Source organism: Acinetobacter sp. WU_MDCI_Abxc222 (genome assembly GCF_025514755.1).
GTDB classification, from domain to species: domain Bacteria; phylum Pseudomonadota; class Gammaproteobacteria; order Pseudomonadales; family Moraxellaceae; genus Acinetobacter; species Acinetobacter geminorum.
The window spans coordinates 1-57,671 of sequence record NZ_JAHPVG010000004.1 but is presented as its reverse complement, the minus strand read 5'-3'; the positions used below and the strand labels follow the sequence as shown (position 1 = coordinate 57,671).

Genomic DNA, 57,671 nt, shown 5'->3' with positions numbered 1-57,671 from the left:
ATTACCTTTACTGCATCTGTATTTGCGTACGGTAAATTGGCTGCGAAAAAATGGGCTAAAACAATTTCTGGTGCATGGGTTAAACCTGTTCAAGCACTTATCTTTGTTGCGATGTTGGCTTGTGGTTTCTACTTCTTCACGACTGGCAACATGACTGCTTTCTGGGCAATGACAGCACTTGCACTTGCATTTGGTTGGGTTTGGATTGCACCGGTGGGTGGTGGTGATATGCCTGTAGTGGTATCGCTTCTTAACTCATTCTCTGGTTGGGCAGCGGCAGGTATTGGTTTTACTCTTGAAAACAACATGTTGATCGTTGCAGGTTCACTTGTAGGTTCATCTGGTGCGATTCTGTCGTACATCATGTGTAAAGCAATGAACCGTTCGATCATCAATGTATTGTTTGGTGGGGCAATGGGTGGTGCAGCAGTTGCATCTGCAGATAAAGGGGAACAAGTTCAACGTAACTACCGTTCAGGTTCTGCTGATGATGCTGGCTTCTTAATGTCAAATGCGGATAGCGTTGTGATTGTACCGGGTTATGGTATGGCACAAGGTCGTGCACAAAATGCTGTTAAAGAGTTGTGTGAACTTTTGAAAGAGCAAGGTGTGCGCGTTCGTTTTGCAATTCATCCAGTTGCGGGTCGTATGCCTGGTCATATGAACGTACTACTTGCTGAAGCGGACGTGGCATATGAAGACATCTTGGAAATGGATGAGATCAACTCAGACTTCCCTGCAACTGACGTAGTACTTGTAATTGGTGCAAACGACGTTGTAAACCCAGCTGCAAAAGATGATCCAAGCTCACCAATTTATGGTATGCCGATTCTTGAAGCTCATAAAGCACGTACAATTATGGTAATTAAGCGTTCTATGGCAACAGGTTATGCTGGTCTAGACAATGACTTGTTCTATAACGAAAAAACAATGATGATCTTTGGTGATGCCAAGAAAGTTGTTGAAGATATGACAAAAGCAATTAACGGTACAGGCCACTAAGCTGCTTTGAAATAAAAAACCACCTTCGGGTGGTTTTTTATTTACCTCTATTTTTAAAGAAATTTTTCTACAAGGTCCATAGATTGTTGATAGAGATCACGTGCAAGTTGCTGATTTTTAGCATGTGATGATTTCCAGTCTGGCATATGTGCGCTGACATATTCGCCATTACGGTTTTGCCATGCCTCAGAAGTTGCCATTTCTGTAATGAGCTTTGCTGGAACTGAGGTTGGGACTAGGCCTAATTTCATCGCCGCATAGACAGGTTTGGGTATGTCGCGATAAATATCAGAAGCGACACCGCCTGGATGTAGTGCGTTATTGGTAATTGAACTTCCGGCTAACTGTTCTGCTAATGCATTGCTGAATAGTAAATTCGCAAGCTTTGATTGACCATAATAGAAAAGGGGGTTGTAAAAACCTTCTGCGCGAAATTTATTGGGTTTAATTGAGCCAACCCAATGAGCAATAGACGCAAGATGAATAATGCGCGCTTTAGGAGACTGTTGTAAAACTGGAAGTAGTTTTTGAGTTAATAAAAAATGGCCTAAATAATTAACCCCAAATTGTTGCTCAAAGCCTTCACTGGTCAACTGTTTGGTTTTGGCAAATAAACCTGCATTATTAATGAGTACGTCAAGGTTGCTATATTTATCTGCAATTTCATCGGCAGCTTTTCTAGTTAATTCAAGACTGTTTAAGTCGAGAGAAACGACATCGACTTGTCCTTGGTTAAGTGAGCGTAGTTTGTTTTGTGCCTCTTGCGCTTTTTGAGGATTTCGACATGCCAAAATCACATGTTGCCCTTGTTTAACAAGTTGTTCTGCTGTCGCGAAACCTATGCCCGTATTAGCACCTGTAATTAATATCTTCACTTTCTGTACTCCGGTTATGCTATTTATTGGTGGGGACTTCAAGAATTTGTATAGTGCTGCAAATTTGACAATTTGTCATGTCAAAATTAGTTGTAAGTGATGATTGGTGCTTTAGGGGTAGGGTTTGCGTATTTGAATGTCATTAAAATTGATGTTAGATAAATAAAAAAAGCGGCTCAAAAGAGCCGCTTTTTTTAAAAGCAAAATTTTAAGCAACCGACTCTGGAGCGGTACGCCATAAGCTTTCTAAATCATAGAATTTACGAGCTGTTGGTAGCATTACGTGTACTACAACAAAGCCGAGATCAATTAAGATCCATTCTGCATCTCGTTCACCTTCAACGCCAATCGGGCGGAAACCGGCTTTTCGAGCTTCTTCTGCAACATTGTCAGCAAGTGCTTTGACATGGCGAGTAGAAGTACCACTTGCAATTACAATAGCATCAGCGACATTGCTAATTGAGCTAACATCTAACTGGAGAATATCTTTTGCTTTTACATCAACTAAAGCGTCGTGGACGACTTTGAGACAAGCTTGTACGTCTTTATTTGAGGTGTTCATTGCGAAATCGTGAGAATTAGACACGCTGGGCGATGGTTCTAAATTCATATAGGGTATATTTTCCTGACAATTACTCACTATCTAATATAGTGGTTTTCTCACTAAATTTCAAACAGAAGTCGTAACAGTTTATATATTTACATCATCAGAAAAGTATTTTTTCTTCCATGTAAACGACTGATTTGAAGCATTTTCAGGTTTATATTCTGCTGCAATGTAGTTCTGATATGAACTTTGCTTTAACCAAGAAAAAATTTGTTCATAAGGAATTTGAGCTGTATCAGGCTCATGGCGGCCCGGGCAGTCTGCAAATTGAATATGACCAATTAAGTTAATGTTTTCTTGTAAACCCTCAAGTACATCTTCACCCATCATGGCCATGTGATAGCAGTCATATTGCATTTTGAGAGCAGGGTGATTGACTGCTTCTAACATTTCTTGGCCCTGTGCAATGTTCTGTACCAAAAAGCGTGGCATATCCGTGCCATTAATCATTTCGAAAACAGGCTCTATACCATGTTCACTTAATAAGTTGCAGGCATGTTTTAAATTGGCTGCTAACGTTTTTAAACAAGGAAGTAAGTCAGCATCTAGCGGTTGTTTACCCGCTAAAATATTAACACGAGGAACTTTTAAAGCAGTGGCATAGCTAATGGCCAATTCTAAGGCTTCATGAAAAGCTATCTCTTGGCCGGGAATGCCTGCTAAACCGTTTCCGCCTTGCATAAGATCACCGGCAGGCACATTGATTAGACAGAGATTGAGGTTGTAATGTTCAAGTTGGTCTTGAATCTCGGAAATGGTAAGTTCGTATGGGAATTGGATTTCTACATGTTCAAAGCCCTCTGCATGGGCTAATGCGAAGCGTTCAATTAAAGAAACTTCGGTAAAAATCATGGATAAGTTAACGGCAAGACGACCCATACACAAACTCCGTTTATTATTGCTCTACTACTTGAATCATAGTAGCTAAATCTTTCTCAGCAAAGCCATTTTTTTGGTGAGTTTGTAGCTGTAATAGAGCTTTTTGTGCAACAGGGATATCTAAATTAACATTGTTAGCCAATGTTACCGCGTTGTTAAGATCTTTAGATAATGTTTGAACTTTCCACTGAACAGGCTCGAATGTATGAGTTGCCATGCGTGGTGCAAGTATTTGAAATGGCTTTGAGTCGGCAAATCCACCAGCTAGAGCTGGAGCAAGTAATGTGGTGTCTACACCAGCTCGGTCTGCTAGTGCTACAGCTTCAGCGATAAGAGCACTATTTGCTGCCACAATCAATTGATTACAAATTTTAGTGGCTTGACCCGTACCTATATCACCCATTCGTGTTACACGTTGAGATAAGACATTAAAAATGGGAGCTAATTCCGTAATCGTTTGAGCATCACCACCTGCAAAAATAACAAGTGTGCCTTGTTCTGCACCAGCTGTCCCACCTGATACGGGTGAATCAATCCATGTAACGTCATGCGCGGAAGCAGCTTGAGCAAGCGTTTTTGTTGCAGTAACAGATAAGCTTGAGAAATCAACAATTACCTGTTTAGCTTTTAAATTAGGCTGAATTTGTTCAAATACTACTTCTACTGCTTTGTCATCTGCTAGGCAGGTTAAAATAATTGGATACTCACCAATATCTGAAAGCTCTAAAGGCTGTGCGCCGATATCAATCAGTTCTTCACATGCAGAAGGGGTTCGATTCCAAACCGCAACTTGAAAACCAGCCTGAATAAGACGGGTTGCCATGCGGCTCCCCATCAGCCCTATACCTAAAAAAGCAATAGGGGTATTACGATCAAAATTCATAATCTAAGCTCTTTATTTATATTGGCGTGGTAAAAAATTAACTTCCGGATGTTTGTCTTTTTTACGAGCAAGTTTGCTATTTTTACCAAGTAATAATTTAAGTTGCCAGATTTTTTCTAGACGTAATGACTTTTCAGGTTGGTGTTCCATTGCATCAAGTACACGTTTTGCTGCAGTTAGGGCATCAGGTGAGCGTTGTAACATTTCAGCAGCTATTTCATTGGCTTTTTCTAGTGGAGAGTTGCTTAAATGAGTCACAAGACCAATTTCTTTTGCATAATTCCCATCAAAAACACGGGCTGTTAAGGTGAGTTCTTTTGCAAGGTCAACACCGATTAAGCCTTTCAGTGAACGAGTAAGTCCCATATCTGGAACTAAGCCCCAACGGCTCTCCATAATCGACATTTTAGTGTCTGGATGAGAAATGCGAATATCAGCTGCTAAGGCGAGTTGCATTCCGGCACCAAAACAATATCCTTCAAGAGCTGCAATCACAGGTACAGGTAAATTTTGCCAAATCAGGAATGCTTTCTGGAATAGACTTTGGCCAGGTTTAACAAGCTCCCAAATGGCAAAAGCGGAGTTTTTCGGATTATTCAGATCAGATAAATCAATTCCAGCACTAAAAACTTGTGCTTCACCTGTCAAAATCACACAGCGGATATCTCTATCTTTTTTAATGGCTTTTGCTGTTGAAACGAGTTCTTTTAATAAGGCAAAACTCATGGCATTACGTTTATCAGGACGGTTTAGATAAACTGTTGCAATGCCATTATTCTTTTCAATACGTAAAAGTGCCATGAAATTCCCGCTTATTTTTTTATCGATAAGCGGAGCATAACATGGCTGTAATTTGGAAACATGACAGCTCAGTCATACCATTTGGTAGATTGCTAGTCAGGAATCACCAAGATTTGGTGGGCTGCACTTTCCACTTCTTTAACAACAAGTCCTAACTCATCAAAGCGTCTCATAACTTCTTCAATAAATCCTTCATCGGCTATACGGCGTTCTTTACGTAGTGTTGAAATAAATTGCTCAAAATCACCTGTCACTTGTTGCAGTTTTGGAGTACCTACATAGCGGGTGGCGCCATAAAGACGATGTAAAACATGCTCAAGTTGAGGGAAGTCTTCGAGCTCGATGAGCTGCTGCATTTCGTCTAGCTCAGTTGGGAAACTATCAACTAACATTTTAAGTAAATCTTGGGCAAGATCTTCTTTATTTGCTGCAAGCTGCAAACTTTGTTGCCAGTTTAAAATTTCTGGGTCTAATGCTTCTGCAACGACATGATGGTCTTTATCTAGAGCTTTTGATGTAAAGTTGTTTTTGGTCCATTGCGTTAAAATTTGGATAATTTGTTCCATTTGAATTGGCTTGGTAACATAGTCATTCATGCCTACTTTGAGGAGTTTTTGCTTTTCATCAGCAAGGGCATGCGCTGTTAATGCAATAATTGGAAGCTGCATTTCACCATCTAAAGTCGACTCTAATGAGCGAATAGCGCGAGTTGTATCAATACCTGACATAACAGGCATTTGAATATCCATAAATACCAAATCAAATGGTTTAAGCTTCTGGTCAATTCGCTCTTGGATCAGGTTCAGCGCTTCTTGACCGCTGAGAGCTTTAGTTGTTCTAACGTTGAGTTCGCCTAGCAAGGCTTCTAAAACAATTAAGTTAGGTAAATGGTCATCGACTGCCAGAATGTGTAAACCTTGACCATTAAAATCTTGTTGCTCCTCTTCAAAAATAGGCTGATCATTTAATAATTGAATGAGTCCGCTTCGACTTAATGGTTGATATAAAGGGCGAGCACGATATTCATTGAGCATATTTGGCTCAAGTGTCATTTGATAGCCATAGACTGCCAAATTGCCTTGATAACGACTACGGATTTCTTTTAATAACGCTTCAGTATCGCCGCTGTGGTCAACAATGAGCCATGTATTGTCTTTTTGATCAAGATGTTTTAAACGACTAAATAAGTCCAGAATCGATTGTGTCTCGATATGAGGAACATGATAGTTCTCAAGGTAATAACGTAAAACACTTGCTGTAGCAGGGTGGGCAAGATAAGAAACCACTTGTAAATGTTCAAAGTGCGGGTGTTCAATCTCGTAATCTTCATCTACCACAAATTGTGCTGTAAACCAGAAGGTCGAGCCTTTTTCTGTTGGAGCGCGTTCTTGGTTATCCTCAAAGCCAATTTGGCCATGCATGAGATGGACAAGCTGTTTAGAAATAGCTAAACCTAAACCTGTACCGCCAAATTGGCGTGTAACAGATGCATCACCTTGCGAGAATGATTCAAATAATTTTTTACGGTCAGTTCCGCTTAAACCAATACCACTGTCTTGAACACTAAAATGAAGTAGGCATTGTCCGATATCATCATGTTCCATACGAACACGAACAATAATTTCGCCATCTGGAGTGAACTTAATCGCATTTGAAATCAAATTAGTTAGAATTTGTTTAAAGCGTAAAGCATCACCAATCACTTGTTGTGGAATATTGTCCGCATAATAAAAAGCCATTGCGATATGCTTTTGAGCAGCCAGTGGAGACAGCATATCCATGACATCAAAGACAGCTTCTTCTAAATCAAACGGTGCTGTTTCAAGCTCTAACTTACCAGCATCAATTTTTGAGAAATCTAATACATCATTAATTAATGCTAATAAATGGGCAGATGATTTGCGAATAGTTTGTAGGTAAAGGTTTTGTTCGTTATTTAGATTTTGCTGACGAAGTAATAAATGAATAAAGCCATCAATACTGTTTAAAGGCGTTCGAAGCTCATGACTAATATTGGCAAGGAAAACCGATTTGGCTTGGTTCGATGAAATCGCTTGGTCACGTGCTTGACGATAAGTAATGTTTTGAACTTCTAAGGTATCTAGCGTTCTGCGTAAGTCTTCTTCGGTTTGTTCGGTGTGTTCTTTTAACTCTAAAAAGCTAAAGTGCAATCGTTTAACAACGTTTGCAATATCACGCTGTAATAAGCGTAATTCACCTGTACTGTTAATGACCATATGCTGGTCCAACGTGTCTGCATTTAAACGTTGCAACTGCATGCGAATTTCGTACATCGGTGCAATCCAGCGACGCGAATAAAAATTCAAGCAAAGTAAAAGTAACAATAAGGTCATTAAGCCAGTAATGACGAGGGCAATCAAAATACGGTAACGTGCCAATTCTAGTGGCTGATTATCCATTTCAATGACGAGCCAGACAGGTGCTTTTCCATGTGTATCGCTAATCCGCTGTCCATAAATATTGTTGTGGTTATAAGATATTGGACCAAAAAAATTACTACTTTGCGTAAAGTTTGGCCAGTAGCGATTGTCGCGATAACCGATACTTAAATAGGTCTGGCCATTACTATCAATTAAAGCAGCACGTTTTAGATTTTTTTCACTAAACATGCTTTGCATGATGTGCTGGGCGTGATCATATTCATCCGGCTCTAGTTCAACAAGCTTATATAAATCGATCGCGATTTGATTGTAGCGAGCTAAAATTGCTGAGGCATGATGTAGCTGTTGTTGTTTTACTGAATGTGAGGTTTCAGTTAAAACCAGAAAAGCACCAACACACGTTAAAATCATGATGGGCACAAAAATAAGAGCAATTAATTGTCCATATGCATGATTCAGACGTAAGCGTTTCGATAAGGTTTTATTGAAATTAGACATAGCTACATCAGATTTATCTCTCTGTAGGGCATCTTATCACGCTTTATTTTAAAACAGACGGCATTTTATAAATGACCGAGCTTTAATCGCTTTCATGAAAAAGCATATTGAAATGGGTGCAGTACCGAGCATTTTTTCATACAATAGGCCCACCTCGATATAGGTGTTGATCATGAGTAATACACAACCTGATTTTTTAGCCGACGAATTTTTGTTAGATCACTATGTAGGTAAGACGCCTCTAGTTCGTTTGCAGCGATTAGCTTCTCATACGCAAGCGATAGTCTTAGCAAAATTGGAAGGTAATAATCCGGCAGGTTCTGTAAAAGACCGTCCTGCATATAACATGATTATGCAGGCAGAAAAACGTGGTCAAATTAAACCGGGTGATACATTAATTGAAGCAACCAGCGGTAATACAGGTATTGCTTTGGCTATGGTTGCGGCAATGCGCGGCTATAAAATGAAACTTATTATGCCGAACAATATGAGCCAAGAGCGTAAAGACGCAATGTTGGCTTATGGCGCAGAGCTGATTGAAGTGACACCACAGCAAGGAATGGAAGGTGCACGTGATTTAGCCTTACAAATGGAAAAAGAGGGTAAGGGGCACGTTTTAAATCAGTTTGGTAATCCTGATAATGTTGAAGCTCATTATCTAACGACTGGTCCTGAAATTTGGAAACAAACAGGTGGAAAAATTACCCATTTTGTGAGTTCAATGGGCACAACTGGTACCATTATGGGTGTTTCTAAATATTTAAAAGAACAAAACCCAGATATTCAAATTGTTGGTTTACAGCCTGCAGACGGATCAAGTATTGCCGGTATTCGCCGTTGGCCAAAAGAATATTTGCCTACTATTTTTGATAGTAGCCGTGTTGATCGTATTATCGATATTCCACAAATTGAAGCTGAAAAAACTATGCGTAAATTAGCTCGTATGGAAGGTGTTAGTGCTGGTACATCTTCAGGCGGTGCAGTTTGGGCATCAATCAAAATTGCAGAAGAAAATCCGGATGCTGTTATTGTTTGCATTATCTGTGACCGTGGCGATCGCTACTTGTCTACAGGTCTGTTTTCAGTACAGGACGATAACTCATAATTGAGAGAAATAATGCGTTTCCCTACCTTAGTTTTTGATATTGAAACTTTAACTGATTTAAAAGCGGGTGCGCATTTATATCATCTTGATTTACCTGAGGCCGATGTAGAGCAAGCATTGACGAAAATCCGTCGCCAAGAATCTGGTATGGACTTTCAGCGTTTGCCTTTACATGAAATTGTTTGTATTTCTGGCTTATGGATCGATGAGTCTGGTTTTCGATTATTTTCTTTTAGTCGAGAACAATATTCTGAAGCAGAAATTTTACAGAAATTTTTATCTATTTTTGATAAGCGCCATCCGACTCTAGTAAGTTGGAATGGTTCGCAATTTGATTTACCAGTTATCCTATTTCGCGCTATGTATCATGGGCTATCTGCCCCCGGTCTGTTTGATCAAGGCGAGATTGATAGCCAGAAGCGTTTTAATAATTACCAAAACCGTTATCACCATCGCCATATAGACTTAATGGACGTTATGGCAATGTTTAATGGCCGTAATTTTCAAAAGCTTGACGATATTGCCTGTATTTTAGGTTTGCCGGGTAAGCGTGGTGAGTCGGGTTATCATGTGCCTGAATATGTTCGTAATCAACAGTGGTTAAAATTAACGAGCTATTGTGAAGGGGATGTGCTCAATACGTGGTTTATTTATTTGCGTTGGTTAGTACTAAAAGGCCAATTAAATGCAGATGAACATAACCATTGGATTAGTTCGAGTATTGAATATTTACAGACCATGCCACAGCAGGCTGATTTCCTTGAAGTATGGGAACGCACTTCAAAACATACTGAATTTACTTCTCACTATTTTAATTCTTCAGATTTTTAGGTTCATTCTTTGAAACAACAAGCCAAATCTCGCAACCTTCAACAACCAGAATATATTTTTCAGGTTGAAACACTTTCTCATGAGGGGCGGGGAATTGCGCATTATGGTTCTCATCCAGATCATCCGGCAGATAAGCATGGCAAAAAAGTTTTTATTCGTTATGCATTGCCAGGAGAAACTGTAAAAGCTCGGATTACCCATCAAGCGAAGCGTCTTGAAGAAGCTGAAATGTTGCAGTTGTTAGGAGATCCTTCAGCACATCGTATAGAGGCAATTTGTCCTCATTATGGTATCTGTGGTGGATGTAGTATGCAGCATATTCATCCTGATGAACAAATCCGTTTAAAACAAAATGTACTGCAGTCACATTTACAGCATTTTGCAGGTATTCAACCTGAACAGTGGCTAGAACCGATTCGATCTTTACAAAGCGATTATCGTCGTCGTGCTCGAATAGGCGTGCGCTATTTGCCAAAACCAGATCGCTTAATCATGGGCTTTCGCGAACATCATAGTAATCGTTTAACTTCGATCCATAGCTGTAGTGTTTTGGATAAAAACTTATCAAATAGTCTGCCTGAGTTACGCACTTTACTCCAAAGTCTAAAAGGCAAAGCGCACATTGGTCATGTAGAATTAGCAAAAGGTGATAATGAAATTTCTTTATTGGTTCGTCATGTAGAAAAATTAAACAATTCTGATGTCAATCAATTAAAGCAATTTGCGTTACACAAAGGGTGGCAGTTGTATTTGCAACCTAAAGGTCCTGAAAGCATTCATCGTATTGATGATGAACAAGGTGCTTTACGTTTACACTATGCCTTAGAAAGGTTTAATGTAAATTTTGCTTTTTCGCCATTGGATTTTACTCAGGTCAATGCCACAGTAAATGAACAGATGGTTCAATTGGCATGTGAATTGCTTCAATTGCAACCAGGTGAAAAGGTACTTGATCTATTTTGCGGTTTGGGCAATTTCTCACTCCCGTTAGCACGATGTGTTGGTGAGAGTGGTCAGGTTGTCGGTGTTGAAGGGAGTGAAGAAATGGTGCAGCGAGCAACAGCTAATGCGAAATGTAATAGTTTGGTGCAAGCAACCTTCTTTTCACAAGATTTAACAAAAGATTTTTCGCATCATTCTTGGGCAAATCAAGGATTTGATGCATTATTGATTGATCCTCCTCGTGCTGGTGCATATGAAATTATGCAGTATGTATCAAATTTTGGAGCAAAAAGAATCGTTTATGTATCATGTAATCCAGCTACACTGGCAAGGGATGCGGGTGTTTTGGTCCAATATGGTTACCAGTTAAAAAAAGCAGCAGTGATGGACATGTTTACGCATACCGAACATGTTGAATCCATTGCACTATTTGAAAAAATTCAAGAGATAAACGATTAAAAACATGAGTTACATATTGAGGAGAATGGTATGGTCACAGTACGTGAACAGTTACCTGAACAACTAACCGAGTTGTCAGAGGAAACGACTGTAGAGCATGCCGCCGAAACGCAAATCGGTTTAGCCTCATGGTTGGATCGGGTGCGTGAAATATTAGATGGGGCGGAGCTTGAACAACTTGAAAAAGTCGCTCATTTAACCCTGCAAAAAGAGTTAGACTCAACGGTTAATCATCGTTCCAATACTTTTGCTACAGGCGTTGGAATGGCCGACATTCTGGCACATCTCCATGTAGATGAAGATACTTTATCAGCAGCAATGCTTTATCGTAGTGTGCGTGAAGGCATTACCGATATAGAAGAAGTAAAACAGAAATTCGGGGAGCAAGTTTACAACCTTGTCAAAGGTACTTTGGCAATGGGTAAACTCTCAGAACTTATTGAAAAAAATAAACGGTTAGAAGATCACTTTAATAATAATCAACGAGAACATTTAAGCGGCATTTATAAAATGCTGATTTCGGTGACCGAAGATGTTCGTGTTGTTTTAATTAAACTTGCTGAACGTACTTATTCTTTGCGAGAGCTTGCAAATTCCTCTCGTGAACGCCAAGAACGTGTAGCGCGTGAAATTCTTACTATTTATTCGCCGTTAGCACATCGACTTGGTATTGCTCAGCTTAAATGGGAACTTGAAGATCTTGCATTTCGTTATTTGGCACCAGATCGTTATAAAGAGATTGCTTCATTACTCAATGAAAAGCGTTTAGAGCGTGAGCATTATATTCAGTTCGTCATTGACCGTTTGAAAAATGAGTTAGCGTCTTACGGCATTGAAGCTGAAATTACAGGGCGTGCAAAACACATTTATTCGATTTATCGAAAAATGAAGAGCAAAAACCTGAGCTTCGACCAACTTTATGACATTCGTGCTTTGCGTGTGTTGGTCAATAGTGTGCCAGAGTGTTACCACTCTTTAGGTATCGTACATCAAATCTGGCGCCATATTCCGCATCAGTTTGATGACTATATTACAAACCCGAAAGCCAATGGTTATCGTTCTTTGCATACGGCTGTAATTGCTGAAAACAAATCTCTTGAAGTGCAAATTCGTACTCATGAGATGCATGATGAAGCAGAGTTAGGCGTATGTTCACACTTTAACTATAAAGAAGGGTCAAAGAATACCGACCATTCCTTTAACCATCGTTTGCATTCATTGCGTGCCGTTTTAGAACATTATCAAGAACGTAATGAAACGACGGTACATCAAAACGAAGATGAAACAGAAGGCTTTGAACAGTTACAAGACTTTGAAGGCTTTGAGAAGATTTATGTTTTCAGTCGTGATGGTGATATTAAGGAATTGCCGCGTGGCTCAACAGTTTTAGATTTTGCTTATCATGTGCATACAGAAGTAGGGAATAAGTGTTATGCAGCGCGGGTCAACCAGCGTTATGTGCCACTTACCTATACTTTAAAAACGGGTGAGCAGGTTGAAATTTTAACTAAAAAAGATCGTGAACCAAACCGTGACTGGTTGGTGAACTCTTTGGGTTATATCAAAACCTCTCGTGCACGTGATAAGTTGCGTCATTGGTTTAGACAGCAAGACCGTAGTAAGAATCTTGAGGTAGGCCGAGAACTGCTTAATAAAGAGTTGGCTCGTCTTGCGATTCACCCAAAAAGTATCGACCTAAATGATTATTCATCACATTTTAATGTGAAGACTGGCGACGACATTTTGGTGAATCTGGTCAGTGGCGATATTAGCTTACATGCCCTGATTAATCAGGTGAACCGCCAAATGCATCTAGATCAGGATGAGCCTGAACTAGTACTTAAACCAACATTAAATCCACGTGCCAGCCATACGCTATCAGCACATGGCATTTTAATTGATGGCTTGGATAATGTAGAGCTGCACATCGCTCAGTGCTGTCAGCCGGTGCATGGGGAATCAATCGCTGGATATATTACTTTGAACCGTGGTGTCAGCATCCATAAAGTCATTTGTTCTGACTATCAGCGTATGATTAAGCAAGAGCCAGAGCGTGCTGTTGAAGCTGATTGGGAAATGCAGCCAACACGTGGTCAAAGCGTTCAGATTGTGGTGGAAGCTTATGATCGTCGTGGTCTTCTTAAAGACTTAACTCAAGTGATTTTCTCTGACCAAATCAATATTCGTCAGGTTAATACAATTTCTGAGGCAGATGGTATTGCTAATATGAAGTTGCTCATTGAGGTTAAAGGTTTAGCGCAGCTTTCTCGTTTATTGGCTCGCCTAGAGCAACAACCGGGAATCATTAGTGCTCGACGCATGATTCAAGGTGTTTAATAAATTAAGTAAAAAGGCTGTCAAATGACAGCCTTTTTATTGCAAATTACTTTCTAGATAAATAAATATTGGTGAGTCGATTTAGAAATTGTGGGCTCAACGTTGATAGTTGATAAAGCAGTTTGGTTTTTATACCCACTGGAGTGTGGGTAGGTGTCCAAAAATGAGCCTTTTTCTCTACAAGCGTAAGCACCTGCTGAGCAATATCATTTGGGGTTAAATCTATCCCCATATTTTGAATAGTACCTGCATCCATATTGTTAACCATTGCAGTTTGTACAAATAGCGGCATCACATCTAAAACGCGAATACCATATTTTTTCCATTCCACATCCAAACCCTCAGTAATTCCACGAACTGCAAATTTACTAGCAGAATAAGAAATCAAATCAGCTTGCCCATAAATTGCAGAGGCTGAAGAGAGGTTGATAACGCGTGCAAAAGACGCTTGCTTTAAGTAGGGTAGAGCAGCGTGACAGCCATTGATTACGCCGTTTACATTAATATTTATTGTTCTTTGGTGAGCTTTAATATCAGTTGTTTCAAATGCACCAGAATATAAAATACCGGCATTATTTACTAAGATATTAAGTTCACCAGCCCATTCGGTAAATTCTTTTAATATGTGTTGCCACTGGCTGTAGTCACTTACATCTAGATAGCCGGCACGGGCATTTGGCCCTAAGTCATTTGCTAGTTCCTGAGCAAGCGATTCATTAATATCATAAATGCCTACTTTATATCCTTGTTTGTAGAATACGCGTGCAATTTCAGCCCCAATACCTTGAGCGGCACCACTAATCAGAATACTGTATCTCATCTTTTTTCTCTTTGTCAGTACAATAGTGCGACTGATTTAATCGCTTTGATTTTGATCATAACAAATTAAAATCTTAGTTTGACTGACCGACTTTTTAAACTTGAGGGTTACCATGGATAAATTGCTTAAAATCATGCAAGAGTTACGTGAAAAATGTCCGTGGGATCAACAACAAACCCCAATGTCACTGACTAAATATGCGATTGAAGAAGCATATGAGGTCGAGGCGGCCATCCGCCAAGGCGATATTAATGAAATTAGAAATGAACTAGGCGATTTGTTATTACAGGTTGTGTTTCAATCACAAATGTTTAGTGAGCAAGGCGCTTTTAACTTTCAAGATGTTGTTGAGGCAATAAGTGAAAAGTTAATACGCCGTCATCCCCATGTTTTTCAGACAGATCAATTTAATAATTTAACACCAGAACAAGTAAGTGAGCTTTGGAAGCAAATTAAGCAACAAGAAAAACAAGGCAAGCCGCAATCAAGATTAGATGAAATTAAACATGGGCCAGCCCTGTTACAGGCACAAGAAATTCAAGCAAATGTAGCTAAGGTTGGGTTTGATTTCGAAACGGTAGAAGATGCTTATGAAAAACTAGAAGAAGAGTTGGATGAGTTTAAGCAAGCCCTAAAAAATAAAAATATTGATGAAATTCAAGACGAATTTGGAGATTGCCTGTTTTCATTAGTCAATGTTGGACGTAAACTTGCGATTTCAAGTGAAACATCACTTTTATCGACAATACATAAATTTAGAAGCCGTTTTGCTTTTATTGAAGATCAAGCGCAAAAACAGCAAAGAACATTAGAGGACATGACCCTGTCTGAAATGGATGAATTGTGGAATCAGGCAAAGCGGCAGTTAAAGTTAGGGGAAAAAACACATGCAGCTCAGCATGAATCTTTGGAAGAATAAGCACAATATTTTCATTGTTTTATTTTGGAGCCTGATTTCTTCAACCTTTGTTCAGGCTCAATCTTTTGATCAAAATTTTAAGGAGTGGAAGACTAAACAGCAGAGGTATGATCAGAAGTTGAGCATGCAGCACTCCTCTCATTCTAACAGTCCAAAAAGTTCAGTTATGACTGATTCGTCAGGGCAAATTCACTTGAATCAAGCCAATATTGATGAGCTCCAAAAGCTAAAAGGTATTGGTGAGAAAAAGGCTCAGGCAATTGTGGAATACCGTCAAAAGAATGGTGGCTTTAAAAATATTGATGAATTTAAAAACGTAAAGGGCATTGGTCCAGCCATTTTTGAAAAGAATAAAACGCGTTTGACTTTATAAATCATCTGTCTGTCAATTATCATTTCATGCGCAAACTACAGAGAATCAAATTGCCCTTTGTGTGCGTTAGAGCTATGATTAGCGACAACTTGTTATTTACGTCCTGACGTAGGAGACAGCGTCTTTTGCAAACCTTGCGAGCGTCAAAATGTGGTTTGTCCACAGCCCAACTTCCTTCTTCGATTTTAGATGTGATCGATAGCCTGACTAAAGCTGGCTATGAAGCTTATATTGTTGGGGGTGGTGTCCGTGATTTAATGCTAGGGCTTAATCCTAAAGATTTCGATGCAGTCACTAATGCAACACCTTCCCAGATTAAAGAAGTTTTTGGTCGACGCTGTCGAATCATTGGCCGTCGATTTGAATTAGCACATGTCTATTCAGGGCGTGAGCTTATTGAAGTTGCAACTTTCCGTGCTCCTCCAAAAAAAGCAGTCACCAGTGCTTCAGGCATGATTTTACGTGACAATAACTGGGGAACCATCGAACAAGACTTTGCTCGCCGTGATTTTTCAATCAATACGCTATATTACCAACCGCGTAAGAGTATTGTGCTTGATTTCTGCAAAGCAATTGACGATGTAAAAAATAAAACTCTACGTTTATTGGGCGATCCAGCACAGCGCTTCGAAGAAGACCCTGTGCGTATGCTGCGGACTTTACGTTTTGCAGCGAAGTTAAATTTTAAAATTGATTCAGATATTCTCGATATATTTGATGCAGAGATGACGCAACTATTGCGTGATGTTTCTCCGCATCGTTTATATGATGAATCTCAGAAGCTCTTTACAATGGGACATTTGGCGCGTGTTTTGCCAATGTTGATTGAGTTTGGTGTTTGGAAACAACTTTTTGCCGATATTCAGCCTAACCTCACTCCATTTATTTTAAGAGCAGCAAAGAATACAGATCAGCGTATTCAAGTGGGTAAAACAATCAACCCTGCATTTTTCTATGCAGTCTTATTGTGGCAACCATTTTTAGAGCGTTGTGAATTTTATTTATCTAAAGGTGTGGTACCAGCTGAAGCGCGTGCACAAGCTGGTTTAGATGTCTTAAAACGTCAGGCAACACGCACTGTGATTCCTCGTTTTGCAGAAACTTTTATTCGTGAAGTTTGGGAAATGCAGACCCGTTTGCTTAATCCGAAACCACAGCAAATTGAAGCATTGGCTGGACATGCGCGTTTCCGTGCTGGTTTTGACTTCTTGTTACTTCGTGAAAAGTCAGGTGATGACACGACACAGGGAATGGGAAGCTGGTGGGAAGCCTACCAAGAAATGTCGAATGACGAAAAAGAAGCTGCAATTAGCCAGTACAATCGTCAGAAAGCTAGAAACCGTCGTAAAGCCGTTGCTGAACCTGTTGAAAACAATAAAGTTGAGACGGAAATCGAACCTTTGGTTGATATTCCTGAACCACGCAGCCGTCGTGGGAAAAAAGAACGTGCTCGACAAGAACAATCGATGGGTCGTTTCGTTGAAAAAGCCTCTGCTTCAGAAGCTGGGGTGATGAGCGACCATCCGATTTTGAAGCGTAAGCGAGTACAACGCGATTTAAGCCAAGTTATTTTTGGGCCAACGCAATGACAACGAAGACCTATATTGGTTTAGGAAGTAATTTGGGTGATTCGCGCCAAATCTTATCTGAAGCCATTGCTAAGCTTAAAACTTTAGGTGCAGTGAAAGTTTCTAAACTTTATCAAAGTCCACCTATGGGGCCTCAAGATCAACCAAATTATTTAAATGCAGTTGCAGAGCTAAATACAGATCTCATGCCTTTAGATTTGTTAGACCAGTTACAGCGATTTGAGCAAGAAGCTGGTCGTGTACGCCTTCGTCGTTGGGGAGAGCGTACCTTAGATCTAGATTTGCTTATATATGGTGATGAAAAAATTCAAAATGAGCGCTTAACTGTGCCACACATTGGAATTCTAGAGCGAGATTTCGTTGTAATTCCATTATTAGATTTAGACGCTGATTTACATATTAACGATCAGCCACTTAAAAATTTAGAACTCATACAGCAGCCTACGCTGACTGTACTTGCTGATGAGTCTTGGGCTTAAAGCCTGACTTATTACGTTCTGCAAACTCCTGTAGAGGATACCATCATGATTAGTCTAAGTGACTTAAGAAAATTTAAAGCCGAAGGACGTAAGTTCTCTTGTCTAACTTGTTACGATGCGAGTATGGCAAAAGCAATGGAACTTGCTGAAATTGATACAATCTTAATTGGTGATTCTCTTGGAATGGCAATTCAAGGTCGTGACTCAACTTTACCTGTAACTGTTGAGGACATGGCTTATCATACGGCGGCGGTGCGTCGCGGTAACCAGCATGCTTTGATTATGACTGACTTACCATTTATGAGTTATGCCACCTTAAATGATGCTTTGCAAAACGCAAGAACAGTTATGCAAGCTGGTGCCCAGATGATCAAAATCGAAGGCGGCGCTTGGCTAAGTGAAACTGTACAAGTGTTAACTCGTAATGGTGTACCTGTGTGCGTACATTTAGGTTTAACTCCTCAATCTGTACATGTATTTGGCGGTTACAAATTACAAGCTAAAACACGTGAAGCAGCTGATCAACTTATTGCTGACTGTACGGCAGTGGTTGAAGCGGGTGCGGCAGTTCTATTGCTTGAATGTGTTCCTGCTCAGTTGGGACAAGAAATTGCTGAACTATTTCCAAATACACCTGTGATTGGTATTGGTGCGGGTAATGCGACTGATGGTCAGGTACTTGTAGTACAGGATATGTTGGGTTTAACTTTTGGTCGAGTTGCGCGTTTTGTCCGTAACTTTATGAAAGAACAATCTGGTGAAACAGCAATCCTAGATGCTTTTAAAGCTTTTCATGCTGCTGTGCAGGACCAGTCATTTCCAGCCAAAGAACATACTTTCCACGTTGAGCTGTAATTCATGAAAACAGAAACCACCATACAAGGTCTTGCAGCTTCTTTAAATCCTGCTAGAGCTGCGCGTAAAATTATTGGTTTTGTCCCAACCATGGGAAATCTACATGAAGGACATCTCACACTTGTTCGTGAAGCGAAAAAGTTATGTGATGTTGTGGTTGTTAGTATCTTCGTAAATCCAACTCAATTTGGACCGGGTGAAGATTTTGACAACTATCCTCGTACTTTAGAACAAGATAGTCGTCTATTAGCCGATGTTGGTTGTGACATTATTTTTGCACCATCAGTCGAGCAAATGTACGGTACTCAGCCACGTTTAACCAATATAAGTGTTAGCCAAATTACTGATGCTTTATGTGGTAGTTCACGTCCTGGGCATTTTGATGGCGTAGCTTTGGTGGTCACCAAACTCTTTAATATTGTGCAACCTAACTATGCTTTCTTTGGTCAAAAAGATTACCAACAGTTAGCAGTGATTCGCCAGTTTGTACAAGATTTAAATATCCCGCTAGAAGTAATTGGTGTGCCAATTGTTCGTGCAGCAGATGGCTTAGCTCTTAGTTCAAGAAATGGTTATTTAAGTCCAGAGCAACGTCAGGTCGCTCCGGTTATTTATCAAAGTTTAAAGCAAGCTGAGCAGCAGTTACATCAAGGCAAAGATCTACAACAAGTTTTAGAAGATATCAAAACTCAGTTGACAGATAATGGGTTTGTTGTGGATTATGTCGAAGCTCGTCAGTCAAATCTGTTACCTGCTACTCAGTTTGATCGTGATATTGTGTTATTCATCGCGGCAAAATTGGGTGCAACTCGTTTGATTGATAATTTAGAAGTTGCCTTTACACCCCAATAAACAGATCAAAGGACAGCCATGCCATGAAGCGTATACTTATCGTGACAGGACAGTCTGGTTCAGGAAAATCTTCGGCTCTCCAAGTGTTAGAAGATTTGGGCTATTACTGTATTGATAATTTGCCTTTGGCATTGCTGCCCGAAATTGTGGCAAAGCTAGATCATGAAAATAATCTAGAGCAGTTGGCATTAGGTGTGGATGTTCGAAGCACTCGTGCAGATATGCAAGAGTTCGATCATGTTTTTGAGCAACTACAAAAACATGGCACAGTTGATGTGATTTATCTGACTACGCAAGATCAGGATTTGATCGCACGTTTTAGTGCATCACGTCGTCCGCATCCATTAGCCAATCGTTTTAAAAGTCTGTTGCAATGTATTCATGAAGAAAAGCAGTTACTGCTGCCAATTCAGTTCCGCGCTACGGTTCATATTGATACAACGGATAAAAGTGTTCATGATTTAAAGCATATTTTACTGTCTAAATTGGGGCAGTCAGATAAGCTCATCGTGATATTGCAATCATTTGGATATAAACACGGCATTCCTTTAGATGCTGATTATGTTTTTGATGTACGGCATTTACCAAATCCGCATTGGGATTTAGAATTGAGACGGTTTTCTGGTTTGGATGAGCCAGTAAGACAATTTTTAGAAGCAAGTCCGCAAGCAAACGAAATGTTTGATGATATTCTTCACTTCTTAAAAAAATGGCTTCCAGCATTTGCTGAAGGACATCGTCACTATATGACGATTTCTATTGGTTGTACTGGTGGTCAACATCGTTCCGTTTATATCGTAGATAGACTAAAACAAGCACTTGAGGCAGAATGGTCTGTTCAGGTCTTACACAGAGAAATGAAGCACTGGTCATGATAGACACAACTGTTGATGTAATTAATAAACTCGGTTTACATGCTCGTGCATCAGGAAAACTGATAGAGGTTACTACAAAATTTCGTTCGTCGATCCAAATTGGAAAAGGCGATCATTTAGTAGATGCAAAAAATATTATGTCTTTGCTGATGTTGGGTGCCGGTAAAGGGACCACTTTACGATTGGTCATTGATGGTACCGACGAAGAGCAGGCATTAAATGAAGTACAGGCGTTATTCGCCGCAAAATTTTATGAGGCAGATTAATCGTGGCACGTCGTCCCCAACGTTATACTGAAGAAGATTTTGGCTCTTTAGAAGGACGTGCAAGTAAAACAGAACAGAAAAAAGCAGTTCAACGTATGGCTGCTTTAGGTGAGCAATTAGCACAACTTTCTGTTAAACAGATTCAAAAACTCCCAGTTGATGAACGTTTAATTGATGCGTTAATGGAAGTACAGAACATTAGTTCTTTTGAAGCTCGTCGTCGTCAGTTTCAACGTATTGGTAAATTATTGCGTAATGAAGATGAGACCGTTATTTTGTCTTATTTAACTCCGCAGCAAGGCGCAAAAAAGCAGGCTCAATTGATGCGTTGGGTTGATCGTATGATCGAACAAGGCGACCCTGCAATTAATGAATTTAGTAAAATTTATAATGCATCGGAGCGTCACACCTTGCGTCAGCATGTGTTGAGAATCAACCGTGATAAGAGTCAACAAGTGAGTGAGGCAGAGCTTGAGGCATCAAAAGGTAAATTTGTAAACTATGTGCAGCAAATTGCTCTATTGTCTGATCAAGGCTAAATGCTTTTCCATAAAAAGCGACGCTCAAGGCGTCGCTTTTTTTATTTATACATTTTCAGCCCGTTCTTTTGCCCATTCACGCAAGATAAATTTCTGTAATTTACCTGTAGATGTTTTTGGAATTTCTGTAATAACCACATCTTTAGGCACTTTAAAGCGCGCTAATTCTTTTTGGCAATGTGCAATAATTTCTTCAGGTGTTGCTGTAGTACCCATCTTTAATTCAATAAAAGCACATGGTACTTCTTGCCAACGTGCATCGGGTTTAGCGACTACCGCAGCAGTTAATACAGCAGGATGTTTATACAACACATCTTCTACTTCTAAAGATGAAATGTTTTCTCCACCTGAAATAATGATGTCTTTTGAACGATCAGTAATTTTTGCATAACCATCTGGGTGACAAACGGCTAAGTCGCCCGTGTGAAACCATCCGCCAGCAAAGGCTTCTTGAGTGGCTTTAGGATTCTTTAAATAGCCTTTCATGACAATATTGCCACGGAACATGATTTCTCCCATGGTTTGACCATCATTAGGCACAGGTTCCATAGTCTCGGGATCTAATACACGCATGCTGTCTTGTAATGGGTAGGGTACGCCTTGACGGGAATGAAGTTGGGCTTGTTCAGCAATTGATAGCTCATTCCATCCAGATTGAGAAGCGCATAGTGCAGAAGGCCCATAAGTTTCTGTTAAGCCATATACATGGTTTACGTTAATCCCCATGTTTCGCATCCCTTCAATAATGGCAACAGGTGGAGCTGCCCCAGCAACCATGACTTCAACATGGTGATCAAAGTTCGTTTGTTTTTCTTTAGGTAAGTTAAGAATCATTGAAAGAACAATAGGCGCACCACAGAAATAATCAACTTTATGGGCTGCAATCAATTGCATGACTAATTCTGGATCAACTTTGCGTAAACAAATATTGGTTCCACCACTTGCTGCTATGCTCCATGCAAAACACCAGCCATTACAATGAAAGAGGGGTAGTGTCCATAAATACACAGCACGCGGTTTCATTCCACAAGCCAAGATATTGCTTGCAGCGTTAAGATAAGCCCCGCGATGATGATAGACCACGCCTTTGGGATTACCTGTAGTGCCAGATGTGTAATTTAAGCTAATCGCATCCCATTCGTCTTTTGGTAAATGCCAAGAGAAGTTAATATCGCCTTGAGCGATCCACTCTTCATATTCAAAAGAACCTAAAAACTGATTTTCGCCTTCATATTCTGTATCAGCTACATCAATCACAATAATGTGTTGATTCGGAATAAGTGAGAGGGCCTCTCTTGCTAAATTCACAAATTCAGGGTCAACCAACAGTACTTTACTTTCAGCATGTTCCAACATGAAAGCGATTGTTTTTGCATCTAAACGTGTATTGAGAGTATTAAGTACCGCACCAGCCATAGGAACTGCAAAATGCGCTTCAATCATGGCTGGAATATTTGGCAATAAGACAGATACCGTATCATTTTTCTCAATTCCCAGTTGCTTGAGCTGAGATGCAAATTGGCAACAACGTTGGTAAGTTTCTTTCCATGAAATTTGGCGTTTACCATGAATAATCGAAGCTTGATTCGGGTAAATATAAGCCGCACGCTCTAGGTAGCGTAGAGGTGATAACGCAACAAAGTTTGCGGGTGTGCGTGGTAACTCATCATAAGCACTAACCATGTGAAACAACTCCGTGTTCTATTTTTAATTCATTCTTTGAAAATATGATTTAATATTAATCAAAGCATTTATGCTTTAGTCTTAAAGAACGACACCATCCAGTCAAAAAATGAGCAGAAATGCTATTTTCTTCATTTTAAACCACTTGTGTTAAACATGTTTAAAAATCATCTCAATATATTTTTTAAGTCATTTATTGCTGTTTACGCGATAAACAAAATGTATTTATGATTTTATGGACCCAAAGGTTTTCACATTGCTTGAACAAGTGTAAAATCTTTCAGGTTTTTTAACTTTGATTTACACCGTTTTTATATTTTGAGGTTCGCCTCGATCATAATCTCGCGGTGAAATGCTCCTTCGTATAGGGCATCACTCCTTAAGGATTTTTTTATGCCAATTATCACATTGCCAAATGGCGATCAAAAGAGTTTTGATCACGCTGTATCTGTTATGGAAGTTGCCCAAAGTATCGGGCCTGGTCTAGCAAAAAATACTGTTGCTGGCCGTGTAAATGATCGCTTAGTTGATGCATGTGACTTAATTACCGAAGATTCGACCTTACAAATTATCACTCCAAAAGATGAAGAAGGTCTTGAAATTATTCGCCATTCTTGTGCACACCTTGTAGGGCATGCTGTTAAACAGCTTTTCCCAGAAGCCAAGATGGTGATTGGTCCAGTCATTGAAGAAGGTTTTTACTACGACATCTGGATGCCACGTCCTTTTACCTTGGATGATATGGCAGCTATCGAAGAGCGTATGAAAAAGCTCATCGATCAAGATTACGATGTCGTTAAAAAAATGACACCACGTGATGAAGTTATTGCTGAATTTACTGCGCGTGGCGAAGAATATAAATTACGCTTGATTGCAGACATGCCTGAAGAAACACAAATGGGTTTGTACTACCATCAAGATTATTTGGATATGTGTCGTGGTCCACACGTACCGAATACCAAATTCTTAAAATCATTCAAGCTCACTAAAATCTCTGGTGCATACTGGCGCGGTGATGCGAAGAATGAACAGCTTCAACGTATTTATGGTACAGCATGGGCAGATAAGAAACAGCTTGCTGCGTACATTAAGCGTATTGAAGAGGCTGAAAAGCGCGACCATCGTAAAATTGGTAAAGCTTTAGACTTGTTCCATATGCAAGAAGAAGCACCAGGTATGGTGTTCTGGCATCCAAACGGTTGGACGATTTACCAAGTTCTTGAACAATACATGCGTAAAGTTCAGCAAGACAACGGTTACCTTGAGATTAAAACACCACAAATTGTAGACTTTACATTGTGGGAAAAATCAGGTCATGCGGCGAACTACGCTGACAACATGTTTACGACTCATTCTGAAAATCGTAATTATGCCGTTAAGCCAATGAACTGCCCATGTCACGTGCAAGTTTTCAACCAAGGTTTGAAGTCTTACCGTGATCTACCGATTCGTTTAGCAGAGTTTGGTTCTTGTCATCGTAACGAACCATCAGGTTCTTTACACGGCATTATGCGTGTACGTGGCTTTACACAAGATGACGCACACATCTTCTGTACTAAAGAACAGATCGGTCAAGAAGTTGCTGACTTTATTAAGCTGACTTTAGAAGTTTATAAAGATTTTGGCTTTGAAGAAGTGCAAATGAAACTTTCTACACGTCCAGAAAAACGTGTGGGTGATGATGCGCTTTGGGATATGGCTGAAAAATCTTTAGCAGATGCTTTAGATGCGGCGGGTCTGGAATGGGAATTACAACCTGGTGAAGGCGCGTTCTATGGTCCGAAAATTGAATTCTCATTGAAAGACTGTCTCGGACGTGTATGGCAGTGTGGTACTATTCAGTGTGACTTCAACTTACCAGAACGTTTAGATGCGTCTTATGTGACTGAAGACAATGATCGTGATCAGCCTGTGATGTTGCATCGTGCAATTCTTGGCAGTTTTGAGCGTTTTATTGGTATACTAATTGAACACTACGCTGGTTTCATGCCACCTTGGTTGTCGCCGTTACAAGCATGTGTCATGAATATTACCGACTCTCAAGCTGAAGCTTGTGAGAAAGTCGTAGCAAAACTCAAAGAAAATGGCCTTCGTGCTATTTCTGACTTGAGAAATGAAAAAATCGGATTTAAGATTCGTGAGCGTACTCTAGAGCGTATTCCTTACCTATTAGTTCTTGGTGATCGAGAAGTTGAAGAAGGTACAGTGAATGTGCGTACCCGCTCAGGAAAAAATTTAGGTACTATGTCAGTAGATGCATTCATTGACTTAGTGAAGTCTGCCGTCGCCGAACGTGGCCGGTATATTGTGGAGTAAGAAAGATTAAACAGCCTGACCGTAACCAACAACAAGGTGCAAAAAGCAACCGTCCAGCAATTAACGACGAGATCCGTGCAAAAGAAGTACGCCTCGTTGGCGCTGACGGTGAGCAAAAAGGAATTGTTTCATTAAATGAAGCACTGCGCGCTGCTGAAGAGGCAGATCTTGACCTAGTTGAGATCGTTGCAAACGCCGAGCCGCCTGTTTGTAAAATTATGGATTACAACAAGCACTTGTTTGACCTTAAGCAGAAGCAAAAAGATGCGAAGAAAAAACAGCATCAAGTGCAAGTGAAGGAAATCAAACTGCGCCCTGCAACTGATGTTGGTGATTATCAAGTTAAGCTTCGTGCTATTTTGAAATTCCTTGAAGAAGGAAACAAAGTGAAAATCACTTTACGTTTCCGTGGTCGTGAAATGGCTCACCAACAACTTGGCTTAGCTCAATTACAAAAAATTGAAGCAGATGTCGCTGAGTTTGGGGTTGTGGAACAAGCACCTAAAATGGAAGGCCGTCAAATGGGTATGTTACTTGGACCGAAAAAGAAAAAGTAATACTCAAAAAAAGCACTGCAAAAGCAGTGCTTTTTTATATCCTCATCATAATAAAAAAGATGATTAAATTTTCTTTGTTCAGTTTTCTTTAAGACAATTGCGATATCTTTTAAAAGAAATTCAATTCTTGAATTTTATGTATTTTTTAGTGTTGGAAACCTCATCGTTTCTCTTAAAACATGCTATAACGCAAGATGCAGTCATGATAACGATGAATAGGAAATAGAATGATTGATCTCTATTATTGGGGAACTCCCAATGGACATAAAATCACAATTGCCTTAGAAGAAATGGGACTGGATTATACTCTTTACCCCATCAATATTTTAGAAAATGATCAATTTCAACCAGACTTTCTGAGAATTTCTCCAAATAATAAAATTCCGGCAATTGTTGACCAAGATGGACCACGTGGTGAGCCAATTTCAATATTTGAATCAGGCGCTATTTTGCAATATTTAGGTCGGAAAACTGGATTATTTTATCCAGCAGATGAGCAAGAGCGAGTTGAAGTTGAACAATGGCTCATGTGGCAAATGGGTGGGCTAGGACCTATGCTTGGGCAGAATCATCATTTTAACCGCTTTGCACCAGAAAAAATTCCATACGCTATAGACCGCTATGTAAATGAGACTAAACGTTTATATGGCGTTTTGAATAAACAGCTCATTGGTCAGAAATTTGTTGCAGGTGAATACTCGATTGCTGATATGGCAATTTTACCTTGGATCTTGCGCTATGAATGGCAGGGTATCCAATTAGAGGATTACCCTTATGTCCAAGAATACATTGTTCGCTTAACGGCACGTCCTGCGATTCAAAAAGCATTGTCTATTAAAGTAGCTTGATTTTTGCGTGGATTTAATAAATGTTTAAAGCAAAAAGTCATTTGGTTTGATGAGTTATGCTGAGTTACTTTTTGCTTTTTTTAAGTGCTTTTGGGGCGGCCACATTATTACCGTTACAATCAGAAGCTGTGCTCGCTACCTTATTATTAAAAAAAGAACACTCAGCTTTTCTTCTCATTTCTATTGCCACTTTCGGAAATGTACTGGGCTCGTGTGTGAACTGGTGGCTTGGTTTAAAAATAGAGAAGTTTAAACACAAAAAGTGGTTCCCAGTTTCTGAAAAACGCTTAGAACAAGCTCAGCGTTTTTATCATAAGTATGGGTTTTATTCGCTGCTTCTAAGTTGGACACCTGTGATTGGTGACCCACTTACTTTAGTTGCGGGCTTATTCAAAGAAAATTTTTGGCGCTTTTTAATTATAGTTTTGATTGCTAAAGCAGGACGCTATATTTTTATTTATTGGATGATTACAGATTTTATTTAAGATAAAAGCATCCGAAGATGCTTCTATTAAAACGATTTAATTAGTCTTCTGAGCTTTTAGTAATATCGACTTTAAATAGATCATTGGTTTTTAGCCAACAGAAGGTGACTACTGCAAGTGTCATACAACCACCAAAAATGGTCGCTGCAATCGTTCCTAAATATTTAGCTGCCAACCCTGACTCAAATGCACCAAGCTCATTACTTGATGAGACGAACATCCCGTTTACGGCAGCAACGCGTCCACGCATATTTTCTGGCGGAAAAATTTGCAAAATGGTTTGTCTAACCACAACTGAAATGCTGTCACAAGCACCTGTCATAGCCAACGCAAATAGTGATAACCACATGTTATTTGAGAACGCGAAAAGAATCGTGAAAACACCAAATCCTGCAACAGCAAGTAGCATGTTACGCCATGCATGCTGAGTTGGTGGGAAGCGAGTCAAAGCAATCATAGTGACGAGCGCTCCAATAGATGGCGCCGCACGCAAATATCCCAGTCCTTCTGGGCCGACTTTCAAGATATCTTCTGCGAAAATTGGTAATAATGCGATGACCCCACCAAATAAAACAGAAGCTAAATCAAGAGAAATTGCCCACAGAACAATTTTAGTTTTCCAGATAAAACGGAAACCATCTCCTAAACTTTCTAAAACATTAGCAGTTTCAATTTTAGGAAAACTACGCTTATGCAATAGGTTAATTAAGATAAAACAAATACTAAGTAAAACTGCAACACTAAATAGACTTGTTTCTCGGCCTAAATAAGCAAGCATGAAACCACCAAGCATTGGCCCGATAATTACACCACTTTGCCAACCGATTGTCGTCCATGTTGCACCATTTGCATACAGTTCACGAGGTATCAAAAATGGTTTTAAAGACGTTGCGGAAGGATTGTAAAAGCCACGAATTGTACCCAAACCAAAAATAACAGCATAAATACCCCATGAAAGGAAATTTACGCTGATATGACCTAGACCATGCAGATGGAACAGCGACCATAGTACTAAAGGAAGAGGAACCGAGAAAAATAAACAGATTTTCATAATAATCTGTTTATTAAACCGATCTGCAAAATAGCCACCCCAAAGAGAAAGAGCAATAAAAGGAATGGCTTCTGCAAGTCCTATTAAACCTAGAGTCAGAGGATCTTTGGTGATTTGATAGAGTGAGTAAGCAACAATAATTTCTTGAATCAGAATTGCTAAAGTTAAGCAAAATTGATTAATCGTAACAATTGAGAAATCTCTGTGGCGTAAGGCAGCAAATGCATCATGTTTCTGCATTAGGAATATCGTATGTTGATAATTTGATCGTATTATAAATGGAAAAAAGCGCAGGTGCTTTATTTATTATTGATATTGCTAACACGGTGGAAGGCGAAAAAGTCTTTATTTGCATCATAAAAACAGTAACTAATAGTTTTAATTTTAGTCAGCATACTATAAAATACGCGCTTCCTTACCTGCAGGTCGATTTTGCAATGGTGCGATCGTGCCGAACAGGTGCCCAAAAGAGGTTACTATGGCTAAGTTAAAAACTCGCCGTGGTGCAGCTAAACGCTTCAAAGCGACTGCAAACGGTTTTAAGCGCAAACAAGCATTCAAGCGCCACATTTTGACCAAAAAATCTGCTAAACGTATCCGTCAATTACGCGGCTGTGTAATGGTTCATGTTTCTGACATGAATTCAGTTCGTCGTATGTGCCCATACATCTAAGGAGATTATAAATGGCTCGTGTAAAACGTGGTGTAGTGGCTCATCGTCGTCACAAAAAAATTCTTGCTCGCGCTAAAGGTTACTACGGTGCTCGTTCACGCGTTTACCGCGTAGCGTTCCAAGCGGTAATCAAAGCTGGTCAATACGCTTACCGTGACCGCCGTCAAAAGAAACGTCAATTCCGTGCTCTATGGATTGCGCGTATCAATGCTGGTGCTCGTCAAAACGGTTTGTCTTACAGCCGTATGATCGATGGCTTGAAAAAAGCTCAAGTGATCATCGACCGTCGCGTATTAGCTGACATCGCTATGCATGATGCAGTAGCATTTGCTGCTTTAGCTGAAAAAGCTAAAGGTGCATTAGCTGCATAAGCTTAGAGATTCAAAGAAAGACCGCTTTTTAGCGGTCTTTTTTATTTTTAGTGGTTCTATTTTAAAAAGAGATAACAATCAGAGATAAAAGATGAAAGACAAAAAATTTCTAAATGATTTAATTCAAAAAGTACAGCAAGGTCACCAGTTCAAATATTTATATTTCTGGGGGCATACTCCTAAGAAAGCTGATGTTGTTGATAAGAGTTGTTTTAGTCAGTGGTTTCCTGCGCAATTTGAAGTAGAGGGTATTAAATACTTTACTGCTGAACACTATATGATGGCGCAAAAAGCAAAATTATTTAATGATGAAGAAATTTTTGCACGAATTTTGCAAGTTAAACATCCTAATGAAGCGAAACAGCTAGGTCGTAAAGTGCGTAATTATGATGAACAGGTATGGCAAGAAAAGCGTTTTGACATTGTGGTGCGAGCAAACTCTGCTAAATTCTCTCAGCATTCGGAATTGAAAAAATTCTTATTGGCAACGAAAGATCGTATTTTGGTTGAAGCATCTCCAGTCGATAAAATTTGGGGAATTGGTATGGCACAAGATCATCCACATATTCAAGATCCATCTCTATGGCAAGGACTAAATTTGTTGGGTTTTGCTTTAATGCATGTTCGAGAGCTACTTTTACCTGAGTAGGTTGGTGTGAGACCAATCAATACTTCACTTTAAAAATAGTGGTGTGAGGGAAGTGAATTGAAATCATTAAATGACATGGATATTCGTATAGCATCACTTAAGGATGCATTATCTATTGCGGAAGTACATGTACAGGGCTGGAAAGAAACCTATACAGGTATAATTAAGCAAGAAATATTAGATGAGCTTAAAGTACTAGATAAAGAACAATTATGGAAAGAAATAGCCCAAAGCCCTGATCATAAGTTATTTGTCTATACTGAAAATGGGTTCGTGAAAGGCTTTCTCGATGGTTATTTGAATCCAGAGAATAATATTGCTGAAATTATGGCTTTTTATCTTTTAAAAGAGGTTCAAAAGCAAAGCATTGGACGTGAGTTATTTCAAAAGTTCTACCAATGTGCTTTAAATCAAGGATACAGTTTTATTCGCTTAGAAGTCTTTAATAAAAATCCAAGTCGTTTCTTCTACGAAAAAATGGGAGCTAAATTAATTGGGGAAACCGAACTACCTGAGTTCGGCCCCGAAATAACAGAGTTATTTTATCAATGGGAACTCTAATCTTTAAAGACCAAAATAATAAGCCAAAGCACAAATAATAATTGTCAAAACAATCAGCTTAATAACGCCTAAACCATTGCCTTTATGGTGGTGAGACTTAAGATGCTGTGGATTTTCATTTGATTGTTCAAATGGAGAAGGTTTAACTACAGGCACCATCTGAGCTGTCTGATAATGGTTGGCAACTTTCACAATAAGCTTGGCGAACAAATCATCAGTTTTTTGTGTAAAGTTTCTTAGGTTGATGAGCTGTTCTTGATCTAGTTCTTCTCCTAAAGGATCATTTGCAAGGCGTTTCTTTTGTTCTAAATAATTGGCTAATGCTTGTGTACGAGATAAAAGTTGATGAGCATAATCTGCGGGATAATTCTCTGGAATTAATGCGAGTTTTGGCTCTAAGCTTTTAATATTTGTCCCATCAAAAACAGCTTTTTGAAATTCTGGTTCCTCAAAGCCTGCTGCGTACTTACTCTGGAATAATTCACTATCCATAAAATCGGCTATTTCTTGCCATGGCGGATTTTTTAAATCAACTTCAATTTTTTTTGATAATTTTTCATTGAGTTCAAAACGCCAGAAAGTTTCTAAACGAAGCTCACAGGTTTGTGAGGCAGGGGCTTCGAATTCGTTATCATTGTTATACCATTCGGCAAGCTCATGGCCAAAAATCCATGCAAACTTCTTATCGTTTTGATGACTCACAATAAAATGAGTATAAGGTAAGAGCTCGACATTGCTATTCGGATTTTGCTCTTCATTGAGAAGGCTTGATAAATGTAAGCTAAGCTTTATGGTGCCTTGTTTTTTTAATGCTTCTAGCCAAACTTGGAAGTGTTGAGCCAATAAATGCTGAGAATTTAAGTCACGAAACTGAAAACTATGATGGTCGAAAATATGATGTTGTCGCCATTGGTTAAAGCTTAAATTCTGACGGAGGTATTCATTACCATATGTCACAAGCGTAAGTTGTTGTTTCCAAATCTGATTAAGCGCCATAATAGTTGATCTCATTGACGATGCTATTATCTTATACGTTTTGTCTTTTTGTTGCCTAATACATTTTTCATGATGGATAAACTTCATCAATTCGATGAAAAACTGTTAGAATGCAGTGTTTTATTATATTTTTTAAATTTGTTGCTTTGAGAGTTAATATGTCACTGGAAGCCCTGACCACAGAAGCGCTTGCTGCCATTGCAGCAGCTCAAGACCTTGTTGCACTTGATCAGGTGCGTGTGCAATTTACAGGGAAAAAAAGCCAGCTTGCAGAACAATCGAAAGCATTAGGGAAAATGGACCCTGAAGAACGTAAAGTACAAGGTGCTGCGATTCATGCTGTTCGAGAAACAATTAATACTGCATTAACAGAACGTCAAGCGGCACTACAACAGGCAGCACTTGCACAAAAGCTAGCAAGTGAAACGATTGATATTACATTGCCGGGCCGTGGTCAGCGTATTGGTACAGTCCACCCTGTTACTCAGGTACAAGAGCGAATTTGCCAGTTCTTTACTAAAGCTGGTTTTACAGTTGCAACTGGTCCAGAAGTTGAAGATGACTATCACAATTTCGAAGCATTAAATATTCCTGGTCACCATCCAGCACGTGCTATGCATGATACTTTCTACTTTGATGCCACTCACTTGCTACGTACGCATACCTCTGGGGTACAGATTCGTACGATGGAGACGAGTGAGCCACCAATTCGTATCGTATGTCCTGGCCGTGTTTACCGTTGTGATTCGGATCAAACGCATTCGCCAATGTTCCATCAGATCGAAGGTTTATACGTTGCTGAGAACACCAGCTTTGCTGAATTAAAAGGTTTATTGATTAACCTACTGAATGAATTTTTTGAGAAAGATTTAAAAGTACGTTTCCGCCCATCATATTTCCCATTTACAGAGCCTAGTGCAGAAGTGGATATCATGGATGAGCGTGGACGTTGGTTAGAAGTATTAGGCTGTGGCATGGTACATCCAAATGTATTAAGTGCTGCGGGTATTGATCCTGATAAATACAAAGGCTTTGCTTTTGGTTTAGGGGTAGAGCGTTTTGCAATGTTGCGTTATGGCATTAATGATTTGCGTATGTTCTATCAAAATGATGTGCGTTTCTTACGCCAATTTGCCTAACAATTTTTCAGGATTAAAAAAGGTTTATAAAGATGAAGATTAGCGAAAATTGGCTACGCACATGGGTTAACCCAGCAATTGATAGTGAGACATTGTCTGATCAGTTAACTATGCTTGGGCTTGAAGTTGACGAGCTTGCACCTGTTGCTAAGCCATTTACTGGCGTTGTGGTCGGCGAAGTTTTAACAGTTGAGCAACACCCTGATGCAGACCGTCTGCGTGTAACAACAGTTAATATTGGTTCGGGTGAGCCTTTACAAATTGTTTGTGGGGCACCAAATGTCCACGCTGGAATGAAAGCGCCTGTTGCAACTATTGGTGCTGTATTACCGGGTGATTTTAAAATCAAAAAAGGTAAACTTCGTGGAGTTGAGTCACAAGGCATGCTTTGTGGTGCTTCTGAAATTGATCTTGAAGATAAGGTCGATGGTTTGCTCGAACTACCAGCTGATGCTCCAGTAGGAGTAAACATTCGTGAATACTTAAAACTTGATGATAACGTCATCGATATCAGTATTACTCCAAACCGTGGTGATTGTTTCAGTATCCGTGGTATCGCACGTGAGATTGCAGTAATTAACAAACTGCAAATGAATGAACCTGAAATCAAATCAGTTGATGCGACAATTGCTGATGAGAAGAAAGTAGTGATCAGCACTGAAGGTGCGCCACGCTACTTAGGGCGTGTAATTAAAAACGTTAATGTAAAAGCTGCTACTCCTGAGTGGATGGAGCAGGCTTTAGCACGTTCAGGAATTCGCACGCACAGTATTTTGGTTGATGTGACGAACTATGTCCTCATGGAATTGGGTCAGCCAATGCATGCTTTCGATTTAGCTAAAATCGAAGGGACTATACATGTGCGTCAAGCTCAGCCACAAGAAAAATTACAACTCCTTAATGATCAAGAAGTTGAATTGCAAGAAGATATCATGGTGATTGCTGATGACCAGAAAGCTTTGGCAATTGCTGGAATTATGGGTGGTTTAGCATCAAGCGTAACTGATGATACAACTGATATTTTCCTAGAAAGTGCTTTCTTCGCACCACTTGCGATTGCTGGACGTGCTCGTCGTTTTGGCTTGCATACTGATTCTTCACAGCGTTATGAACGTGGTGTAGATTTTGAATTGCCGTTAATTGCGATGAACCGTGCTTCGCAGCTTATTCAAGAGTTGGCAGGTGGTGAATTTGGTCCAATTACTGTTGCTGAAAAAACTGATCTACTTCCTAAGCGTGAAGCAATTGAACTGAAACAAGCTCAGGTAGACCAATTGTTGGGATATCAAGTTGCGGGTGAGTTCATTGCAGATGCTTTAACTCGACTAGGGTGTGAAGTAACTATTAAAGCTGAAGGTGAATGGAGTGTAGTACCTCCATCACATCGCTATGATATGGCTATTTATCAAGACTTAATTGAAGAAGTGGCACGTATTGATGGTTATGACAATATCCAAATTAGCTTACCAAGCATGGATGTTCAATTAGCTAAATATCAAGACCGTTTTGAAATTGCAGAGTTACGTCAAACTATCGTGACTTTAGGCTATCAAGAAGCAATTAGTTTTAGTTTTGCTGATGCAAAACTTGAAAAGCAATTGAACCCGCAAGTAAATCCGTTAATGCTAGCAAATCCAATTTCAAGTGATTTGGCTGCAATGCGTAGTACTCTACTTTCAAGTTTAATCCCTTGCGTACAATATAATCTCAACCGTCAACAAAGTCGTGTTCGTTTCTTTGAATTAGGACTTCGTTTTGATTATCAAAATGCTAAAAGTATTGAAGATCTAAAACAGATTCCGACTTTAGCTCTAGTGGCAGTTGGCTCGCAACAACCAGAATCTTGGCATGTGAAGCCTCAACCAATGGATTTCTTTGACTTCAAAGGAGAGATTGAAGAGATTTTAGCTGCTGGTCGTGTCAAAGTTGAATATGTACGTTCAGAGCGTGCATGGTTGCATCCAGGGCAGTCTGCTGAAATTTTAGTTGATGGACAATCAATTGGTTACTTAGGCCGCCTGCATCCATCTTTAGAAAATGAGCTAGATTTGAGCACAACTTGGGTTGCTGAGCTTGATCAAACAGCCGTTTTGCAATCTTATGTATCTAATTTTACAGAATTATCACGTTTTCCTTCGATTAGACGTGATATTGCGCTTTTAATCTCTGATAATATAAATGTTAGAGATATTCAGCAGTTAATCGAAAAAACTGGTGGAGAGCTTTTAGACTCTACGTGGTTATTCGATGTGTATACGGGGCAGGGTGTCGAAGAAGGTAAGCGCTCATTGGCGTTTGCATTATTATGGCAACATCCTTCACGTACGCTTGAAGATGCTGAAATTAAATCTGGTATGGACAATATAATCCAAGTGTTGGAAAACACTTATCAAGCGACATTGAGGGCCTCATGACAGCATTAACTAAAGCAGACATGGCTGATCATTTAAGTGAGTTAACCAGCTTAAATCGCCGTGAAGCAAAACAAATGGTCGAGTTGTTCTTCGACGAGATTAGCCAAGCGCTTATTGCAGGGGAGCAGGTTAAGCTTTCTGGTTTTGGTAATTTCGAGTTAAGAGATAAACGCGAACGCCCAGGACGTAACCCTAAGACAGGTGAAGAAATTCCAATTTCGGCACGTAGAGTAGTGACCTTCAGGGCGGGTCAGAAGTTTAGACAACGTGTTGGAAATGAGCAGATCGATTGATCTGCTTTTTTTATATTTATATTTAAGATAGCTTTACATAATTTTATTGGGCATCAATATAGGGTCGCTTAATCTTAGAAAATCAAACTTTAAACATAAAAAAAGAGGACAAAATGTCCTCTTTTTTATCTAATCTAAATTATAGATTAGTGTGCAGCAGAAGCAGCAACGTCAGAAGCAGCAGCAGCAACGTCAGAAGCAGCAGCAGCAACGTCAGAAGCAGCAGCATCAACAGCTACAGCAGCTTCAGAAGCAGCAGCAGTAGCTTCAGAAGCAGCAGCTACAGCTTCAGAAGCAGCAGCAGGAGCTTCTTCTTTCTTAGAACAACCAACGAAAGCTAAAGTAGCAGCAACAGCAGCAGCAACAGCGAATTTTTTGAATAACATGGCATCACTCTCACAAAAAAGATTTGAGATTAAAAAAACCTAAGTTGGACTGTTTTGCTTTTATTATTCCTAAAACGTAGCTAGGTAACAACGCATGGAGCAGTCTAACTGGTCTGCCGCTATGCTATCACTGCAAATGCTGAAATACTACTGTCGTCTATCAAAAAAACGTGTGAAAAAGAGAAAAACAGACTGTTTTTTAACAGAAAAAAACAATTAATCGGCTCGTGTATATTGGAAAAGGTAGAGGTAAGCTACTAAAAAAACTAAGCTTTTTTATGTAAAAATATTTATTATCAAAAGCTTATAAATAATTTTACATAAAAATAAGCAAAATGTATTTTTGTGTAAAGCTTGTCAACCAAATAAAAAGCCACTCAAAAGAGTGGCTTTTTTGAAGGCTTAATTACTTAAGTTGAAGCTTTACGTTTCATTTGATCAAAGAAATCATCATTTGTTTTGGTTTCTTTCATGCGGTCAAGTAAGAATTCCATTGCTGCCAACTCATCCATAGGGTGAAGTAGCTTACGAAGGATCCATACTTTACGTAATTTATCTTCATCCATTAAACGCTCTTCACGACGTGTGCCAGATTTTTTGATATTCATAGCAGGGAAGACACGTTTTTCAGCAATACGACGATCAAGCGTAATCTCTTGGTTACCTGTACCTTTGAACTCTTCATAAATTACATCATCCATTTTACTGCCTGTTTCAATCAAAGCAGTAGAGATGATCGTAAGTGAGCCGCCTTCTTCGATGTTACGTGCAGCACCGAAGAAACGTTTAGGGCGCTCTAATGCATGAGCATCTACACCACCAGTTAACACTTTGCCTGATGATGGGATTACTGTGTTATAAGCACGTGCAAGACGAGTAATAGAGTCAAGAAGAATCACAACATCTTTTTTATGTTCAACAAGACGTTTTGCTTTTTCAATGACCATTTCTGCAACTTGTACATGGCGAGCTGGTGCTTCATCAAATGTTGAGGCAATAACTTCACCGCGAACAGTACGCTCCATTTCAGTTACTTCTTCTGGACGTTCGTCAATGAGTAGAACAATCAAGAATACTTCTGGATTGTTTCTAACAATCGATTGAGCAATATTTTGAAGTAACATTGTTTTACCCGCTTTCGGCGGTGCAACAATAATAGAACGTTGGCCTTTACCAATTGGCGCAACTAAATCAACGACACGAGCAGTTAAATCTTCTGTCGTACCATTACCTAATTCCATAACCAATTGTTCGGTCGGGAAAAGGGGAGTTAAGTTTTCAAATAAAATTTTATTACGAGAATTTTCTGGCGTGTCGTAGTTAATCTGGTTAACTTTGAGCAACGCAAAATAACGCTCACCTTCTTTTGGAGGGCGAATAGTACCTGTGATGGTATCACCTGTACGCAAGTTAAAGCGTCGGATCTGTGAAGGACTCACATAAATATCATCCGGACCTGCTAAATACGAACCTGCGGCAGAACGCAAAAAACCAAAACCATCAGAGAGAATTTCGAGAACGCCATCACCAAAAATTTCTTCGCCATTCATTGCATGGCGTTTCAAAATGGCAAAGATAATATCTTGCTTTCTGTTACGAGCCATACCTTCCAGGCCCATAAATTCAGCAATTTTAATTAGTTCGCCGATTGGTTTTTTCTTGAGTTCAGTTAAATTCATAAGGGTCAGAATTAGGAAAGAGTAGAGTGTGGTTTAAAAAGGAGAAAAATCGCTCGCATACAAAAAAGATTATCGCAATTGTATTTACACAATAACAATTCAGAAGTCTGATTAATTGTTTCGAAGAAAAATGTGAAAAAACAATTTCTGTTGCCGAGTGGCGATCTTTATGTTTGTGTCTTGTAAGAAGCCAGACGAAGATGATTCCCTTCAGTGCCTCTTGAGCATGCAATATAAGCCAGCCTAGCTAATTTGTCAATTTATAGGCGAAAAAAATACGCTATAAAAAAGTATAGCGTATTTTCTTTTTTAGCATTTTGACTTAAACATTTTCATCAATAAAGCTAACAAGTTTAGAGCGAGGTACAGCACCAATTTGTTGAGCTACAACTTCACCATTTTTGAAAAGTAGTAAAGCAGGAATGTTACGGATGTTGTATTTCACTGCTGTATCTTCGCAAGAAGTCACATCAACTTTAACAATTTTTACTTTACCAGCATATTCACTTGATAGGTCTTCAAGCACAGGCGCGATCGCTTTACAAGGTGCACACCATCCTGCCCAGAAGTCAACAAGTACAGGGGTTTCAGCATCTAAAACATCTGCTTGGAAGTTATCATCAGTTGTATTTACAATAGTCGCAGACATGGTACGGCTCCAATTTTTAGAAAAAAGTGCTATTACAGGAGAAAATTATCTCTATCAGTATTACATAGCTACTTAGTTCAATGTAAGGGTTTGATGCTATTATTCAAGGCTTAACTAAATTTGTCTAATGGATGCTCACGATATCCATCATCGACTTGTACAATCAACTTATAAATAGAAAAATTTAAATGACAGCTAATTGTTGATGAAAATGGCTTTTCAATTGCATTCTTGTGAATTACTCTAGGCGTGAATTGTTATGGGTTTAGTTCAATAATGTCTGATTTTCTGATTGATGAAGAATTACTTGCCGCCATAGATATGGGGTCGAACAGTTTTCACCTTGCAATTGCACGGGTAGATCATGGCGAAGTTAAAAAAGTTGCTTCGATGTCAGAAAAAGTACAGCTTGCAGCTGGTTTAGATGAGAATAAAAACCTAACAGAAGCTGCTCAGCAACGAGGCTTAGCCTGCTTGGCTCGTTTTGTTGGAAGATTAAGTTCTGTTCAACCAAATCGCTTACGAATTGTAGCGACCAATGCTTTGCGTCAGGCAAAAAATGGTCATGAATTTATTCAAAAAGCGGCAGAAATTTTACCTAAACCTATCGAAATTATTGCTGGACGAGAAGAAGCACGCCTGATTTATCTTGGCGTATCGCATACCATGGCAAATGGTGGTCGACGTTTAGTTGTAGATATTGGTGGTGGTTCTACTGAGTTCATTATTGGTGAAGAGTTTGAGCCTATTTATACAGAGTCATTGCAAATGGGATGCGTGGCTTATACAAAAGCTTACTTTGCCGATGGCGAAATCACACAAAAAGCCTTTGATAAAGCAGTAGTTGCTGCCCGTAAAGAACTTTCAGCTATTGCAACAACGTATAAAATGGAAGGTTGGGATACTGTAGTTGGTTCTAGTGGAACGATTAAAGCTTGCCGCCAAATTATGGTAAATATGGGCTTGAGTGATGAACAAGAAAACGTCACTCGAGAAGGCTTATATAAACTCAAAGATAAATTACTTAAGTTTAAAAATATTTCTGAAATTGATTTTGAAGGGTTAAGAGAAGACCGACGAGCAGTTTTGCCAGCCGGATTGGCAATTTTGTACGCAGTTTTCGAAGTTTTAGAAATTGATCGTTTGGCATATTCTGATGGTGCATTACGTGAAGGAGTCATGTATGACCTATTAGGTCGTTTTAAACATGAAGATATCCGTGATCGTAGTGTACAGGCTTTGATGGGGCGTTATAACGCAGATCCAAAACAAGCAGAACGGGTTGTAAATACAGCACAGCAATTATTTGATGGTGTTGCGGAATCTCTTAATTTAACGAGTGAAGACAGTGACTTACTGCGTCGAGCTGCCTATTTGCATGAAATTGGTTTAGCAATTAGTCATGGTGGGTATCACCGTCATGGTGCTTATTTATTGCAGCATTCTGATATTCCGGGCTTCTCACAAATTGATCAAAATCACCTTTCGCATTTAGTCGCTCACCACCGTCGTAAATTGCGAAATGATGTAAAAAATGAAATTTTGAAGGCTGGTGGTAATAAATTACTTTATCTATGTTTATTACTTCGCCTAGCAGTTTTACTCAACCATAGTCGAAGTGATCAGATGCTTCCTGCCATTGAACTGACCATCATAAATGATCAACAATGGCAACTTAGTGTTTCTGGTGATGCCAAACAATGGCCATTGTTAGTTGCCGACTTGCATGATGAGCAAGAGCAGTTTAAGCATTGGGACATTGAATTGAATATTCAGTCGGAAAAATTTATCGATTAAAGGGATAATATTCGACCTATGAAAAAAGCTACTCAGTCCAAAGCGTGGACAACGGTTCAAATTGCACGTCATCCTGATCGTCCGCAGTTTCTAGATTATGTCGGTGAAATCTTTACAGAGTTTGATGCCTTGCATGGTGATCGTTTGTTTGGTGACGATGGTGCGATGGTAGGTGGTCTTGCTCGTTTTGATGGTCAGCCTGTAATGGTTATTGGCCAACACCGTGGTCGTAGTACCCGTGAAAAATTAAAGCACAACTTCGGTATGGCTAACCCAGAAGGTTACCGTAAATCTCAACGCCTATTAGATATGGCTGAGCGCTTTAACCTTCCGGTCTTCACATTTATTGATACTATGGGTGCTTATCCAGGTGTTGGTGCTGAAGAGCGTGGACAAGCTGAAGCAATTGCAACTAGCCTTGCTCAACTTTCAAGTTTGAAAGTTCCTGTTGTTGCAACAGTACTCGGTGAAGGCGGTTCTGGTGGTGCTTTAGGTATTGGTGTTGCTGACCGAGTAATTATGTTGTCGCATAGTATTTATTCTGTGATTTCACCAGAAGGCTGTGCATCTATTTTGTGGAAAACTGCTGAAAAAGCGGCTCAAGCAAGTGAAGCTTTAGGTTTGACAGCAGATAAATTACAATCTCTAGGTATTGTTGAATATGTAGTAGATGAAGGCGAAGGGGCTCATTTAGACCCTGAGCAAGTCATGCAAAACCTAAAAGTAGTTTTGAAGCAAGCTTTGGATGAGTTGCTACCAATGGATGCAAATGAACGATGCGAAGCACGTTATCAACGTTTAATGAAGTTTGGCAGCGAAAATTTAGGCATCGCGTCTTAAAACAGGCTCAAGAGTTTTCAGAAAATAGTACTTTTCTTATTGGATGTAGTGGCGGCATGGATTCAATGCTGCTACTACATTTGATGTCTCAAATTTTCCCTCAAAAGATCCGAGTAATTTACATAGATCATCAACTGCAATCAAAAAGTGCGGGATGGGGGAAACTCGTTGCTAAACAAGCGACTCGTTTAAATATTCCTTATATCATTCAAAAAGTTCAAGTTACTAACGGTAATTTGGAAGCTCAAGCACGTCAGGCGCGTTACCAAGCTTATCTACAACATTTGCAAGCCAATGAAATTTTAGTGCTCGCTCATCATCAGCAAGATCAGGCTGAAACGGTAATATTGCGTTTATTGTCGGGTGCAGGTGTTGATGGGCTTGCTGCTATGCAGTCTATTGATCATCGTGTTGATATGACAATTTGGCGCCCTTTTTTGGATTTAACCCGTGAGCAGATTGCCGAGTGGACTACTCAACTTGAAATTGAGTATGTAGATGATCCTACAAATTACGATATCCATTATGATCGGGCATGGTCGCGTGAAGAGCTTTGGCCCTTCTTACAAAACCGATTTCCAAAAATGCAGCAAGCACTTAGTCGTACTAGTTACTTGATGCAAGATGCTTCTGAAATTTTAGAAGAAGTTTTAAAAGTTGATTTGCAAAATTGTGGTGCGGATGAATGTTTGGATTTAACTCACCTATTAAAACTATCTTCTGCTCGACAGCGTCAATTGCTTTCGGTTTGGATGAAAGGTGATGGGCAATATCGACCTGCATTTGAAATGGTTGAGCGGTTAAAAAATGAAGTAATTGATTCAAAGTCTGATGCACAAGCGGCATTACACTGGAACCAGTTTTACTATGTCCGTTATCAACACCATCTTTATAGATTGAGTCGACAAGTTTTTCTTGCTGAAAAATTAAACCCAGTTGAAACCGAGACAGAACATTATTTTCAACTAGGGGAAATAGTAGATTGCGCTTCAGGAAATTTTCAAATTACTCAAAAAAATATGGGTTTGGCTGCATCTCTATTAAATAAAAAATTAAAAATAATTCGACGCCAAGGCGGTGAAAAGGTCCATTTATATGGTCGTGTTGGGCAATGGCCTTTAAAAAAAGCAATTCAAGAAGCACATATTTTGCCTTGGCTTCGTCATACAATTCAAATATTAGTCATAGATAATGTTATGCTTGGGGTTTTTACACCGAAAGGATTTTGGTTGGCTCAGTCTCCGTATTGTGAGCAAGGAGGATGGCAACCAGATTTAATTTCTTATTCTTGTAATCTGGTAAATGGCGAAGATGGTTATGACAAGTGCAGTAAATAGTAATATCTGTTTTATTGGTGGTGGTAATATGGCCCAAGCTTTGATTGGTGGGCTCATTTCAAGAGGTTTACCACCAACACGTATTACCGTTTCAGATCCTGTTGAGCAAATACGTCAATTATTGCAAGAAAAAGAAGTCCATGTGACACAGGATAATGTAGCTGCAATTAAAAATGCTGATGTCGTTGTACTAGCAGTAAAACCACAAGTTTTGGCGACTGTTTTACGTCCTTTAAAAGGACTGTTATCAGATAAATTGGTTATTTCAATTATTGCTGGTGCTGAAATCCAAACGATATCAAACTTAATTGATAGCAATCGAATTGTTCGAGTTATGCCAAATACGCCAGCTTTAGTTCAGACGGGTGCGCATGGTATCTATGCAAATGATGTAGTAGGTACTTCGGATCGTGAATTAACAAGTCAGATTTTAGCAGCCACAGGCTTAACAATTTGGGTAAACTCCGAAGCTCAAATTGATGCGGTAACAGCGGTTTCTGGCTCAGGTCCTGCATATTTCTTCTATCTCATGGAAAGTATGATCCGTGCGGGTAAAAATTTAGGACTTGATGAAAAAGTTGCAACTGCGTTGACTCTTCAAACGGCATTAGGTGCAGCTCAAATGGCAATTACGAGTTCAAATACTCCTTCTGAACTTCGTAAGAATGTGACATCGCCAAATGGCACAACTCAAGCTGCACTTGAAGTTTTTGACCGTGCACAAATCTCCCAAAATATTCAATCTGCATTGGCTGCTGCACAGAAGCGTAGTCAAGAATTGGCTCAAGAATTGAGTGACAGTGCGAAATAGCTTAAATAGGATAAGACAACTATGGGTGCAAATTCTGCGCTAATTTTTGGAATTTTAATTAATGTCGCGATTTTATTGGTATTTTTCCGTTTTTTAATGCAATTGGCGGCAGTAAGTCCTTATAATCCTGTGGTTTTATCGACCGTAAAGGCGACTAAAATTGTTGATATTTTTGGCCGAATTTTTCCGACGGTCGCAAAAGGCCGATTTAATTTGGCTGCGTTGGTTCTTTTAATTATTTTATATTTGCTGAAAATTTTTGGCGTGATGTATCTTTCCGGTTCTATGCCAAATAGCCCAGTTCACTTAGTAATTCTGACATTTGTGACGATGATTCAGGACCTAATTCGTTTCTGCCGTTATTTAATTTTCGCGACAATTATTTTGAGTTGGGTGGTTATGTTCACTCAATCTCGTTCACCTTATATTGAAGTGATTCAAGATTTAGCTGAACCATTACTCGCGCCATTCCGTCGTTTGTTGCCTAATATGGGAATGATTGACTTATCTCCAATTTTGGCCTTTTTAGCGCTTTATATTGCCGAGATCTTAATGAATGAAGTTGCAAAAGTTCTTTTAACAGGACTTTAAGTTAACGCAATAAAAAAGGGCTGTTAATACAGCCCTTTTTTATTTCTACTAATTAATGGGCATCATCCCAGTTTTGCCCTTGCCCAACTTCAACAACTAAAGGCACAGAAATTTTTACTACAGATTCCATGACAGTCGCGATTTGCTTAGAGAGCTCTTCGGCAATATTTTGATCTGCTTCAAATACTAATTCATCGTGTACTTGAAGAAGTAACTTGGCTTGATCTTTTGGTAAGATTTTATCGACTTCAATCATCGCAAGTTTAATAATATCAGCTGCACTACCTTGTAACGGCGCATTAATTGCAGCACGTTCGGCAGCCTTACGCACCATTACATTTCGTGCATCAATATCTGGTGTATAAAGACGACGGCCTAAAATAGTTTCAACAAAGCCTTGTTCCGATGCTACTTGGCGGGTACGTTGCATGTATTCGTAAATGCCAGGATAGCGCTGGAAGTATTGTTTGATATAGTTCTGTGACTCTTGGCGCGTGAAACCTAACTGACGAATCAAACCAAACTCAGACATACCATACAGTAGACCAAAGTTTACTGCCTTCGCTTGACGACGTTGATCATTGGTCACATCTTCAATTGCAATGCCTAATACTTCTGCAGCAGTACGGCGGTGAACATCTTGTCCGTGCTGGAACGCATGTACTAAAGCATCATCTTGAGAAAAATGAGCCATTAAACGTAATTCAATTTGCGAGTAATCGGCAGCCAATAGTACTCGGCCTTCTGGCGCAATGAATGCTTTACGAATTTGACGTCCAATTTGTCTACGAATTGGAATATTTTGTAAATTAGGATCAGAAGAGGAGAGGCGACCTGTTGCTGTGAGCGCTTGGTGATAACTCGTGTGTACACGATGTGTGTCATTATGAGATTGCTCAACTAGACGATCTGTATAGGTACTTTTTAGCTTTGCTAAACCGCGATGCTCTAGAATAATTTCCGCTAAAGGATGTTCAATTTTTTCTAAAACACTTTCACTAGTGCTGTATTGTCCAGTTGCAGTTTTTTTACCACCTTTGATTCCTAATTTATCAAATAGTATTTCGCCTACTTGTTTAGGAGATGCAATATTAAAATTTTCATCTGCAATTTCCATCGCTTGATTTTCAAGCCCTTCCATTGTCTTTGCAAATTCAACACTTAATTTATCTAAGAATGCGTGATCTAGACGAATACCATCTTCTTCCATACCCGATAAAATACGGGCAACTGGCATTTCGATGTTATATAAAATATTTTCTAGCTCAGGAAATGGCTTAAGTTTGTTTGAAAGCACTTCATACAAACGATAGGTCACATGTGCATCTTCTGCAGCATAGTGAGCAGCAACCTCAATCTCAATTTGATTGAAAGTCTTTTGTTTAGCACCCTTACCAGCAATTTGTTCAAAAGTGGTGGTTAAGTGGCTTAAGTAGACACGAGCTACATCGTCCATGCCGTGACGAGTGGCTGCTGCATTCAATACATAAGATGCAAGCATGCTATCGAAATACCAGCCTTTAAGTTCTATGCCATGATTAGCAAAGATATGGGCATCATATTTAAGGTGATGCCCAATTTTTTTAACATCTTCATTTTCTAGCACAGGCTTAATTTGAGCCAGAATTTGATCACGATCTAGTTGCTGCGGCGCATTTTCATAATTATGCGCTAATGGAACATAGTAGGCATCTTTCGCATCAAATGCGATTGAAAAACCAACCATCTCGGCAATACGGTAATCAAGGCTTGTAGTTTCTGTATCAATAGCAAAATGATCGGCATTTTGCATGCGTTGCAAGAGCTGATCCCATGCTTCTTGGGTTAAAACAGTGTGATAATTTGCAGTTCCAAGCTGGTCATCTTGACTAGTTAAGCTTGCTTGATCTTCAGTTTCTATAGATTCAGCAGGTTTAACTTCATTTTGTACAACAGTTTGTGAAGCTTGTTGTTTATAGCTTGAGCTATTTGGATTGTTTGGATGATCAAGCGACTGTAATTGGTTTCTAAACTCAAGCTCAGTATAAAGATTACGTAGAGCCTCAACATTTGGATCAGTAAGCTTTAACTCATGCCAATCGAGTTCTAAAGGAAGATCACAGACAATGCTAGCTAACTGGTGATCAAGCTTAATATTGTCTAAGTTATCTTTAATATTTTGGCTAAGTTTGCCTTTAAGTTGGTCTGCATTGGCAATAATATTGTCTAAAGTGCCATATTCAGTTAGTAACTTAGCTGCTGTTTTTGCACCTACGCCAGGTACACCCATGATGCCATCAGACGCATCGCCCATAAGGGTTAAGTAATCGATAATTTGATTTGGCCAAACACCAAATTTTTCAAATACCCCATCGGTATCCATTACACGATCTTTAAAGCTATCTTCAAGTTTTACATGATCATTGACGAGCTGAGCCATGTCTTTATCGCCGGTTGAGATAAGTACATGATGGCCTTCGAGTACGGCACGTTTAGCGAGCGTACCGATAATGTCATCTGCCTCTGCACCCGGAAGACTATATAAAGGAATCCCCTGAGCTTTAATCAATGCATGCAAATATGGAATCTGTTGAGATAACTCTTCCGGCATGGTCGGGCGATCACCTTTATAAATAGGTGAAAGCTTGTGGCGGAAAGTTGGCTCAGGCGTATCAAAAATGACGGCCATGTGTGTTGGCTGCATACGGCGCATTAATTTTTGAATGGCAGAAATTGCCCCACGTATTGCATTGGTATGTAACCCTGTAGAGGTCGTCAATGGTGGTAATGCATGATATGCACGAAATAAAAAATAGGACCCATCAACCAAGACAAATGGTGGCATTGAACAATTCCTTAATCTGAATTACGGGTATTTTACGTGAAAACGGCTATGAATGCAGGTTTATGATTTTTGCAGTATTTTGTATGTATAAATATACGCTTGTATTGGCTTGAAGTAAGATGACCTGTAATGAAGATGTCATATTGCTAAGCCCATGTATAAAAAAGACAAACAGGGAATGATCATTGTTTTGATCGCTTTGACTTTGTTTTTAGCCATTTCAATTGGTTTTAAATTTCAGAGTGCCGTTGTTGCTTTATCTATTGCACTTACTGTCATTCTAGTTCAATTACTGTCAAATCTACATGAGCGTTTAACTCATTTAGAACAGCAGTTTTCTCAGCAGAAAACGCCACTTTATTCTATTCACATGCAAAGAACAGTGATTTATGCAGCAGCCTTGGTTGCATTAGTTGCTTATATAAATCATTGGATGTGGATTGCTGGTGGGGCTTTACTGGTTTTATTACTATGTTTGATTCAAACCATCAGTGCATTTCATACTCGACTATTATACCTCGAGTCAGCAAAACAAACTGTTCATGTAGATGAGACCATACAAACAGAAGTTATAAATCCTGTAATAGAACAAGTTAGTTCCAATAATACGGATACGCTAGTCCCAGCTGGAACGGCACCTTTAAATCAAACAGAACAACCAGCCGATGTACAAACCGCATGGTGGCAACCAGCCGTGGATTGGATGATTCATGGCAATCCAATCTTAAGAGTTGCTGTTGCTGTGCTTATGGTTGGGGTGGTGTTGCTATTGCGTTTTGCAAGCGAGCATTGGCAACTTAGTTTGGGTGTCAAACTTGGCTTTATTGCCATTGCTGGAGGTGTGTTAACGGCATTGGGGTATACATTGCAAAAGAAAAATCAGCTTTTTGCTGTGGCATTGCAAGGTGTCGGGCTGGCTGTTGTATTCCTGACACTTGTGTTCTCACATCATTTTGGTGTAATTGCCAACCTAACTACAGCGAGTATTCTGTTTACGATTTTATTAGCTATTACGGTATTCCTGAGCTTAAAACAACAAGCTATTTATTTGGCAATATTAGCACTTGGTATGGCTTATGCGGCTCCTTTAGTTATTCCACAATATCGCCCTGATGTAACCTTCCTATTTAGCTATTACTTAGTAATTAACTTAGCAGTTGCTGCGGTTAATTTTATTCAGCCTTGGAAAATCTTAAATCAAATTGCTTTCTTTGCCACAATGTTTATAGGTGGTAGTGCAATTGCATTTTATGCAGAACCCGCAAAATTTAATACATTAGACTGGATTTTGTGGTGCCATATCGCGCTGTTTATTTGGTTAAGTGTTCGTTATAGCCAAAATATATCTCGGGCATCAGCACATGAAAAACGCGAAAGGATTCGTTTACCACCACTCTTAGATGTTGGTCTTATTTTTAGTGTGCCAGTACTGGGCTTTACCCTCCATGCTTACTTGGTACATGAGTCTACACAAGCATTGACTATCGGTGCAGCTGTTTTGGCGAGCACCTATGCAGTATTAACTTTCTGGATTAAGAAAACTCATCCTCAGCTTTCGGTCCTTGCAAAAAGCTTTTTCATTCTCGCGGTTGCGTTTTTTGCCTTAATTTTCCCGCTTGCAAAAGGAGCACATTGGACAGCAATTGGTTGGGTAGCTCAAGGTACGGCTTTAATTGTTTGGGGTGTAACTGAGCGCTACCGTTTAAGCCGATATATTGGTGTAGTTTTAGTTTTACTCAGCTCTATTGCGCTATTTTATCAGGTGTGGGCAAATGAAGAGTTCCCAACCCTAAGCACAAGCATCTATGCAATTGCTCAATTTATTTCTGCCTTTTATTTATTACAATACAACAGTAAAGAGCAACGCTATTTTAGTGCAAGCATGTTTAGTGGCATTTTCTTGTGTTTAGGAATGTATGCGGGTGCTGTAGCTGGTGTAGAAATAATGGCATGGCATCATCATGCTTTGAGTCCATATTTGATGTTCGCCGTAGTTCTAATAGCAATATTTAGTGCAGTTGTTCACTATAAACTTCGTGTGCAATGGCAAAGTTTGCAGTTAATTTTAATTAGCCTGTTACTGTTGTTAGTTTTGGGTGATGCGTTTGCGAGTCAAGTGTTTACTTTATTCAAATGGGTAGACTCATTACAACAAGCTACTTTCCTAGTCGCTACCATTATTCTAAGTGCCTTATTTATTATGGCTCAACCGCGGTCGAGTCAGTCTGGATACTTAAACGTCTGGGCTGGTTTAAGCTGGTTGGCGTTAGCAGTAGTTGGTTTGGCGATCTTTCCACAAATGCCAGTTGTTGCTCTGGCGTTTGTTCCTGTGGTTTATTCGCTTTGGGCGTATAAGGCTCAAAAAACTACATTGTTACATCAAATTCCGGTTTGGTGTTTAAGCTTAATTTGGTTGCTAGTTGTGAGCATTGATCGCCACTCTGCTGAGTATCTTTATTTAGTTCCTTTATTTAACTTAACTGATTTTCTTTCTATTGTAGTATTTGCAGGTCTGCTCTTTATTATTTATCAACATGCTTTTGATCAAGATAAATCACTGGAGTGGACTTTTAAAATTACAACAATTTTAGCTGGGTTGTTGGTATTCAGTAGTGTGGTCGTTAGGGGCTTACATCATTACTGGGGAACACCACTATGGAGCTTAGCAATTTGGACGAATGGTGAAGTGCAGTTAAGTTTGACATTGCTTTGGGTAATCTTGGCATTCATTTTAACTACATTCTCTAGCCGAAAAATGATTCGTCAATTATGGTTTGTAGGTGCTGCACTTTTAGGAATCGTGGTATTAAAGCTGATTCTGCTTGATCTCTCGCAAAGTGCGACATTAACTCGGGTCATCTCATTTATTGGCGCGGGTGGGGTAATGTTGATTATTGCTTATCTTGCGCCATTACCACCGTCTTCTGTACAGAAGAATCAAGAGCCTAAGCTTTAGGCTCTCGTTTTAATTCTTTTTGATTACTGTATTGATCGATATCATCTTCTTCAGCAAAACCAGTAGATGGTCGATCAATTAGTCCCATTTTAGGAACAGGAATTTCGATCTGATTGTCTAAAAATCCATTTCGAATTCGTTCTTGCATCTCATCCCGAACTTTTAAAGAGTTTTCTTGTCGACACCACATTGCAAATAAAAGTTCAATCGATGATTCCCTGAATGCGGTAACCGTAACTGCGGGTTTTGGATCATCCAATACGAGTGGATAATGGGCTGCCACATCGAGTAGAACTTCACGTACTTTAATAATATCTTCGTGAAAGTTGATTGCGAGTGTAATTGGAATACGCCGTATAGGATATTTAGATAAGTTGTGTACAGGCGCACGAATAAGTTGTTCATTCGGCAAACGAATATAGACATTGTCGAGTGTAAGTAACTTGACTGAGAGCAAATCAATTGAAATGACTTCGCCTTCAATGGTATTACCACGAATGAGAGTAATCTGGATCGTATCGCCGACTTCAAATGAACCTTCACCAATCAAAAATAAACCACTAATCAAGTTGCTGGCAGATGTTTGCGATGCAAAACCGAGTGCTACAGTTAAAATACCTGCTGCACCGAGGAATACACTAAGTTTGAACCCTGCTTCTTTCAAACTTGTCATAATGAAGAGTAGGAAAATAAAATAAAAAATACCACGGCGCCATACAAGGCGTTGGTGAGCATTAAAACGTGAGCCAATGGTTCTAATAAATGTATTTGAAATAATACGAGCAAGTACAAATCCAATAAAACACAGCACAACAGCGACTAAAATTTCGCTAATACGTTCGGTATTGATATTGGTAAATATACTTGTGAGGCTATCAGCGATATCTTTTGGAATATTTGAATCAGCCATATAAACCTCTTAAAAGAATGAATCAAACATATTGAATAATGCTCCACCAGGTGAACGTGGTGGGTGAACATAGGTCACTTCACCTGCAAGAGGTGGCGTACGGTTTTCAATACGAATGCGTGCGGGACGGTCAGAGCCTTCATAATAAACTTTAATTTGAGAGGTCCATAAACGACCAGTACTTTCACTATAAAAAAGAGGAAGAGCGGTAACTGGCACATTCATACGATCAAAGCGTAATTGATGATTACTTGTGTTGTGAAAGTCGATTGGAGTAACAGCACGGAAAGCACGTGGTGTTAATAGATTCAAATCAGTACGTCCATCCACGGAAGTGGCATAACAGATTTCACCTTGCTGTGCATTAGGACCAAACCACGTATCTTTAGGCTGAATCACAGGAATCTCAAACAAAGGTTCATGCTGACTTTCAACTAAGCCTGCAATCCATAATGGTGTGCTTATATATAGAGTCCCACGTTGACCTGCTGGAATGTAAATAGGATCAACAGGTTTAATGACCACAGAACGATCTGCCAGACGTGGCATCAGTAAAAATTCTGGGTTGGTCTTTCGAAACATGTATCGTTCTACTTGAACATTATGTGGAAAGGCAAAATGTGGATCGGCAATTGGGTGCCAATCTTGCTCATTATCATCTTGGAGAGACGGACGATAATATTCGATGCGCCATTCTTTTATGCCACGTGTTAAACGAAAGAGCATTGAACCGAATTGCCATGCTTTGGACTGGTTAATTTCAAAGTGCTGTTCACCCCACCATTTTAAAGAATTCTGGGGGTGAGGCTGATATTCATTATTTTCAAACAAGACGCAAAATTCCTCTACCGAGTTGTTAAACAGACTTCACGCTGTAATCTGCTTAGAGTACACTCAAAATCCTCTTACTCATCATTATAAATTGTGATGCAAATATTGAAACAAATACAAGTTCCATATAGTTTTGCCAAGCGTCATGGTGTTTTATTTCGTTATGACGGTGATCAGGTATTTATTATTAGACGTCAAAACACTGAAAAAATTGCATTGCAGGAAGCAAGACGCATCTTGGGTAAGCCAGCTCATTATCAATTATGTACTGAACAAGAATTTAATACGCTCTTAAGTACGAGTTATGCAGGTGATACAGGGGAGTCACAACAAGTTGCGGCTGGTTTAGAAGATCATCCGGATTTATTGAGTTTGGCCGATCAGGTTCCTGAAACAGAAGACTTGATGGACCAAGAAGATGACGCGCCTATTGTGCGTCTGATCAATGCACTTCTCTCTGAGGCAATTCGAGTAGGCGCTTCTGATATTCATATTGAAGCTTTTGAAAAAAAATTATCTGTACGATTACGTGTAGATGGACAATTACGTGAGATTGTACAACCACGCCGTGAGTTGGCGCCTTTACTAGTTTCGCGTATTAAAGTTATGGCGAAGCTTGATATTGCTGAAAAACGTGTACCACAAGATGGACGTATTTCTTTACGTCTTGCTGGCCGGGAAGTGGATGTGCGTGTTTCAACTTTGCCATCGTCACATGGTGAAAGGGTCGTTATGCGTTTGCTTGATAAACAAGCGGGCCGTCTCAACATGACTCACTTGGGTTTAATGGCTAATGACTATGAGCGTTTAACTCAGTTAGTGCATCGTCCCCATGGTATTATTTTGGTCACAGGGCCTACAGGTTCGGGGAAAACGACCACCTTATACGCAGCCTTGTCTGATCTAAATGACAATACTCGTAATATCTTAACTGCTGAAGATCCAATCGAATATCAACTCGAAGGCATTGGGCAAACCCAAGTGAATACCAAAGTGGATATGACATTTGCTCGTGCTTTAAAAGCAATGTTACGTCAAGATCCTGATGTGGTGATGGTGGGGGAGATTCGTGATCTGGAAACTGCTGAAATTGCAGTTCAAGCATCTTTAACAGGTCATTTGGTTTTATCGACACTACATACCAATACCGCTATTGGTGCGGTTACTCGACTTAAAGATATGGGAATTGAGCCCTTCTTATTATCAAGCTCTTTAATTGGGGTGATTGCTCAACGCTTAGTTCGTACTTTATGTCCACATTGTATGACATGGCGTGAAGCTGATACTTTTGAAAAACAGGTTTTTCAACATATTAATAATGAACCGTTGCTGCAGTTACCTGAAGCCAAAGGGTGTGATCATTGTTCACATTTAGGTTTTAATGGACGTACAGCGATTTATGAAATCGTACCAGTTGATGAACCTATGCGCCGTCTAATTCATGGTAACGCAGCTGAATATGAATTAGAAAATCATGCTCGTGAGTATTCAGGTTCTATTCGTGATGATGGTTTGCGCAAAGTACTTACAGGTAAAACTACACTCGAAGAAGTGCTTCGTGTAACCAATGAGGCAAGTGAAGCATAATATGTAAGATAAAAAATGCCCGATTTGATTCGGGCATTTTTTTTAATATTAAAACTTATTTAGTCACAATATTAAAGGTTACATCAATATTGTTGCGAGTTGCATTTGAATATGGGCAAACAATATGAGCTGCTGCAACTAACTTTTCAGCTTCTTCACGGTCCATACCCACTAAGTAAACATTTAAAGTCGCTTCGATGCTAAAACCTGTAGGAATTGGTCCAATACCTACTTCACCCTCTACATAAGCATCTTTACTAATGTTAAATTTATCGCGGTTTGCAACGAATTTTAAAGCACCTAAAAAGCATGCTGAATAACCAGCTGCAAATAACTGCTCTGGATTTGTTACAGCACCACCAGCGCCACCCATTTCTTTAGGTACACCAAGTTGTACATCTAATACGCCGTCTGATGAAGTCGCACGGCCATCACGACCACCAGTTGCTTTAGCTTTTGCACGATAAACAACTTTTTCTAATGACATCGTTTTATTCCTAAATTAAATTGAATACAAATATATCGTACACGACTTAATTATTTTGACAAGTATATTTTTTGAAAAAATTGCTGTTTATTTGACTAAGTTTGTACGAAGTTTAGTAAGTTGGTCTTTAAGACCTATTAGCGTTGTCATATCACATGAACTTGCTTCTAATACACCTGCTGGAATATCCATTGCTTGATCTTTTAATTTTTTCCCTTCATCACTCAGTGTAATAATCACTTGTCTCTCATCTTGAGTTGAACGGGTACGACGAAGTAAATGCAGAGCTTCTAACTTTTTCAAGATAGGTGTGAGAGTAGATGATTCTAAAAAAAGTTTAGCTCCAATTTCTGAAACAGTTACTTCATCTTGCTCCCACAACACTAACATAACTAAATATTGGGGATAGGTGATACCCAAAGGCGCTAGTAGTTTTCTGTAGAGCTGATTAAGCGCTAAATTTGTTGAATAAATGAGGAAACATAATTGATTCTCAAGCTTTAAGTTTTGACAGTCTTGGTCCATATATTCCTCAAAAGAAAATGATATTACTTTTGTAGTATATCGCTTTCTATTCCGTTTCTTAAATGTTCATAAGAATAGGTTATGAATAAAGTAAATTAAGGGACATAAAAAATGGAATAATTACTTCAACTATTCCATAAGATAAAAATATTCTAGGTGAAAGTGTTTCACCACAAATCTGCAATCTTTTTCATTAAACGCGCACGATACTTCGCGGTAGGATTATTTGCATTGCGTTGCTGCTCTTGTTCATAAAAATCTTGCCATGCAGTAATCATTTCAAGCGTTGTTCCTTGTTTTTTAATCACAGAAACATCTGCTGGCTGAATATTTTCTAAACGTTGTCTAGCACCTTCTGCGCCTGTACCCCAGCCAATAATTCTTTGGCCAAAAGCGGGCAAGGGGATATTTTTAGGAGTTGCTGGAAGAATATCTGAGTTGAGCTGTGCAGCAGGCGAAACAAAATGGTTTGTTGTACCAAACTCTGCATAACAATGAATATTTGCCCCCAAGCAAAAAATGCTAAATAAGTATTTCCACATGAATAATTAAACTTTTAATAATGAATCAATTTACGGTGAGTCATCAGAGGCATTGAAGAGCGGACGAGTTCTTGTGCTGTTAAATCAAAGGGTACAGTGATTAAACCACTCCCTTCATATCCAATCATACTTAAAATTTGGCCACGACTATCTGTTGCCCCAGAGTGTCCCCAGGTTTGTCGTTTTTCACCATGCCAGCCCTGTTGTGCTGCGCCTAAAACATAACATTGGCTATCCATTGCCCGAGCTTGTAGCAAAAGCTGCCAGTGCATTTGTCCAGTTGTATAAGTAAATGCAGCAGGAGCAGTAAGAAGATGAGCGCCTTGTTGTCTCAGAGTTAGAGCAAGCTCTGGAAAACGTAAGTCATAACATACCATTAAGCCAATATTGCCAAAAGGGGTAGATGTGACTACTACGTCTGTTCCAGGTTCAAAGAAACGAGACTCTTGATAACCACCGACAGCATCACCCACTTGTACATCAAATAAATGGATCTTGTCATAACGTGCTTCTGTACGCTCAGGGCTAATACAAAGACTAACCGTCCGGACTCTACCATCTTGAATGGTAGATCCATCTGGACGAAATGGGCATGGCAAGGTACCGGCCACAATCCAGATTTGATATTGATGTGCTAGTTTCTCAAGCCGTTGTTGAATAGACTCAAATTGCTCAGCTGTTTCGCGTTGTTTTCCAGCTGCAAAACATACAAAGTTTTCAGGGAAAACAATCAGGCTAGCATTTTGCGCCTTACTTTGTTGAATCAACGACTCAATGACTTGAAAATTATTTTCAATATCATCTTGCGAGTTCATTTGAGCAACAGAAATAAGGGTCATATTTTAATCCGGCTTAATATTAAAGTCAGGCATTTTGCTTATCTGATACCTGTTCAAGCGTATCTTGTTCTTTCTGTAACTGCTTCACAAGTGGCTCAAACATATTCTGGTTGTTTGCATTGAGTTTCATCAATGTCTTATGTGCATCCAGAACTGTTCTTAGCATTGCATTATGAGTGATCTGTTCATCAGTTAACGTTAATGTGCAAACGTTAGGATCGCCACAGTAATTCAAAATGACAAAAACCTGCCCTAGCCCCATACTGTTGGCTAAGGTTGTGATATCTGGATTGGTAGATAGCATCACAGCTTGAATATGATGAGTTTGTTTAAGCTTTAAACCTAGCTTAGCCAGGATACCTAACACCGTACTATCAATAAATGTTGTTTGGGTTAAATCAACGATTGCACCAACAACATTCTCTTGCTGTTCAATTCTGTTTAAAAGTTTGTCTAGACTTATACAAGAATGGGCTCGCACTTCACCAATAAGTTTGAAAATATGCGTTCCATTTAAACTTGCATATTCAACATGACCTGTTGACATATAAATGCCATTTTCAGAGAAGGATAGAAAAATTATCACATAGTGCCATCACAGACTCAAGAGTCCTTAAGTCGTATATTGTGTAATTAATTGATTCGTAAATTAATTCATTCGACAAAGACTGAAGATGGCAATGTCATCAGCCACATGATCGGGTGCTTGGAATGATTGATTTTGCAAATGATGAACCAATTGTTGGAACTGATCATTTAAGCCGCCATCAAAAGGTTCAAGGGCCCCATCTGAGCAAACAATGAAGCGTGCTTGGTGGTTTAATGTACAAACATGCTCTTCAACTTCGAGTTCATCAGTCAAGCCTAATGGGAAGCTACTTGTTGTTAGAATTTTGGGAGCTTGATTAGGTTCAAAAATGATAGGAGGAGGGTAGTGTCCGGCACTTGACCAGCGAAGCGTATGTGTTTCAAGGTTTAAAATACCAACTACAATTGTAATGTGTTTTTCAATATTTTCTTGAACCAACATTCCATTTAATTTTTTTATTAATTGTCTTGGTGTTTTAGAGCGACCATGGAAAGCTGCCATCCAAGATGTTAATAAGCTGCTAGTTACACCATGTCCTGAAACATCGGCAAGATAGAATAAAACTTCCTTATCATTTAATTTCCAGTAGTCATACCAATCACCAGAAAGATAAGCTGAAGGCTGAAAGAAAGTTTCAACTTCATAATTTAATAAATCAATTGGATTAGGCAATAGTCTTTTTTGTAGTTCAGCAGCTGAAGGTAAATCACGACTATCTTGGTTGCGTTTATATTGAGCATCGATTCTTGATAATGCTTTATTTAAATCATTAGGTAGTTGATTCCATACCCAACCTGCAAGAGCACCCGCTTCCCAAGCTTGAGCTAAAGCGCTACCTTCATGTTCAAAAGCAATGACAATCGTTGGTAAATTCCATTTATATGTAAGGAAATCTTGTACATCTGCTATTGCAATGATGGTTGGATCATATAAATCTAAATCATCTATGTTAATGACTTGTAAGCCTGGCAGTTTATCCAAAGCTTGCTCTAAATAAGGGATAGAGCGTGTCGGTTTAATAAAATACATAGAAGAGATGGTAGTCCTTTTATATGATCACTTTATTCATCATAGAGTATGTATGATCAAAATCAAGGTATTGCCGAACTCTTAATCCAAGCAATACCTTGATTTCATCTTTTAAGGGTTTTGATTGTCATCTGGCGTGTCTTCTGAATCATCATCAATGAAAGATACATCAGCTGAGTCGCCCTTTTTCTCTGCAATTTGGAATGCTTTACGTTGGAGATATAAGTCTCGAATCATGGCGTATTGATCACCTTGTAAGGTCTGATCTAGATCCAGATATTGAGCGCGCGTATCAACCGCTTGTAACATATTACTTGACCAATAAAGACCATCTTGATCATCCATAACATATTTCTGTGGACGTGCTTGGGCATCTACTGCTAAACCAAAACCATCACGTAAGGTACTTGGACCGAAAAAAGGCAACATCAGGAATGGGCCAGAAGGAACACCATAGTAACCGAGAGTTACACCAAAATTCTCTTCTTCCGTCGGTAAACCTAAACGGCTGGCAGGATCAGCTAAACCAAGCGTTGTTAACGTATTAATTGTAAATCGACCTAGGGTTTTTGCCGCACGACCAGGGCGGCCTTGAATAAGTTGGTTAACAGCATTCCAAGGTTCTCCAAGATTTTTACGGAATTGACGATAAGAACCACGTACATCTTCTGGAGTTTTTTCTCTATATTGCACAGCAACTGGGCGTAAAAAATTTCGGTCCAACATGTCGTTAAATGAGTAAATTGGACGATTTAATGACTGTAATGGGTCTTTTACAGGATCTGGTTGTGCCGCATTCGCATTAACTTTTAAATCTTTAACTTTAATATTTTTTAAATCTTTAATAATTTGTGAGCGCGTATGGGTCGTTGCTGTTTCTTCTAGTGAGCTAGCATCAGAAGATTCACTTATAGTATTTTCTTGAGCATATAGAGAAGTGCAAACACCTACAGATAATACGCTTAGTAAAATTAAATTAGAATAATTCATATAATTCCTTAACCGCCAGCCAGGCTAATACTTAAATGTGCAGTTGGGTGGAGATATGTTTTAATACAAAATTGATAACCTATTATCAATGTAAAATTGATCAAATAATATAGATAAAATGCTAAAAAGCTTAAAAAGTATTCAGTTGGAGGTGTTGAGTTAAAAAAAGGGTTGCAAAGGGAATGTAATGGTCTATAATGCACATCCATCGGCGGTGATGCAGATAGAAACTTGTTGAAAAACAGTTA

At 39.3% G+C, this 57,671-nt stretch carries 57 protein-coding genes (1 of these 57 running past the window's edge); 34 read left to right on the top strand and 23 right to left on the bottom strand.

Annotated elements, in window-relative coordinates; genetic code table 11:
- Window positions 1-1,002, top strand: the 3' portion of a protein-coding gene (locus tag KTJ10_RS08215) for an NAD(P)(+) transhydrogenase (Re/Si-specific) subunit beta (protein WP_017387605.1). 453 nt of this gene lie to the left of the window's left edge; 1,002 of the gene's 1,455 nt are visible here — the last part of the coding sequence; its start codon lies beyond the left edge, outside the window; its stop codon occupies window positions 1,000-1,002.
- 53 nt (window positions 1,003-1,055) lie between these two features.
- Here the strand turns inward: KTJ10_RS08215 and KTJ10_RS08210 are convergent, their stop codons facing one another.
- The 6 genes from KTJ10_RS08210 to KTJ10_RS08185 all read right to left on the bottom strand — a co-directional run bounded on the left by KTJ10_RS08210 (window position 1,056) and on the right by KTJ10_RS08185 (window position 7,947).
- A complete protein-coding gene (locus KTJ10_RS08210; RefSeq protein ID WP_262441771.1) occupies window positions 1,056-1,877 on the bottom strand; it encodes an SDR family NAD(P)-dependent oxidoreductase in 822 nt (273 codons plus the stop codon).
- 208 nt (window positions 1,878-2,085) lie between these two features.
- Window positions 2,086-2,487: a ribosome silencing factor gene (gene rsfS, locus KTJ10_RS08205; protein WP_001047580.1), complete on the bottom strand. Its 402-nt coding sequence runs from the start codon at window positions 2,485-2,487 to the stop codon at window positions 2,086-2,088.
- Window positions 2,488-2,568: 81 nt separating this feature from the next.
- Window positions 2,569-3,363: a hydroxypyruvate isomerase family protein gene (locus tag KTJ10_RS08200; RefSeq protein ID WP_262441770.1), complete on the bottom strand. Its 795-nt coding sequence runs from the start codon at window positions 3,361-3,363 to the stop codon at window positions 2,569-2,571.
- Between the two features lie 16 nt (window positions 3,364-3,379).
- Window positions 3,380-4,246, bottom strand: a complete 867-nt coding sequence (locus tag KTJ10_RS08195) for an NAD(P)-dependent oxidoreductase (RefSeq protein WP_262441769.1) — start codon at window positions 4,244-4,246, stop codon at window positions 3,380-3,382.
- A gap of 12 nt (window positions 4,247-4,258) precedes the next feature.
- Window positions 4,259-5,047, bottom strand: a complete 789-nt coding sequence (locus KTJ10_RS08190; RefSeq protein ID WP_019767978.1) for a crotonase/enoyl-CoA hydratase family protein — start codon at window positions 5,045-5,047, stop codon at window positions 4,259-4,261.
- 92 nt (window positions 5,048-5,139) lie between these two features.
- Complete coding sequence (locus KTJ10_RS08185) at window positions 5,140-7,947, bottom strand: ATP-binding protein (RefSeq protein WP_262441768.1); 2,808 nt, start codon at window positions 7,945-7,947, stop codon at window positions 5,140-5,142.
- A gap of 172 nt (window positions 7,948-8,119) precedes the next feature.
- Between KTJ10_RS08185 and cysM the strand changes: the two genes are divergently transcribed.
- From cysM to KTJ10_RS08165, 4 genes are read left to right on the top strand one after another with little or no spacing between them, the layout of a single operon-like run.
- Window positions 8,120-9,052, top strand: coding sequence for a cysteine synthase CysM (gene cysM / locus KTJ10_RS08180; RefSeq protein ID WP_002117176.1), 933 nt, complete (start codon window positions 8,120-8,122; stop codon window positions 9,050-9,052).
- Between the two features lie 12 nt (window positions 9,053-9,064).
- Complete coding sequence (locus KTJ10_RS08175) at window positions 9,065-9,883, top strand: 3'-5' exonuclease (protein WP_005066255.1); 819 nt, start codon at window positions 9,065-9,067, stop codon at window positions 9,881-9,883.
- A gap of 9 nt (window positions 9,884-9,892) precedes the next feature.
- Entirely contained in the window at window positions 9,893-11,284 is a 1,392-nt protein-coding gene (gene rlmD / locus KTJ10_RS08170; RefSeq protein WP_262441767.1) for a 23S rRNA (uracil(1939)-C(5))-methyltransferase RlmD, read from the top strand.
- Between the two features lie 30 nt (window positions 11,285-11,314).
- Complete coding sequence (locus tag KTJ10_RS08165; RefSeq protein ID WP_002117181.1) at window positions 11,315-13,621, top strand: RelA/SpoT family protein; 2,307 nt, start codon at window positions 11,315-11,317, stop codon at window positions 13,619-13,621.
- Between the two features lie 46 nt (window positions 13,622-13,667).
- Here KTJ10_RS08165 and KTJ10_RS08160 read toward each other — a convergent pair whose 3' ends face one another.
- Window positions 13,668-14,441 (bottom strand): SDR family oxidoreductase, encoded by a 774-nt coding sequence (locus KTJ10_RS08160; RefSeq protein WP_017399923.1) that lies wholly within the window; start codon window positions 14,439-14,441, stop codon window positions 13,668-13,670.
- 112 nt (window positions 14,442-14,553) lie between these two features.
- On the opposite strand from KTJ10_RS08160, the gene mazG reads away from it, so the two are divergent.
- From mazG to yjgA, 9 genes are all read left to right on the top strand, one after another.
- A complete protein-coding gene (mazG, locus tag KTJ10_RS08155; RefSeq protein WP_262441766.1) occupies window positions 14,554-15,360 on the top strand; it encodes a nucleoside triphosphate pyrophosphohydrolase in 807 nt (268 codons plus the stop codon).
- A complete protein-coding gene (locus KTJ10_RS08150; RefSeq protein WP_199984130.1) occupies window positions 15,329-15,733 on the top strand; it encodes a ComEA family DNA-binding protein in 405 nt (134 codons plus the stop codon). The genes mazG and KTJ10_RS08150 overlap by 32 nt, the downstream gene beginning before the upstream one ends.
- 125 nt (window positions 15,734-15,858) lie before the next feature.
- Window positions 15,859-17,322, top strand: a complete 1,464-nt coding sequence (pcnB, locus tag KTJ10_RS08145) for a polynucleotide adenylyltransferase PcnB (protein WP_002117192.1) — start codon at window positions 15,859-15,861, stop codon at window positions 17,320-17,322.
- Window positions 17,319-17,801 carry a 2-amino-4-hydroxy-6-hydroxymethyldihydropteridine diphosphokinase gene (folK, locus tag KTJ10_RS08140; RefSeq protein ID WP_068612360.1) on the top strand — a complete coding sequence of 161 codons (483 nt, stop codon included), beginning with the start codon at window positions 17,319-17,321 and terminating at the stop codon, window positions 17,799-17,801. The genes pcnB and folK overlap by 4 nt, the downstream gene beginning before the upstream one ends.
- A gap of 45 nt (window positions 17,802-17,846) precedes the next feature.
- Window positions 17,847-18,656, top strand: a complete 810-nt coding sequence (gene panB, locus KTJ10_RS08135; protein WP_002117298.1) for a 3-methyl-2-oxobutanoate hydroxymethyltransferase — start codon at window positions 17,847-17,849, stop codon at window positions 18,654-18,656.
- A gap of 3 nt (window positions 18,657-18,659) precedes the next feature.
- Window positions 18,660-19,508, top strand: a complete 849-nt coding sequence (gene panC, locus KTJ10_RS08130) for a pantoate--beta-alanine ligase (RefSeq protein ID WP_002117191.1) — start codon at window positions 18,660-18,662, stop codon at window positions 19,506-19,508.
- A 23-nt stretch (window positions 19,509-19,531) separates the two neighbouring features.
- Window positions 19,532-20,383 carry an RNase adapter RapZ gene (rapZ, locus tag KTJ10_RS08125; RefSeq protein WP_005066272.1) on the top strand — a complete coding sequence of 284 codons (852 nt, stop codon included), beginning with the start codon at window positions 19,532-19,534 and terminating at the stop codon, window positions 20,381-20,383.
- Complete coding sequence (locus tag KTJ10_RS08120) at window positions 20,380-20,649, top strand: HPr family phosphocarrier protein (protein WP_000567533.1); 270 nt, start codon at window positions 20,380-20,382, stop codon at window positions 20,647-20,649. Before rapZ ends, KTJ10_RS08120 begins: the two co-directional genes overlap by 4 nt.
- A gap of 2 nt (window positions 20,650-20,651) precedes the next feature.
- Window positions 20,652-21,188 (top strand): ribosome biogenesis factor YjgA, encoded by a 537-nt coding sequence (yjgA, locus tag KTJ10_RS08115; RefSeq protein WP_002117241.1) that lies wholly within the window; start codon window positions 20,652-20,654, stop codon window positions 21,186-21,188.
- A 45-nt stretch (window positions 21,189-21,233) separates the two neighbouring features.
- On the opposite strand, the gene KTJ10_RS08110 is transcribed toward yjgA, so the two are convergent.
- Window positions 21,234-22,871, bottom strand: coding sequence for an acyl-CoA synthetase (locus tag KTJ10_RS08110; RefSeq protein WP_262441765.1), 1,638 nt, complete (start codon window positions 22,869-22,871; stop codon window positions 21,234-21,236).
- Window positions 22,872-23,264: 393 nt separating this feature from the next.
- Between KTJ10_RS08110 and thrS the strand changes: the two genes are divergently transcribed.
- The 4 genes from thrS (at window position 23,265) to KTJ10_RS08090 (ending at window position 27,077) form a co-directional block, all read left to right on the top strand.
- Window positions 23,265-25,187 (top strand): threonine--tRNA ligase, encoded by a 1,923-nt coding sequence (thrS, locus tag KTJ10_RS08105; protein WP_002117224.1) that lies wholly within the window; start codon window positions 23,265-23,267, stop codon window positions 25,185-25,187.
- A gap of 5 nt (window positions 25,188-25,192) precedes the next feature.
- Window positions 25,193-25,744 carry a translation initiation factor IF-3 gene (infC, locus tag KTJ10_RS08100; RefSeq protein ID WP_075383312.1) on the top strand — a complete coding sequence of 184 codons (552 nt, stop codon included), beginning with the start codon at window positions 25,193-25,195 and terminating at the stop codon, window positions 25,742-25,744.
- Window positions 25,745-25,971: 227 nt separating this feature from the next.
- The gene (locus KTJ10_RS08095) at window positions 25,972-26,592 is read left to right on the top strand and encodes a glutathione S-transferase N-terminal domain-containing protein (RefSeq protein WP_033849283.1); all 621 of its coding nucleotides are present in this window, start codon (window positions 25,972-25,974) and stop codon (window positions 26,590-26,592) included.
- A gap of 56 nt (window positions 26,593-26,648) precedes the next feature.
- Window positions 26,649-27,077 (top strand): YqaA family protein, encoded by a 429-nt coding sequence (locus KTJ10_RS08090; RefSeq protein WP_086264976.1) that lies wholly within the window; start codon window positions 26,649-26,651, stop codon window positions 27,075-27,077.
- 40 nt (window positions 27,078-27,117) lie between these two features.
- Here the strand turns inward: KTJ10_RS08090 and nreB are convergent, their stop codons facing one another.
- A complete protein-coding gene (gene nreB / locus KTJ10_RS08085) occupies window positions 27,118-28,368 on the bottom strand; it encodes a nickel resistance MFS transporter NreB (protein ID WP_262441764.1) in 1,251 nt (416 codons plus the stop codon).
- A gap of 38 nt (window positions 28,369-28,406) precedes the next feature.
- Here nreB and KTJ10_RS08080 point away from each other — a divergent pair, with 38 nt between their 5' ends.
- The 5 genes from KTJ10_RS08080 to KTJ10_RS08060 all read left to right on the top strand — a co-directional run bounded on the left by KTJ10_RS08080 (window position 28,407) and on the right by KTJ10_RS08060 (window position 30,382).
- The gene (locus KTJ10_RS08080; protein WP_262441763.1) at window positions 28,407-28,619 is read left to right on the top strand and encodes a hypothetical protein; all 213 of its coding nucleotides are present in this window, start codon (window positions 28,407-28,409) and stop codon (window positions 28,617-28,619) included.
- Complete coding sequence (gene rpmI, locus KTJ10_RS08075; protein ID WP_002054552.1) at window positions 28,607-28,801, top strand: 50S ribosomal protein L35; 195 nt, start codon at window positions 28,607-28,609, stop codon at window positions 28,799-28,801. Before KTJ10_RS08080 ends, rpmI begins: the two co-directional genes overlap by 13 nt.
- 11 nt (window positions 28,802-28,812) lie before the next feature.
- Entirely contained in the window at window positions 28,813-29,172 is a 360-nt protein-coding gene (rplT, locus tag KTJ10_RS08070; protein ID WP_000124858.1) for a 50S ribosomal protein L20, read from the top strand.
- 91 nt (window positions 29,173-29,263) lie between these two features.
- A complete protein-coding gene (locus KTJ10_RS08065; RefSeq protein ID WP_262441762.1) occupies window positions 29,264-29,821 on the top strand; it encodes an NADAR family protein in 558 nt (185 codons plus the stop codon).
- 57 nt (window positions 29,822-29,878) lie between these two features.
- Complete coding sequence (locus KTJ10_RS08060) at window positions 29,879-30,382, top strand: GNAT family N-acetyltransferase (protein ID WP_032062459.1); 504 nt, start codon at window positions 29,879-29,881, stop codon at window positions 30,380-30,382.
- Between the two features lie 3 nt (window positions 30,383-30,385).
- Here the strand turns inward: KTJ10_RS08060 and KTJ10_RS08055 are convergent, their stop codons facing one another.
- The gene (locus KTJ10_RS08055) at window positions 30,386-31,378 is read right to left on the bottom strand and encodes a hypothetical protein (RefSeq protein ID WP_262441855.1); all 993 of its coding nucleotides are present in this window, start codon (window positions 31,376-31,378) and stop codon (window positions 30,386-30,388) included.
- A 158-nt stretch (window positions 31,379-31,536) separates the two neighbouring features.
- Between KTJ10_RS08055 and pheS the strand changes: the two genes are divergently transcribed.
- The 3 genes from pheS to KTJ10_RS08040 are packed head-to-tail and all read left to right on the top strand — an operon-like array spanning window position 31,537 to window position 35,224.
- Entirely contained in the window at window positions 31,537-32,517 is a 981-nt protein-coding gene (gene pheS, locus KTJ10_RS08050) for a phenylalanine--tRNA ligase subunit alpha (RefSeq protein ID WP_199992604.1), read from the top strand.
- A gap of 32 nt (window positions 32,518-32,549) precedes the next feature.
- Window positions 32,550-34,931, top strand: a complete 2,382-nt coding sequence (pheT, locus tag KTJ10_RS08045) for a phenylalanine--tRNA ligase subunit beta (RefSeq protein WP_262441761.1) — start codon at window positions 32,550-32,552, stop codon at window positions 34,929-34,931.
- Complete coding sequence (locus KTJ10_RS08040) at window positions 34,928-35,224, top strand: integration host factor subunit alpha (protein ID WP_000126166.1); 297 nt, start codon at window positions 34,928-34,930, stop codon at window positions 35,222-35,224. Before pheT ends, KTJ10_RS08040 begins: the two co-directional genes overlap by 4 nt.
- 146 nt (window positions 35,225-35,370) lie before the next feature.
- Here KTJ10_RS08040 and KTJ10_RS08035 read toward each other — a convergent pair whose 3' ends face one another.
- Window positions 35,371-35,610 carry a hypothetical protein gene (locus KTJ10_RS08035; RefSeq protein ID WP_086264983.1) on the bottom strand — a complete coding sequence of 80 codons (240 nt, stop codon included), beginning with the start codon at window positions 35,608-35,610 and terminating at the stop codon, window positions 35,371-35,373.
- A gap of 94 nt (window positions 35,611-35,704) precedes the next feature.
- On the opposite strand from KTJ10_RS08035, the gene KTJ10_RS08030 reads away from it, so the two are divergent.
- Window positions 35,705-35,830, top strand: coding sequence for a hypothetical protein (locus KTJ10_RS08030; RefSeq protein WP_086264984.1), 126 nt, complete (start codon window positions 35,705-35,707; stop codon window positions 35,828-35,830).
- A gap of 190 nt (window positions 35,831-36,020) precedes the next feature.
- On the opposite strand, the gene rho is transcribed toward KTJ10_RS08030, so the two are convergent.
- A complete protein-coding gene (gene rho / locus KTJ10_RS08025; RefSeq protein WP_002117304.1) occupies window positions 36,021-37,289 on the bottom strand; it encodes a transcription termination factor Rho in 1,269 nt (422 codons plus the stop codon).
- Window positions 37,290-37,611: 322 nt separating this feature from the next.
- Window positions 37,612-37,938 carry a thioredoxin gene (gene trxA, locus KTJ10_RS08020; RefSeq protein ID WP_002054512.1) on the bottom strand — a complete coding sequence of 109 codons (327 nt, stop codon included), beginning with the start codon at window positions 37,936-37,938 and terminating at the stop codon, window positions 37,612-37,614.
- 276 nt (window positions 37,939-38,214) lie between these two features.
- Between trxA and ppx the strand changes: the two genes are divergently transcribed.
- Genes ppx through KTJ10_RS07995 form a run of 5 tightly spaced genes read left to right on the top strand, consistent with a single transcriptional unit; the run spans window position 38,215 to window position 43,314 of the window.
- Window positions 38,215-39,735: an exopolyphosphatase gene (gene ppx / locus KTJ10_RS08015; protein WP_014208409.1), complete on the top strand. Its 1,521-nt coding sequence runs from the start codon at window positions 38,215-38,217 to the stop codon at window positions 39,733-39,735.
- 18 nt (window positions 39,736-39,753) lie between these two features.
- Window positions 39,754-40,575: an acetyl-CoA carboxylase carboxyltransferase subunit alpha gene (locus KTJ10_RS08010; protein ID WP_005066304.1), complete on the top strand. Its 822-nt coding sequence runs from the start codon at window positions 39,754-39,756 to the stop codon at window positions 40,573-40,575.
- Window positions 40,512-41,912 carry a tRNA lysidine(34) synthetase TilS gene (gene tilS / locus KTJ10_RS08005; RefSeq protein ID WP_262441759.1) on the top strand — a complete coding sequence of 467 codons (1,401 nt, stop codon included), beginning with the start codon at window positions 40,512-40,514 and terminating at the stop codon, window positions 41,910-41,912. Before KTJ10_RS08010 ends, tilS begins: the two co-directional genes overlap by 64 nt.
- Entirely contained in the window at window positions 41,887-42,723 is an 837-nt protein-coding gene (proC, locus tag KTJ10_RS08000; protein WP_005804294.1) for a pyrroline-5-carboxylate reductase, read from the top strand. Before tilS ends, proC begins: the two co-directional genes overlap by 26 nt.
- 21 nt (window positions 42,724-42,744) lie before the next feature.
- The gene (locus tag KTJ10_RS07995; protein WP_000501183.1) at window positions 42,745-43,314 is read left to right on the top strand and encodes a YggT family protein; all 570 of its coding nucleotides are present in this window, start codon (window positions 42,745-42,747) and stop codon (window positions 43,312-43,314) included.
- 52 nt (window positions 43,315-43,366) lie between these two features.
- Here the strand turns inward: KTJ10_RS07995 and polA are convergent, their stop codons facing one another.
- Entirely contained in the window at window positions 43,367-46,138 is a 2,772-nt protein-coding gene (gene polA, locus KTJ10_RS07990) for a DNA polymerase I (protein WP_262441757.1), read from the bottom strand.
- 154 nt (window positions 46,139-46,292) lie between these two features.
- Here polA and KTJ10_RS07985 point away from each other — a divergent pair, with 154 nt between their 5' ends.
- Window positions 46,293-49,094, top strand: a complete 2,802-nt coding sequence (locus tag KTJ10_RS07985) for a DUF2339 domain-containing protein (RefSeq protein ID WP_262441756.1) — start codon at window positions 46,293-46,295, stop codon at window positions 49,092-49,094.
- On the opposite strand, the gene KTJ10_RS07980 is transcribed toward KTJ10_RS07985, so the two are convergent.
- Both KTJ10_RS07980 and KTJ10_RS07975 read right to left on the bottom strand, forming a co-directional pair.
- Entirely contained in the window at window positions 49,084-50,004 is a 921-nt protein-coding gene (locus KTJ10_RS07980) for a mechanosensitive ion channel family protein (protein WP_262441755.1), read from the bottom strand. The genes KTJ10_RS07985 and KTJ10_RS07980 overlap by 11 nt on opposite strands.
- A 9-nt stretch (window positions 50,005-50,013) precedes the next feature.
- Complete coding sequence (locus tag KTJ10_RS07975) at window positions 50,014-50,835, bottom strand: hypothetical protein (protein WP_086264989.1); 822 nt, start codon at window positions 50,833-50,835, stop codon at window positions 50,014-50,016.
- A gap of 96 nt (window positions 50,836-50,931) precedes the next feature.
- Between KTJ10_RS07975 and gspE the strand changes: the two genes are divergently transcribed.
- The gene (gspE, locus tag KTJ10_RS07970) at window positions 50,932-52,422 is read left to right on the top strand and encodes a type II secretion system ATPase GspE (RefSeq protein ID WP_005066314.1); all 1,491 of its coding nucleotides are present in this window, start codon (window positions 50,932-50,934) and stop codon (window positions 52,420-52,422) included.
- Between the two features lie 55 nt (window positions 52,423-52,477).
- Here the strand turns inward: gspE and KTJ10_RS07965 are convergent, their stop codons facing one another.
- The 7 genes from KTJ10_RS07965 to KTJ10_RS07935 form a co-directional block, all read right to left on the bottom strand.
- The gene (locus KTJ10_RS07965) at window positions 52,478-52,909 is read right to left on the bottom strand and encodes an organic hydroperoxide resistance protein (protein ID WP_262441754.1); all 432 of its coding nucleotides are present in this window, start codon (window positions 52,907-52,909) and stop codon (window positions 52,478-52,480) included.
- An 87-nt stretch (window positions 52,910-52,996) separates the two neighbouring features.
- Window positions 52,997-53,434 (bottom strand): MarR family winged helix-turn-helix transcriptional regulator, encoded by a 438-nt coding sequence (locus KTJ10_RS07960; RefSeq protein WP_086264990.1) that lies wholly within the window; start codon window positions 53,432-53,434, stop codon window positions 52,997-52,999.
- Window positions 53,435-53,601: 167 nt separating this feature from the next.
- Entirely contained in the window at window positions 53,602-53,976 is a 375-nt protein-coding gene (locus tag KTJ10_RS07955; RefSeq protein WP_005804300.1) for a DUF4951 domain-containing protein, read from the bottom strand.
- A 14-nt stretch (window positions 53,977-53,990) separates the two neighbouring features.
- Window positions 53,991-54,815, bottom strand: coding sequence for a carbon-nitrogen hydrolase family protein (locus KTJ10_RS07950; protein ID WP_032005320.1), 825 nt, complete (start codon window positions 54,813-54,815; stop codon window positions 53,991-53,993).
- A 25-nt stretch (window positions 54,816-54,840) separates the two neighbouring features.
- Entirely contained in the window at window positions 54,841-55,362 is a 522-nt protein-coding gene (gigB, locus tag KTJ10_RS07945) for an anti-anti-sigma factor GigB (protein WP_002117273.1), read from the bottom strand.
- A gap of 102 nt (window positions 55,363-55,464) precedes the next feature.
- Complete coding sequence (gene gigA / locus KTJ10_RS07940; RefSeq protein ID WP_199113601.1) at window positions 55,465-56,433, bottom strand: RsbU family protein phosphatase GigA; 969 nt, start codon at window positions 56,431-56,433, stop codon at window positions 55,465-55,467.
- Window positions 56,434-56,544: 111 nt separating this feature from the next.
- Window positions 56,545-57,423, bottom strand: a complete 879-nt coding sequence (locus KTJ10_RS07935) for a VacJ family lipoprotein (protein ID WP_214287833.1) — start codon at window positions 57,421-57,423, stop codon at window positions 56,545-56,547.
- Window positions 57,424-57,671: the final 248 nt, after the last annotated feature.

Excerpts from the sequence above, each read along its gene's own strand:
- rapZ (WP_005066272.1), top strand. The coding sequence starts at position 19,532 with ATGAAGCGTATACTTATCGTGACAGGACAGTCTGGTTCAGGAAAATCT.
- KTJ10_RS08030 (WP_086264984.1), top strand. The coding sequence starts at position 35,705 with ATGGAGCAGTCTAACTGGTCTGCCGCTATGCTATCACTGCAAATGCTG.
- nreB (WP_262441764.1), bottom strand. The coding sequence starts at position 28,368 with ATGCAGAAACATGATGCATTTGCTGCCTTACGCCACAGAGATTTCTCA.
- KTJ10_RS08095 (WP_033849283.1), top strand. The coding sequence starts at position 25,972 with ATGATTGATCTCTATTATTGGGGAACTCCCAATGGACATAAAATCACA.
- KTJ10_RS08200 (WP_262441770.1), bottom strand. The coding sequence starts at position 3,363 with ATGGGTCGTCTTGCCGTTAACTTATCCATGATTTTTACCGAAGTTTCT.
- panB (WP_002117298.1), top strand. The coding sequence starts at position 17,847 with ATGATTAGTCTAAGTGACTTAAGAAAATTTAAAGCCGAAGGACGTAAG.
- polA (WP_262441757.1), bottom strand. The coding sequence starts at position 46,138 with ATGCCACCATTTGTCTTGGTTGATGGGTCCTATTTTTTATTTCGTGCA.
- mazG (WP_262441766.1), top strand. The coding sequence starts at position 14,554 with ATGGATAAATTGCTTAAAATCATGCAAGAGTTACGTGAAAAATGTCCG.
- KTJ10_RS07965 (WP_262441754.1), bottom strand. The coding sequence starts at position 52,909 with ATGTCATTAGAAAAAGTTGTTTATCGTGCAAAAGCTAAAGCAACTGGT.
- rho (WP_002117304.1), bottom strand. The coding sequence starts at position 37,289 with ATGAATTTAACTGAACTCAAGAAAAAACCAATCGGCGAACTAATTAAA.
- panC (WP_002117191.1), top strand. The coding sequence starts at position 18,660 with ATGAAAACAGAAACCACCATACAAGGTCTTGCAGCTTCTTTAAATCCT.
- rpmI (WP_002054552.1), top strand. The coding sequence starts at position 28,607 with ATGGCTAAGTTAAAAACTCGCCGTGGTGCAGCTAAACGCTTCAAAGCG.
- tilS (WP_262441759.1), top strand. The coding sequence starts at position 40,512 with ATGCGAAGCACGTTATCAACGTTTAATGAAGTTTGGCAGCGAAAATTT.
- KTJ10_RS07935 (WP_214287833.1), bottom strand. The coding sequence starts at position 57,423 with ATGAATTATTCTAATTTAATTTTACTAAGCGTATTATCTGTAGGTGTT.
- KTJ10_RS08150 (WP_199984130.1), top strand. The coding sequence starts at position 15,329 with ATGCAGCTCAGCATGAATCTTTGGAAGAATAAGCACAATATTTTCATT.
- KTJ10_RS08035 (WP_086264983.1), bottom strand. The coding sequence starts at position 35,610 with ATGTTATTCAAAAAATTCGCTGTTGCTGCTGCTGTTGCTGCTACTTTA.
- KTJ10_RS07985 (WP_262441756.1), top strand. The coding sequence starts at position 46,293 with ATGTATAAAAAAGACAAACAGGGAATGATCATTGTTTTGATCGCTTTG.
- KTJ10_RS08120 (WP_000567533.1), top strand. The coding sequence starts at position 20,380 with ATGATAGACACAACTGTTGATGTAATTAATAAACTCGGTTTACATGCT.
- KTJ10_RS08040 (WP_000126166.1), top strand. The coding sequence starts at position 34,928 with ATGACAGCATTAACTAAAGCAGACATGGCTGATCATTTAAGTGAGTTA.
- KTJ10_RS08080 (WP_262441763.1), top strand. The coding sequence starts at position 28,407 with ATGGAAAAAAGCGCAGGTGCTTTATTTATTATTGATATTGCTAACACG.
- KTJ10_RS08055 (WP_262441855.1), bottom strand. The coding sequence starts at position 31,378 with ATGGCGCTTAATCAGATTTGGAAACAACAACTTACGCTTGTGACATAT.
- KTJ10_RS07960 (WP_086264990.1), bottom strand. The coding sequence starts at position 53,434 with ATGGACCAAGACTGTCAAAACTTAAAGCTTGAGAATCAATTATGTTTC.
- KTJ10_RS08195 (WP_262441769.1), bottom strand. The coding sequence starts at position 4,246 with ATGAATTTTGATCGTAATACCCCTATTGCTTTTTTAGGTATAGGGCTG.
- rsfS (WP_001047580.1), bottom strand. The coding sequence starts at position 2,487 with ATGAATTTAGAACCATCGCCCAGCGTGTCTAATTCTCACGATTTCGCA.
- KTJ10_RS08160 (WP_017399923.1), bottom strand. The coding sequence starts at position 14,441 with ATGAGATACAGTATTCTGATTAGTGGTGCCGCTCAAGGTATTGGGGCT.
- gspE (WP_005066314.1), top strand. The coding sequence starts at position 50,932 with ATGCAAATATTGAAACAAATACAAGTTCCATATAGTTTTGCCAAGCGT.
- proC (WP_005804294.1), top strand. The coding sequence starts at position 41,887 with ATGGTTATGACAAGTGCAGTAAATAGTAATATCTGTTTTATTGGTGGT.
- KTJ10_RS08010 (WP_005066304.1), top strand. The coding sequence starts at position 39,754 with ATGAAAAAAGCTACTCAGTCCAAAGCGTGGACAACGGTTCAAATTGCA.
- pheS (WP_199992604.1), top strand. The coding sequence starts at position 31,537 with ATGTCACTGGAAGCCCTGACCACAGAAGCGCTTGCTGCCATTGCAGCA.
- KTJ10_RS08165 (WP_002117181.1), top strand. The coding sequence starts at position 11,315 with ATGGTCACAGTACGTGAACAGTTACCTGAACAACTAACCGAGTTGTCA.
- thrS (WP_002117224.1), top strand. The coding sequence starts at position 23,265 with ATGCCAATTATCACATTGCCAAATGGCGATCAAAAGAGTTTTGATCAC.
- ppx (WP_014208409.1), top strand. The coding sequence starts at position 38,215 with ATGTCTGATTTTCTGATTGATGAAGAATTACTTGCCGCCATAGATATG.
- gigA (WP_199113601.1), bottom strand. The coding sequence starts at position 56,433 with ATGTATTTTATTAAACCGACACGCTCTATCCCTTATTTAGAGCAAGCT.
- KTJ10_RS07980 (WP_262441755.1), bottom strand. The coding sequence starts at position 50,004 with ATGGCTGATTCAAATATTCCAAAAGATATCGCTGATAGCCTCACAAGT.
- KTJ10_RS08110 (WP_262441765.1), bottom strand. The coding sequence starts at position 22,871 with ATGGTTAGTGCTTATGATGAGTTACCACGCACACCCGCAAACTTTGTT.
- KTJ10_RS07995 (WP_000501183.1), top strand. The coding sequence starts at position 42,745 with ATGGGTGCAAATTCTGCGCTAATTTTTGGAATTTTAATTAATGTCGCG.
- folK (WP_068612360.1), top strand. The coding sequence starts at position 17,319 with ATGACAACGAAGACCTATATTGGTTTAGGAAGTAATTTGGGTGATTCG.
- cysM (WP_002117176.1), top strand. The coding sequence starts at position 8,120 with ATGAGTAATACACAACCTGATTTTTTAGCCGACGAATTTTTGTTAGAT.
- KTJ10_RS08090 (WP_086264976.1), top strand. The coding sequence starts at position 26,649 with ATGCTGAGTTACTTTTTGCTTTTTTTAAGTGCTTTTGGGGCGGCCACA.
- KTJ10_RS08185 (WP_262441768.1), bottom strand. The coding sequence starts at position 7,947 with ATGTCTAATTTCAATAAAACCTTATCGAAACGCTTACGTCTGAATCAT.
- KTJ10_RS08190 (WP_019767978.1), bottom strand. The coding sequence starts at position 5,047 with ATGGCACTTTTACGTATTGAAAAGAATAATGGCATTGCAACAGTTTAT.
- KTJ10_RS07950 (WP_032005320.1), bottom strand. The coding sequence starts at position 54,815 with ATGACCCTTATTTCTGTTGCTCAAATGAACTCGCAAGATGATATTGAA.
- gigB (WP_002117273.1), bottom strand. The coding sequence starts at position 55,362 with ATGTCAACAGGTCATGTTGAATATGCAAGTTTAAATGGAACGCATATT.
- KTJ10_RS08175 (WP_005066255.1), top strand. The coding sequence starts at position 9,065 with ATGCGTTTCCCTACCTTAGTTTTTGATATTGAAACTTTAACTGATTTA.
- rplT (WP_000124858.1), top strand. The coding sequence starts at position 28,813 with ATGGCTCGTGTAAAACGTGGTGTAGTGGCTCATCGTCGTCACAAAAAA.
- pheT (WP_262441761.1), top strand. The coding sequence starts at position 32,550 with ATGAAGATTAGCGAAAATTGGCTACGCACATGGGTTAACCCAGCAATT.
- KTJ10_RS08065 (WP_262441762.1), top strand. The coding sequence starts at position 29,264 with ATGAAAGACAAAAAATTTCTAAATGATTTAATTCAAAAAGTACAGCAA.
- KTJ10_RS07955 (WP_005804300.1), bottom strand. The coding sequence starts at position 53,976 with ATGTGGAAATACTTATTTAGCATTTTTTGCTTGGGGGCAAATATTCAT.
- trxA (WP_002054512.1), bottom strand. The coding sequence starts at position 37,938 with ATGTCTGCGACTATTGTAAATACAACTGATGATAACTTCCAAGCAGAT.